The organism is Parasutterella secunda, assembly GCF_024733725.1.
Classification (GTDB): domain Bacteria; phylum Pseudomonadota; class Gammaproteobacteria; order Burkholderiales; family Burkholderiaceae_F; genus Aphodousia; species Aphodousia faecalis.
The window spans coordinates 1-56,785 of sequence record NZ_JANRHP010000001.1 but is presented as its reverse complement, the minus strand read 5'-3'; the positions used below and the strand labels follow the sequence as shown (position 1 = coordinate 56,785).

Genomic DNA, 56,785 nt, shown 5'->3' with positions numbered 1-56,785 from the left:
CCGATAAAATCCTGAAGCAGATCCAAGGCGGCCGCCTCATCTTCAAGAAAGAGATCAATGACTGTTTGGCTGGCGATAATGCAAAAACTTTTAATGCCAGGATATTGTCGCCACTCTCGAAGGATTTCTCGCAGTATCTCGTAGCAGACCGTTCGAGCCGTTTTAATTTCACCGCGGCCGCCGCAAAGCGGGCAGGGCTCACAAAGAATATGGCCGAGCGAGTCCCTCGTGCGCTTACGGGTCATTTCAATTAAACCCAGCTCCGTGAAATTACTCATCGTAATATGCACTCGATCGGTTGAAACCGCTTTTTGAAGTTCGGCGAGAACCGCGGCTCGGTGTGCATCCTTTTCCATGTCAATGAAGTCAATAATGATAATGCCGCCTAAATTACGTAGTCTCAATTGACGTGCAATGACACGGGCCGCTTCAAGGTTGGTTTTGAAGACCGTGTCGCCAAAATCGCGTTTGCCGACATAGGCGCCGGTATTCACATCAATCGTGGACATGGCTTCATTTTGATCAAAAATCAAGTAGCCGCCTGATTTGAGGTCAACCCGTCTTGAAAGCGCTTTTTCGATTTCGTTTTCAATGCCGTATTGTTCGAAAAGGGGAATTTCTCCGGTGTACATTTCCAGTTTATCGGCGACCGTCGGAACAAAATTTTCTGCAAATTCCGATAGCGCTTCAATATTGTCATCCCAGGAGTCAACCAGCACGCGGGTGGTGTTTTCATTGACCATGTCGCGCAAAGCGCGGGATTCCAAGTACAAATCCTGATAAAGAATAGAAGGGGCGCTGCAAACGGAAATCTTGGCTGATATTTGCTTCCACAGTCTGCTCAAATACTCCATATCGGTGAGGAAATCCTCACTTGTCGCACCTTCAGCACAGGTGCGCACGATATAGCCGCCTTTTTCAGTTTCAGCTCGGACGGCTGTTACTAAAGCTTTTAATCGCTCACGTTCTGTTTCATCTTCAATACGTTGAGAGACACCGATATGAGGTTCTTTAGGTAGGTAAACCAGTTTGTGACCGGCCAAAGAGATAGTGGTGGTAAGCCTTGCGCCTTTTGTGCCGATCGGATCTTTTGATACTTGAACGATAACGGATTCGCCTTCATGTAAAACGTATTCGATAGGCTTATAGGTTCCGTCATCTTGTCGGGCTGTGAAAATATCATGAACATGCAAAAAAGCGGTTCGCTCAAGACCGATATCGATAAAAGCTGATTGCATGCCGGGCAAAACACGCATCACTTTGCCCTTATAGACGTTGCCGACCAACCCTCTTTGGGCCCGTCTTTCAATATGCAAATCTTCAAGAATGCCGTTAACCATGACAGCCACGCGAGTTTCTTGGGCTGAACAATGGATTAATAATTCTTCGCTCATAATTTTCTTCAACAATTTCTTTTGGCTTCTTAGTCTACTGGATCAGGTCTATGAGCGCCACAGTCAGTTTCTTCCCTCAGACTTAAGAAAGCCATTCTTTGACAAAAGAAAATATCTTCAAGTGCCTTATATCAGAAGGCTCTATTTGTTAGAATGTTTGCCAATTTATAGACCGAGTCGATTTTTCTTAGAGAGTAGCCATGTCTGATATTAAATTGAGCGGTCAAACCGCTTTGAAGGCTCATACGGGGATGGGACTGTACGTTTGTCCCAACGACGATGAAGGCCTCAATTCTCTTTACTACACGATTGAAGTCAATGATGCCCAGGGTGTTGCTTTTCTCAGAAGACTTTTGACAGTGGATGTGAAAAATATCCACCGCGGAGAGGTGCGTCAAAGTTTTATTCTGAATGCTTTGGGCTTAATGACTGATTTTGTTTGGGTAGCTCATTTGCCCGATAGCGATGAACATTTCCGTGTGGTCTTTCAGTCGCTCGACACTTTAGCGTGGATGCACCAAGTAGCAAAAGCCTTTGATGAAGACTTCACAACGCTGAAAACATCGACGGCGATTTTATTTGCCGATCAAACCAATACCCCTCATGGTTTGATGGCGGACGGCAAGGTTCAGGTTATGAAAACGAGCAAGGGCGAGGTGCTTGCCATGCGAGTCGGAGCGATGACCCTTCTTCAGGGAGAAGAGAAAGCCTTTGAAAACTTCACTCACCCTGGAATGGAAATGCTCGATGAACTGTCGGCGATAACACTTTGCTACGTTTCGAAGTCGCCGTTGGCCTTTGCCTGGCAAGCCAATGATTTGATGCCCGGTGACGTTAATGGTGCTGCTTATATTGATTTTTCCGATCCGGCGCGCATGTTTATCGGTCGCGCATTGACCGAAGCTCGTCTTAAAGCCGGCGAAGCGAAAAAAGCGGTTGTTTTGTCGTCTCATCAAGATGAAGCTGAGGCTTGGTTTGAAAATCCCTCTGAAGTGATTCTTTTAACAGAGGAGGGTGTACCGGTTGCCAAAAGTGCCTTTGTCGGTTTATTGGGAGATAAATTGACGTGTGTGGCTTTTGTGCCGCAATCAATTGATTCCTCTCGGCTGATTTGGATGAATGGCGGAGAGGAACAGGCTTACCGAGTGGAAGTCCTTTCCTAATAGCTAGGAGAAAAACGTGAGCGTTAGTGTTTTTGATATTTTCCGTGTCGGGATTGGTCCCTCGTCTTCTCATACAGTGGGACCCATGCGTGCCGCGGCCCGTTTTAGTAAAGAATTGATCGCTAAGGGACTCACGCAAAAGACAGCCCGCATTTGGGTGGATTTAATGGGAAGCCTGGGAGCAACGGGTGTAGGCCATGCCACGGACACAGCCTTTCAATTAGGGCTCATGGGGATGCTTCCCGCCAATGTCGATCTTGATTTGGCACCGAAGATTCTTCAAGCCATCAAGACTGAACACCAACTCAAACTGCCTGACGGTACCGTCATTGAATTTGACCCGGACAAAGATATTATTCTAAGTCCGGAAAAAGTGGCGATCTACCACACCAATGCTATGCACGTCATTGCCCAGGATATAGACGGTCAGGTGCTACTGTCTCGTCGTTACTACTCTGTGGGCGGTGGCTTTATTGTTGAAAGCGACCCGGACAATTTCGATAAGGTTTCCGAAGATAAGGAAACGGTTCACACCAAACCGCAACCCTATCCGGTCAATAGCGCTGCCGATCTTCTGAAGTGGTGCCGAGAAACCGGTTTAAGTATTCCTCAAATCGTCCGAGCCAATGAAAAGGTTTGGTGGGAAACGGACGAAAAAATCAACGCGCAGCTCGACTACCTTTGGTCGGTCATGAAGGATTGTGTTGCACGAGGATTAAAAAATGAGGGGATCATGCCCGGTCCCATGAAAGTGCGCCGCCGAGCAAAACAGATGTACGAAAAGCTTGACTACGAACATCGTACATTAAATGATCCCTTGGCTGTTCTCGATTGGGTTAATGCATTTGCCTTTGCGGCCAACGAAGAAAACGCCTGCGGTGGCCGTGTTGTGACCGCACCAACGAATGGTGCTGCCGGTGTTATTCCGGCTGTTCTTCATTACTACATGAAGTTTATTGACTCGGCCGATACGAATGGAGTGAGAGATTTTCTCTTGACAGCCGGTCAAATTGGAATTCTTTATAAAGAAAACGCATCCATTTCAGGCGCTGAAGTGGGTTGCCAAGGAGAAGTGGGCGTTGCGTGTTCCATGGCCTCTGGCGGCTTGGCTCAGGTGCTCGGTGCCACGCCTGAGCAGGTAGAAAACGCGGCTGAAATCGGAATGGAACATCATTTAGGGATGACTTGTGACCCTGTGGCAGGCCAAGTTCAAATTCCTTGTATTGAACGAAATGCGGTCGCCGCGGTAAAAGCTATCAATGCCGCACGTCTGGCGCTGATGGGTGATGGTCACCACTACGTTTCATTGGATCAGGTCATTGTGACAATGCTCAAGACCGGTTTGGACTTGCAGATGAAGTACAAAGAAACCAGCCGTGGCGGTTTAGCGGTCAGTGTGGTTGAGTGTTAAAAATTCTTTGACTCTATGAAGGATCGAGCCGCTTTAAGCGGCTCGTTTCGTCTTGGTTATTTGGTTTTTCGAATGTAGGTTCTGAAGCTGTAGCTAAAGGGGTGCGCATCGGTTGCGGGGAAGGATTCTTCTTCAGCCAGTGCCCATTCATCGTCTGATAACGGTGTAAAGAAGGCGTCACCTTCAAAATCAGCATTCAGATAAGTGATATGAGCCACTTCAACCTGAGGCATCGCTTCCTGATAGATTTGCGCTCCGCCCATAATGAAGGCAACGGGCGCGTCCTTCACAGCCTCTAAAGCCTCTTCGAGACTGGCCACAACCGTTGCCCCTTCAGCAACGTAGTCCTTTTGACGCGTAATGACAACATTTCGTCGTCCGGGCAGGGGACGGCCCAAAGACTCCCACGTTTTCCGTCCCATAATGACCGGTTTCCCAAGCGTCGTGCGCTTAAAGTTTTTCAAATCTTCAGGCAAATACCACGGTAATTTGTTGTCCTTGCCGATTACGCCGTTGCGGGCGTGGGCGACGATTAAATGTAATTGCGTCATCGAATTCTCCTTTAGACCGCCACCGGGGCTTTAATAGCCGGATGAGGGTCATAGCCCACAATTTCAAAATCCTCATACTTGTAATCGAAAATGGAGTCCGGACGACGTTTAATGACAAGTTTCGGATAAGGACGGGGCTCACGAGACAATTGTAAGCGCACTTGATCAAAGTGGTTGTTGTAAATATGGCAGTCGCCGCCGGTCCATACAAAGTCACCCACATCCAAGTCACACTGTTGGGCAAGCATATGTGTCAAAAGTGAGTAGCTTGCGATGTTAAAGGGGACGCCTAAGAAAATATCGCAAGAGCGTTGATAGAGTTGACACGATAATTTTCCGCCGGCCACATAGACTTGGAACATCATGTGGCAGGGCGGCAGGGCCATCTTCGGTAATTCAGTGACATTCCACGCCGTGACAATCATGCGGCGAGAGTCAGGATTGTGTTTAATGGTATGAACAAGTTCAGCGATTTGATCAACGGTTTTATCATCAGCCCCGCGCCAATTTCGCCACTGAACACCATAGATGGGACCAAGATCTCCGTTTTCATCGGCCCATTCATCCCAAATCGTCACCCCATTTTCTTTAAGGTAACGGATGTTGCTGTCACCCTTTAAGAACCAGAGCAACTCATGGATGATTGATCGCAAGTGAAGTTTTTTGGTGGTGACAAGGGGAAAACCGTTCTGAAGATTAAAGCGCATTTGATAGCCGAATACGGAACGCGTGCCCGTGCCGGTTCGATCGCTTTTATCGACACCATGGAAGAAAACATGGCGCATCAAATCTTCATATTGATGTTCAACTAACATTTTTATAGCCCTCAATAAATATTTCTACTTATTGTACTGAAGTGTTATTTGAATATTTTTGTCTTCATTCCTACTTTTGTTTATTTGACTAAAAATAATTTTTTATTGTTTTTAGATAAAAAATTATCTATACTCAAAACATGAGCAATAAAAATTTACTTCCCTATTTTTCTGTGGCTGAATTGATTGCGAGGACTTTCCCTGATGCCGAAGTCGTCCTGCACGATCTTTCGTTGCCTCAACATTCCGTCATTTATGTCGCCAACGGTACAGTCACCGGGCGCAAAGTCGGCCAAACCTTTCATCATTTGATCGAAAAAGCGGTTTTCGCGGGCAACCCCGAGGACGGTGTCGTTGATAACTACACATTCGAAAAAGACGGCCGTCAGATTCGATCCTCTTCGCTTTTAATCCGAAACGAACAAAAAAAGCTGATCGGTGCCTTATGCATCAACATTGATACAACGCAAGCGTCTGCACTGCTCAATTTAGCTCAAGGACTGTTAACGGGACGGAGAGCCGATACAAACTCAGGCAGTAAAGCACTTCCCGATAGCTTGGGGCAGAGTTGTCCCGTTACTGTTGAAAAAAGCAATGAAGAAAGCGTCCGACAGTTTGTCAACAATATGGTCGATTCGATGATTCGCGAACTTGAGCTCGAAGGCAAACACACCAAAGAAGACCGCCTGGAGTTGATTCGGTTTATGGACGAAAGGGGAGTGTTCCTCGTTAAAGGATCAATGGAATACGTGGCCGGTAAATTAGGGTTATCAAAAGTAACGTTATACGGCTATTTGGACAAAATTCACGGTAAACGCTGAAAAGGATGGCAAGATGAACTACATATGCACCTGTTGTGGCAAACGTACGCCGACGACCACCAAAGAACCCCGCTGCGAGTGCGGCGGTTTATTTGAACTAGACTACACACCACCAAAGTGGGATGAATCATTAATTGATAAAAGTGAGTGGAGTCAATTCCGTTATCGCCGCTTTATGGCTTTGGAAGATGATGCATGGAAGTCAGTGACAATGGGCGAAGGGATGACGCCGATTATTCGCTTTGACGATGACGTCATGCTCAAGATGGACTATTACATGCCGACTTTATCCTTTAAGGATCGGGGAGCGGCTACTTTGGTTTCGCATATGAAATCCATCGGTATCACCGACTGTGTGCAAGATTCAAGCGGCAACGCCGGTAATGCTGTTGCAGCCTATGCGGCCCGCGCAGGAATCGGCTGTGAGATTTTTGTTAAAGAAGGAACAAGTCCCTCGAAAATCCGAATGATCAAATCGCACGGGGCTAAAGTTACCGAGGTCCCCGGTAGCCGAGATCACTGTGCTGATGTCTGTCGAGCTAAAGTTCGTGATGAGCATGTTTTCTATGCCAACCACGTTTTCAATCCCTTCTTCTACGAAGGGATGAAGGCTTACATTTACGAAACGTTTGAGCAGCTTGGACGAATTCCTGCCAATATCGTTGTTCCGGTTGGAAACGGAACCCTCTACATCGGTGTCGTTAAGGCACTCGAACACTTGTTGGCTTCGGGCGTTATCGATAAATTCCCGCAAATCATCGCGCTTCAGAGCGAAAAATGTGATCCGCTCTTTAGAGCCGTTGAAATGAAAGCTGAAGAGCCTATCGAAGTTGAAGTCGTCGACACGATGGCAGAAGGTATCGCTATTGGTAAACCTTCTCGTGGACACGAGCTTTTAGAAATGGCTTATAAACACAACATCCGCTTTGTGACCGCACCTGAAGATAAAATTCTTGAGGCTCGTGCCAAATTGGCCTCCCGTGGTATTTACTGTGAACACACGACAGCGGCCAATTACGCGGCTTATTTGCATTACTGTGAACAGTACGGACCGACCCCTGATACGCTTATCACCATGTGTGGAGCGGGGATTAAATCGGACCACTAAAGACTGGTTATTGCACATTTTTGCTTTGCTAAAATAAGGCGAATTGCTTAAATGTGCATCCAAAAGCCCGTGTTGCTCTTTTCCCCTTATTTTTGAGTGAACACGGGCAGTAGTCTGTTTTTTCTAATGGATTAGGTTTTGTACAGACTGAAACCAAAGAACGTATAAGGAGGGGGTGTATTGCCTGAGTACAGGTTCTATACCAACTGACTATGAATCCGTTGATTTTCGGCGTATGGGACGGACGCTTTTACGATAACCGATCCACTTTTTCACCGGTGGCACCCGATGATCTGCCCCTGGAACAGTTCTCGCAGTTTAATCCCGGCAACCCCATCATGACCTTTGTTTGTGATCGAGGTTTCCTCGTGATGGATCGACGGGCCAATTTAGCTTTTTCGCTTTGGCGCTACTATCAGAGAGCAGTTCGCGAAACTTGCGGTAAATGCACGCCTTGCCGAGTGGGTGTCCTGGTTATTGCTGAAGCGCTTGAAAAAGCCGTAAAAGGTCATGCCTCGGAAGTCGACTGGGATTACGTCAAGTCCGTGGCGACTCAGATGAAAGAAACAAGTCTCTGCGGTATTGGTCAAACAACACCGGTAGCTTTGTTAGGCGCACTTGAATTTTGTCCTGAAGAATTGCTTCAAGCTCAAGCCGTGGCTGAAAACGTTTATGACTACTACACCGTCATGAGCGCCCCTTGTGTTGAAGCTTGTCCCGCTCACGTTGATGTTCCGCGCTACATTGATTACATCAAAGCCGGTGAACCGGAAATGAGTTCTGCGGTTCTACTTCGCCATTATCCGTTGGTTGGCAGCTGTGGCCGAGTCTGTGTCCGTTATTGTGAAAAAGCCTGTCGCCGTCAGTATCTGGACAGCCCGGTTGATATTAAAAACTTAAAGCGCTACGCGGCTGACGCCACCGGTCCTATGGAAAATCTCTTTCATCAGGCCCGCCGCGAAACCAATCCCATGAGCCCGAAAGTGGCTGTGATCGGTGCGGGTCCCGCCGGCATCAATTGTGCATACCACCTTTTACTGCAAGGCTATAAGGTTGATATCTTTGAAGCCAACAGTCATGCGGGCGGCATGGCTCAGGTGGGTATTCCGCAATACCGCTTGCCAAAAGGGCTGCTTGAGAGCGAAACCGATGTGATTGAAGAGTTGGGAGGACGTTATTTCTACCATCAGCGCCTGGGTTATGACTTCTCCATCGCCGATCTCTTTAAGCGCGGCTATAACGCCATTTTCCTTGGAGTCGGCTGCTCAAAAGGCATGTACCTTGGTCTCGACAACGAAGATACGAGCTTAACGGGTTACTTTAACGGTATTGATTTCCTGCAAAAAGTCGAGCGGGCGGTGACCGGCAATAAACCGTTCAAGTTAACCGGTGATGTGGTCGTGGTGGGCGGCGGTAACGTCGCCATGGACTGTGCCCGCTCCGCTGCTCGTCTTACCGATGGCAAAGTTCACGTCGTTTACCGTCGCACGGAAGAGGGAATGCCCGCAGACCACGAAGAAGTGGTTGCCGCTAAAGAAGAGGGGATTGTTTTTCACTTCCTGTCGGTTCAGAAAGAAATTTTGAACGAGGATGGAAAAGTCACCGGCCTAAAGATCGCCAAGATGCGTGAAGAGAAGGTTCCGGGTTCTAAGCGAGGTAAACTCATCGAAATTGAGGGTACCGACACAGTTTTGCCGTGTACCAATCTGATTGCTGCCATTGGTCAGCGCCTTGACCAAGAAGTTTTGTGCGATGACGACGGCATTATGTTTGATAAGCGTGGCAATATCTCCGTTTCAGAAGCTCTGGCTACGACTCGTCCGGGTGTTTTCGCGGGCGGAGACGCCGCAACAGGTCCCACGACTTTGATTGACGGTCTGGCCCAAGGGCAAATCGCCGCTCAATCGATTAACGAATACTTGACCCGAGGCTCGGTCGGATTTGTCGCCCGTCGTCGTATGGGTGAACTGATCAAGAAGGGAGATCTGATGAAAGAAAAGGATCCTCGGATTGATTTGTGTAAAGCCCCTCGTCATAAACTCTCGACTTTAAGTGCTCAAGAGCGCAAAGGCAATTTTGAAGAAGTGGATCTTCCGATGACAGAAAATGAAGCCATCGAAGAAGCCAATCGCTGTATGCGTTGCTACCGTATTTATGGTGTGGTGACGCAGTTGCCGATTCCGGGTAACGTCACTCATATTCAAAACCAAGCGGTTTAAGGAGTCAGATATGGAAAATTTTGCTTGGTTTAACGGACAAAAAGTCGCTTTCACAGATGGTCAAACCATTTTGCAAGTGGCTAAGCAAGCCGATATTTTTATCCCGACACTTTGTGCGTTTATGCCTTTAAACCATACGCCCGGTACGTGCCGTATGTGTTTGGTTGAAGTCTTTGATGAAGGCGATGAAGTCGGCCGCGTAGTGACAGCCTGCACAACACCGATCAAACAAGGACAAAGAATTTTTACGCGCAATGAACGTGTGCGCAAGATGCAGCAGCTGCAAATGCAGCTTCTCTTCGCAGACCACGATCAAGACTGTAAGAGTTGCTCAAGACACGGCAACTGCGAACTTCAGGACGTGGCCCTGTTTATCGGCATGCCCAATACGCCGAATCACTCAAACTATATAGCCAAACGCCCCTATGATGACTCGTCCATGGGCATCATCCGTGATGTCAATAAGTGCATCCGTTGCGGTCGCTGTGTTGAGGTGTGCCGGCAAGTGCAAGGAATCGGCGCCTTAACCATTGACAATTTCGGAACGATGGCGGGTGTGGCGATGACGGGGGCCAAACGCTGGGCTGACTCCACCAAGTGCGTCCAGTGCGGTCAATGTACGCTTGTTTGTCCGACAGGTGCCTTAAGTGAAAAAGATGAAACGGACCGTGTGCTGAATATGATCGATGATCCTGAAACGGTGACGATCGTTCAAATGGCACCGGCTGTTCGCGTGACGTTAGGCGAAGAATTTGGTCTGCCGCCCGGAGAAAACGTCGAAGAACTTATTGTCTACGGTCTAAAGCATATCGGTATTGACTATGTCATGGATACCAACTTTGCCGCCGACGTTGTCATCATGGAAGAGGGGACGGAGTTGCTTCAACGCCTTAAGGCCAGAAAAGCTAATAAGGATGTTGCACTGCCGATGTTTACGTCCTGCTGCCCGGGTTGGATCAACTACGTTGAAAAACACGCTCCGATGATTATGGAGTATTTGTCGACTACGCGTTCTCCTCAGGCTGTTTTCGGTGCGCTCGCCAAAGCCCTGTTGCCGCAGCGGCTCAATATTGCCCGTGAAAAGCTACGCGTCATTTCCATCATGCCGTGTACTGCAAAGAAAGGCGAAGCACAACGTCCGACTTTGGCCCGCGAAGAAGGTCTTGATGTGGATGCTGTTTTAACGGTTCGAGAATTGGCAAAGCTTTTGCGTCGTTGCGGGATGCATTTAAAGAATTGCAAACCCATGAAGCACGATCAAAACCTCTTTACCGAATACTCCGGTGCAGGGGCTATTTTCGGTACAACCGGCGGGGTAATGGAAGCGGCGGTCAGAACTGTTTATGCGTTGACGCATAACGGCGAAACTTTAAATCCGATTGTCTTTGAACCGGCTCGTGGGTTAGATGGTGTAAAAGAGGCCGAAGTGGATCTGGGAGAGTTGGGCACGGTCAGGATCGCTATTGTTCATGGACTAGCCAGAACACAAGCGTTGCTCGATAAGATGAGCGCGGGTGAAGTTGTATATGACTTTGTTGAAGTGATGGCTTGCCCCGGTGGCTGTATCGCAGGCGGCGGCACCCCTCGCAAAAAGAATAACTATCAACTCAATACGCTTGAGCGCCAAAAGGGAATTTACCGCATTGACGATAAGGCAAGTGTGCGTGAATCGCACAAGAACCCCGAAATCGCTGCGCTATATCGTGAATCGTTAGGAGAACCGGGCTCTCATCTGGCCCATGAACTCTTACACTGCGAATATCGCTCAAAGAAGAGTGAAAAGAGCGTTTCGGATATTCGTAAACTCTGGCAAGTGTTAAGTTCTCGTTATACGGAACCGACTAAAAAGCGTTAAAATCACCTCCGAGTCTCAGGGCGGGGTGAAATTCCCCACCGGTGGTTACAGTCCACGAGCGCGGGACGGGTTTAAAACATCCGTCCCGGTCAGCAGAATCGGTGCAATTCCGATACCGACGGTTAAAGTCCGGAAGAAAGAGCAATAGCTTTCCTCACAGAGGGTATGAAGTCTTCATATCCTCTTTCTCCCTGATGCGAATTTTGAATTTCTTCTCAATGAAAGGATACTTTTATGCATCAGTCTGAAAACCTTCTGGCGCAATATGGCGTTGACAGCTACACGCGCGTTAAGCGTGCGATTGCTGATCTGCGAGCCGGGCGCGGAGTCATGGTTGTCGATGACGAAAACCGTGAAAATGAAGGGGATTTGATTTTATCCACCGATTTTCTGACCGTTGAGCAAATGGCTCTGATGATTCGAGCCTGTTCGGGGATTGTTTGTGTTTGCTTGCGTGATGAGGACTGCAAGCGCCTGGAACTTCCCCAGATGGTTGAAAATAACACCAATACCCAGGGAACTGCTTTCTGCGTTTCCATTGAAGCTGCGCATGGCTGTACGACAGGCGTCAGCGCCAAGGATCGCGTCACCACGATTAAAGCGGCCGCTAATCCCAATGGGAAACCCGAGGATCTCTTGCGCCCGGGTCACGTTTATCCGCTTCGTGCTCGTCCCAACGGCGTGCTTGAGCGCCGTGGTCACACGGAAGCAACGGTTGATCTCATGCGCATTGCCGGACTTAATCCGGCCGGCGTTCTTTGCGAATTGATGAATCCTGATGGAACAATGGCGAAGTTGCCCCAAGTTTGTGAGTTTGCCAATTTGCACGGCTTGTGTGTGATCACCGTTGAAGATTTGGTTCGATACAGGCAAGCTTTTAACTGCTAATCGGTTCAAGTGGGTCGTCTTTAAAAGTCCGGGCGTTTGTTCCCGGACTTTTTTGTTTCGCAATCTAAGCGATAGTGCTCATAGCTACAGGTTAATGACTATTCCCATTTCTCAAATGTTACGGGATAATGAGGCGGTAAATTTTTATGGAGTAAAAAAATATGAAACGTCGATCCCTCATTTCGTTGTGCCTTTGTGCGATTGCAGCCGGCGGTTTGTTGACGGCATGCTCCGATAAAGCAGTAGAAAATGGAGTTTTGAAAGTCGGTGCTTCCCCGGTGCCGCACGCCGATATTTTAAAAGCCGCCCAGCCGATGCTGGCTAAAGAGGGCGTAAAGCTTGAAATCATTGAATTTACCGACTATGTTCAGCCCAATATGGCTCTGGCTGATAAAGAATTAGACGCCAATTTCTTCCAACACAAACCCTACTTAGATAATTTCGCCAAGGAAAGAAAACTTCAACTTGAGTCCTTAGTGGCCGTTCACATTGAGCCGATGGGCGTTTACTCCAAGAAAGTGAAGGATATCAAGGAAGTGGCTGACGCTGCTAAAGTGGCCATTCCGAATGACCCGACGAACGGTGGCCGCGCTTTGAAGATTTTGGCTGATGCCGGCTTCTTCACCTTGAAAGAAGGTGTTGGCGTTAACGGAACGCCCGCTGACATCGTTGATAATCCGAAGAAGATTCAAATTGTAGAAATGGAAGCTGCGGTGCTGCCGCGCGCATTAGACGATGTCGATTTTGCTGTTATCAATTCCAACTATGCTTTGGGCGTCAACCTCAATCCGATGAAGGACGCTCTTTTTATGGAAAGCAAGGATTCTCCCTACGCCAACATTGTGGCCATTCGTAGTGGTGACAAACGCGAAGACTTGCAAAAGCTTGCCAAGGCTTTGACCTCTCCTGAAATGCGTAAGTTCATTGAAGAGAAATATCAAGGTGCAGTCGTTCCAGCCTTCTAATTTAGGGAACGATAAATACAGAAAATCCGGCGCAAAGCCGGATTTTCTGCTTCTAGTGGGTTAAAAACTCACGTGATCGGGTTCTAATCCCGAAAAGCCCATTAGCGGCATATTATCCAAAGCTGCAATATCTTCAGCCGTTAAATCAAAGTCAAAGCTGTTGAGATTTTCTCTTTGATGCTCTGCCGTTAACGCCCTTGTAACCGGAATCACATCATGATGACGGCACCAACGAAGAATCAACTGGGCCACAGATCGGTCATAGTGGCTTGCCACCTCTTTAATGATCGGTTCATCCAGGAGTGTCCCGTGTCCCAGGGGGGACCAGGCTTGCACGGCAATACCGTTTTTCTTACAAAAAGCTACGGCTGATTTTTGCGTGTAGCCCGGATGAAATTCCAGCTGGTTGACAGCCGGTTTGACATTGGCTCTGGCTAAAAAACTCACTAAGTGGTGCATCTGAAAGTTTGATAACCCGATTGTTTTAACCAGCCCCTCTTCATAGAGTTTTTCAAAAGCACGCCATGTACCGATATTGACGCTTTGCCATGCGAGCGGATCACCCTTGGTAAAGGGCCAATGGATCAAATAGCAGTCAAGATAATCAAGCTTTAGGTTTCTGAGAGACTCTTCAAAGGCTCTCATCACAGAGTCGTAAGTGCGATTGGCTGCCCAACACTTTGAAGAGATGAAAAACTCTGACCGTTTTACACCGCTCCTTTTTAACGCTTCTCCCACGGAAGGCTCATTTTCATAAATAGCGGCCGTGTCAATATAGCGATAGCCCAATTGGATCGCACTTAAAATGGAGTCGACCAAGGCTTCGGAATCGGGGATTTGCCAGGTTCCAAGCCCAATGGAAGGAATTTTCACTCCATTATTAAGTTTAACCTTATCAAGTTTTGTCCTCATCTTATCCCCCGAATAGCTAACAATTTGATTTTAGTGGCGTTTGAAAAAATGCTTTTGCCTAAAGCTAAATGCAGAGGAATCTGACTCGAAAAAATGCCAAAGTATTGGATTTTGTCAAATTAATCTAGAATAAAGAGGTTGCAAAATTCAGAACTGTCATGACTCAAGACTTCGATTTCTTTCTGTTATTGTCCGCTTTGACACTTATTTTGGTCATTTGGTTGATGATACGTGCTGTGAAAGGCTCGACCAAAGAAAATAAGTCACCATCTTCTACAGTTAAAGAAGTTCCACAGAATAGCAATCGTCGAGTTGAACGCTTTACTGCAAGAACAAAAGAGTCCTCTAAGGCAGACATTGAAGAAAAGCAAAAGCAGCCGCCCAAAATTGCGACGCTTTATTTCACAACCCAAGATGATCAGCCGTTTGCAGTCATTCGATTAAGTACGATCGGCGCTCAAGTTTGGGGAAATGAATCCATTAAGCTCTCAATCTCCCTTACTCGTTTTATTGATCGGTTCCTTCCGAGAGATGAAGGAGAGTCTTTATTAATTCATCTCGTCTCGCCATTACCTTCTGATACGGCTTTGTACGCTCAAGCCTATGGCGAAGACGGGGAGTGTGTCGCAAAATCCCATCCGGTCGGTCTTACGCCAAATGACTTTCCTCACTATAAAAATATTGATAGTCATTCATTAAAGGATTGGATACGTCAAACACTCGTCACGACTTATCACACTATCTTTTTTACTCTTTCTGCGTCTGAAATGGCCTTTTTGTTGCGCGCTGAAAAAACTAAAAAGATTGATTATTCAGGACTAGAAGTTTCTAATTCCTTTAGTCAAGCCTTAGGCTTACTTTTTCTTTTACGCATTCACAATGAATCGGATAACCTGGTTCGTTCGAGCCTGCTAAATCAATATTTAGGCTTCATTGAATTGAGTCATTTTTCGTACTCAGCGCAGCTTGAGTCCTTAGAGCACCTCGTCATTTCACAAATATTTGTCCAAACGCAAAAGTTGCCGTTTTTGCTTATTCAGACCCCTAAAGATTGTGGCAAATGTTATAAGGCCCTGAATTATTAGGATAAATCAAAGAATTACCCCCGTCTTTACAAAATTTCATACGTATAAATCCTAAAGTTGTTAGGGTTTCTACCTACTTTCGAATTTTACAATTTGATACTACATTGAAACCAAGAGATTGAAACCCCAAACGTTTCGGCTCGTTTAATACCGTGTGCAGAGTTGTGTTTCTGCGTTGTTACGGCGCTCAAAAACGACCGCTCGCGATAATAAATATAAATTTGGAAAGGAGAATGCAATGGCAAAATCTAAATCCGGTTCAATGGGTTTGGCAATGCAAATGCTCATTGGTCTTGTCCTAGGTGTGATCGTCGGTATGTTCTTGGACTCTCAGTTCGCCACTACCTACGTGAAACCCTTCGGCGACTTATTCATCCGCTTGATCCGTATGGTCGTTGTACCGTTGGTGTTCGCAACCTTGGTTGCCGGTGCCGCCGGTATTTCTGACGTGAGCAAACTGGGCCGCGTGGCTATCAAGACGTTGTTGATCTTCATGATCACGTCTGCGATTTCCGTGATTTTCGGTTTGATTATCGCCAACATCATCGACCCGGGCATCGGTCTTACGCTTTCAACCGAAGGCTTGAAGGCTGCTCAAGTGAAGGCTCCGAGCTTTGTTCAAACCTTACTTGACATCGTCCCGATTAACCCGATGGAAGCTTTCGCTAAGGGCTCCATCCTTCAGATCATCTTCTTTGCCATCATGTTCGGCTTCTGCTTGAACTTCATGGGTAAGAAAGGTCAAGCCGTTTATGAATTCTTCGACGTTGTCGGCAACGTGATGATTCATATGACGCAAGTTGTCATGCGTTACGCCCCGATCGGTGTGTTCGCTTTGATGGCTGTTGTCGTTTCTCAACACGGTTTGGCAGTTTTGCTCCCGTTGGGCAAGTTGATTCTGTCGTCCTTCATCGCTACGGCTTTGTTGATCATCGTGATCTACATCCCGATCGTGATCTTCATCATTCGTATTCCGGTCGGCCAATACTTCAAGGGCATCTTTGAACCGTGGTTGATCGCTTTCACGACCTGCTCGTCTGCCGCCGCTATGGCCGCCAACTTGGTTGCCGCTCGTCGCTTGGGTGCTACGAACTCGATTGCTTCCTTCGCAGTTCCGTTAGGCAACACCATTAACATGAACGGTACGGCAGTTTACATGGGCGTGTGCGCAGTGTTTGCAGCTCAAATCTATAACCTCCCGTTGTCTCTCGGTGACCAAGTTATCGTCGTTATCACGGGTGTGTTGGCTGCTGTTGGTACGGCTGGTGTGCCGGGCGCTGGTTTGATCATGTCGACCTTGGTCTTCACGCAAATCGGTATCCCGCTCGAAGTGATCGCTTTGATCGCCGGCGTCGACCGTATCCTTGACATGATCCGTACGTCTATCAACGTCGTTGGTGACTCCACCACCGCTTTGATGGTCTCCCGTATGGAAGGTGAATTAGGTTCCGAACCCTTCGAAGAAGAAGAGGAAACTAAATAACACCAATAGGTTGGTGACTACTGTAACGGCGAGGTGAATTCCTCGCCGTTTTTCTTCTTAATAAATATTTCCTCTCTTCTTAATTAATTCCATCTATTCCTTCCAGCTCGTACTTGAAAGAAAGTTACATATTTTTTACAATCGCGCTCGCTGTTGTTAAACAGTGAGAATTATTATCAATTGGAAAGGATCATCAAGATGGAATTTCTTGAATTTCTCCTTCTTTTTGTGGCTGTGATGCTCATCATCATGAAGCCGGAAAAGGAAAAACTCGCCTGGTGGCTGACAGTTGGCAGCTGGTTTGTGGTTGTCTTCATGTATGTCGGTCACGTCTCGACCGCCATTCTCGGTTCCCTTAACCTCTAATCGAACGAAAGGAATTTACGATCATGTCTATTTATGACCACACTCGTCCGATTAATGACGGTGACATCAAAAAAGCGAAGACTTTCTACGATATCGTTTGCTGGGGCGGTCTTTTGATCGTGTTGCTCCCGGTCGGTATCGCCAACATTATCTTAGGTTATATGATGGGCGACAGTCCCTGCACTTTGTGCTGGGGTCAGCGCCAACAAATGGCCTATATCGGTGTCGTCGCGCTCTTTATGGTGCGCTATGGCTTCAAGCCCAAATACCTCGCCACGATGCTCGTGATGGCCGCCTGCGGTTTATATTCGAGCTTCCGTCACTTGGGCAATCACGCCATGCGTGACGTTGGCCAAGGATTCGGTTTGGATGTCTTTGGCATTCACACTCAAATGTGGGCCGAAATTGTTTTCTGGTGCGTGGTGATGCTTTTTGGCCTGGCTTGCTTCCTGGCTCCTCGCGTTGACGCGCTCTTGGCTGAAATGAAGGGTAAGCCCTGGCGTCCTCTCACAAAGTTCTACAAGATCGCCTTCGGTGTCGTCGCCTTCATTGTAGCCTCCAACACCTTCCAAGCTCTTTGGTCCACCGGCGTTCCTCCCAACTGGGGTCAAGGTGATCCGGTTCGCTTCTCCTTTAATCCCAAGTATGTCACGTGGTCTGACGCCAGCTGGCACGGCATGTGGGCAGGGATTAATTTCTTAGGCCGCCGCGACGTCAAGGATCCTGATTTCGCCTACGCGCCGAACGCTGAAAAACTTGGCATCAAGTTTGACAACAATTCCGCCAATAGTCCCGTTGTCTTGAACGGTCAGTTAAAGACAGTGCAAACACGAGCCATCAATGGCATTGATAAACCCATTAACATGATCAGTGAAGTGCGCGGTCAATATTTCGTCGCCTCCAAGTACGATTTCTGGGTTTTGGATGACTCTTTGAATCCGGTTGTGAGCGCCGCGATTGACCCCTGGTTCTCCGCCAACGTTTTGGATATCGTCGGTATCACTCCGTATCAGGAAGACGCATTCGTCATCATGGGTATGAACAAGTCTCTTTTGCGCGCTCGTTTGAATCCCAAGGCTGATGATGTGAAGGGTTGGGCGAATTTCACGGCAGGCCGTACGCAAGTTGAAGCCGTGGGTGGCTTGGGCCGCGCCCGCATCGACACGGAACGCGCGAAGTACTCTTACATCCATTCAACCGCCACCGACGGTCGCTATGTCTTCACAGCTTCTTTGCCTGACAACAAGAATAAGAAAACCTTTGTGATTTCAAAGGCTTTGATGGCTGACTGGATGCTTTCCGCTGAATTCGTGCCCACGGCCGATCTGAAAGACGGCCGTACTTTGGGTGAACTCTATGTCACCGGCATGGTTTATGAAGACGGTAAGCTTTACGCTGTCTCGAAGAACTTCAACACGTTGATCGTGATTGACGTTGCCACTGAAGAAGTGACGGCCGCTTATGGCTTACCCTCTAACTTGACCGATATCCGCGGTCTCGTGAAGAAGGGCAACCAATTTGAAGTCGTTGATCACAATAAGATCGTGACACTCACGCTTCAATAGTTTGATCTGATTATTGATTGAGCAGAGCAGGGGATCGGTTTCGGTCTCCTGCCTTTTTATTTCTTGATTTCAAATAGTTATTTTCAAAGAAGGGGGCACACAACGAAGGTGAAAAAACTAAAGACGTCAAAATTAACAGTACATCGTATAGTGAATGTGGTCGTCTGTTTTTTTAGGCAGTGGAGCTTAGTTTTTAATAACTTTTCTGATCAACAGACCGACTGCTTCACCGAATACCGCGATGACTGCGCCGACAAAAATCATAAGGAATTCCGGACTATTCATAGTATCGTGCCAAGGAAACTTGCGATTTCAATCGCGAGAGGAATTGGCACTCGCCCCGCCGGGGCGATTTTTTTGTATAATAAATCAATCATGTGATTGTGTAAAATTATGCTTGAAATTGTATTCGATCGAAATTGTGTCTACCAAACTGCTTACCATGCGGTTTGGTGCCCAAAGTATCGGAAATCAATTTTGGTCGGTTCAATCGCCGCAGAAACTAAACGGTTTATTGAGACAATCTGTCAGGAACGTCAGTGGTCGGTTCTCTCGCTTGAAGTTCAGCCTGATCACATTCACCTTTTTGTCAGCATACCGCCTGCTACTTCAGTGGCTGATGCAATCAAAATTTTGAAAGGCAGCACCGCCAGAAAATTATTTGTTAAATTCCCTGAGTTGAAAAAACAGTTATGGGGAGGCCACCTTTGGTCTCCGTCTTATTACGTGGGCACTGCCGGCAACGTCAGTTCCGAAACTATTCAGAAGTACATTGAAAGAACTGAACATATCAAAGGGCGCAGGTAGACTTTCCGCTCCCTCCAAATTAACGACGACCGTTTGCATCAAACTGCAAATGCATGAGGATGCTGCTCAGAGGCTGCACAAGACTCGGCTTGTGTACCGTGACGCTTGCAATTTTCTGGTTAAGTACGTTTGCCGCGATTCCAGTGAGCGTAATTGGCAGCGCTATAACCTGCACCATGCCGCATACTACGATTTGAGATCCACCTTGCCGGTACTGGGATCGCAGTTAGCCTGTAATGCCATTCGGTCGGTGTCTGCTGCCTACAAAACAGAACTGACGAACCATCCCCGAAAAAATAAAGAAGAGCCTCTAAAAGAAATTGTTTTTAAAAATCCCTCTATCCATTTGGACAAAAACACAATCCGTTATCAATCGGATATGACTGAAGCAATTGTTTTTACAGTTGAAGGTCGGGTAAAAGTCAGATTGTGTCCGGGAGATTTTCAAAAACGATTGCTTGACTCAGGCAAACGCAAAGAAAGCAATCTTGTCTATCGAAAGAATAAGAAGGGAGGATTTTGGTTCCTGCATATCAGTCTGGAATATGACTCAACACTGAGTGCCTTAATCGAGAAATTGAAAAAAGAAGAAGTGATCGGTGTTGATGTAGGAGAAAATAATATTGCAGCGGTTTCAAGCGGAAAGGTTTGGAAAGCGGGCGAATTAAAACATAAGCGAGATAAATACTTGGGGTTGCGTGCGCGTTTACAAAGCAATGGCTCGCAAAGTGCCAGACAGCACTTGCGAAAAGCTTCGGGCAAAGAAAGACGGCACGTCACCCACGTCAATCACGTAGTGAGTAAATCAATTGTAGAAGAAGCAGCTAAACAGAAAGCGAAAGTGATCGTACTGGAGGATCTGACGCATATCAGAGATCGATTGAGGGCAGGCAAAAGAGTCAGAAGTCGGCTACACCGATGGTCTTTCCGCGAGCTTCAGCAACTGATTGAGTACAAGGCGCAAAGGCGAGGGATTAACGTAATGTATGTGGATCCTCGGTATACCTCACAGACGTGTTCGGCGTGTTCGCAATTGGGCAAACGGACGAAGCATCGTTTTGTTTGTCCGCACTGTGGTCTCCGTGCGCATAGCGACTTGAATGCAAGTCGGAACCTGCAGGGATTGGGCTATCAGCTGATAGCCCAAGGGCTGTTGTAAACCGGCCTAATGTCGGATTGCTTTGCAATTACGATAAATAAAAGCTTTCGGCTTTAGCCGAGAGTTGTTTACTAACCAGTACCCTGATGAATTTCTCTTGGCCAAAAAAATAGAAATCAGAAAAATCGAAAGAGGATGCAATCCATACAGATGTATCAATGTGAATCCAAGCTCATCCTGAAAATGTTTAAATAGCCAGAAACAGGCAATGGAAAAACCGCAAATGACCGGATAGACGATTAGCCACATCAGATTGTCACGAAGGAAACTTTTAAATACAGTAACCATTTCACCATCGCTCGAAAGACAGCGTCACACTTCTTTTTGAGAGATTATTCTATTTTTTCAACAAAACTAAGCCTGAGACAATACTACACAAAGGTCAGAATGGATTGATTTGACCCATAAATTGAGCGGGATTAACGAACCTACTTTTTCCGGGATTGTAAATTCGTTTGTGTAAATTCCATTTAGAGATATTTGGTGATCCTGTCACCAAACTCAATACTAAAACGGTTTAAAGCCAGTCGCCAATTCCTAATTGGCATGGTCCATTTTTTGGAAGCGGCGTCAATGGCTAAATAAACCACCTTTAAAGCGGCCTCATCGTTTGGGAACATCTTATGACGAGTGGTCGCTTTTCTAATAACGCTATTGACCGACTCAATGGCATTGGTTGTATAGATTACCCGACGGATATCCTCAGGATAGCTAAACATCGTGATGAGATGATCCCAATGTCGGCGCCATTGCTCGGCAATCACCGGATACTTATCCTTCCAATCCGCATCAAACTGCTCAAGGGCTTCCAAGGCTTGTTGTTCGGTTGCCGCTTGATAAATCGTACGTAACTGCGCTGCTACACGCTTGTAGTCTTTCCAACTGACAAAACGCAAGCTGTTGCGAACCATATGAACAACGCACAATTGAACCTGTGTGTTTGGATAGACAGCCTCAATGGCCTCAGGGAAGCCTTTCAGACCGTCAATGCAAGCAATCAAATGCTTACGCATCTGTTGGATGAAAGGCTCAATTTCATCACTTTTTAACTGTTCGGTTGGAATACTGGCGATTAGGTTTTAAGCTTGTCTTGGTTCATTGGTAAATCCATTTCCTTCACTCCTAAGAGATTAGCAAATATTGGATTTACACAAAGTTATTTACAGTCTCTCTTTTCCCATTCTATTCTTAATCTCCGTCAGATATTTTTCCACTCGATCAAGTTCTTCTCGCTTTTGAACGATTTGCTCAAGATATTCATTGACTCGCTCTAAGAGCCAAGGTGTTCCCAATGTAGGATTATCCCTAAACTGAAGAAACCTCTCGATACATTCCAATTTCATGCCGTTTGTTCGGCAGTCCATAATAAAGCGCAGACGCCTGAGGTCTTTCTCTGTATAAGACCTCTGTCCGCTCATGCTTCGGGCGATATTTGGCAGAACACCTTTTTGTTCATAAAAACGAATGGTTCCAATAGGGCAACCAGTTAATTTAGAAAGCTCTCCAATTTTCATTTCTATCCCTTGAAGCTACAGTAGCTATAGATTTTATTCTTTCCTCATCTTTTATGAAAAAAAGAGGATGAAATGCTTTTTCAACAAATTCGCAGCGCTACCTCTATTGTCTCTTTTGGAGGAAAACGCTTTCTAATTGATCCGATGTTAGCCCCTGCCAACACCTATCCGATTGTTCCGGATGCACCGGTTTGCGGTCGAGGCAACCCAACCATTGAATTACCATGCCGCCCGGAGGATCTTTTTGATGTAGACGCTTATATCGTGACACACTGGCACTTTGACCATTTCGATGAAGTCGCAATGAGAATTCTGCCGAAGGATATTCCGCTTTTTGCAAAAAATGAGAAAGAGGCACAGGCCAGTCGAGAAGTCGGCTTTACAGACGTTCGGGTTTTAAAGGAAGAAGGGATTGAATTCGAGGGAATAAGCCTCTACAAGACACCTTGTGATCACGGTTCAGGGGATTTGGTTACTGAACATTTCTACCAACTTGTTCAATTAACCGATGAAGCGTGCGGTCTTATCTTTAAATGCAAAAATGAGCCCAAGACATTCTATTTAGCGGGTGACACCATTTATTACCAAGGTGTAGTTAATACGATTAATCGCTTTAATCCGAACGTCATAGCTGTCAATGCGGCTGGAGCCCAAGCTCCGAAAGGTCATGCGTTAATCATGAACGAATATGATGTATGGGCATTAATGAGCGACTTTCCACAATTGGAGGTAATCGCAACCCATGTTGAGGGTGTTTCTCACGCAACAGTTAATCGAAAATTGTTAGCGGATTTTGCCAAAAATAAAGGACTGTCTAAGTTATTTATTCCACAAGACCTTGAAACCTTAGAGTTCTGAAAATAATCTTTAAGTCCGTTTGATTTATAGTCAGATGGACTTATTTAGATATTAAATTAATATCGAAATAATATCAAACAACAATTATTTATTAGATATTCAATTAAATCCCTGTAAAGATTACAAGGTTTATGTTAGAGTTCGGACTGTTTAATTTACTCATCGATTAAGCACCATGCGTATTGGAGAACTGTCCAAATTATCCGGCGTGGCCGTGGAGACCATTCGTTTTTACGAAAACGAGGGACTTATCCCCAAAGCGGCTCGCTCGATGAACAATTACCGTTCTTACACGGAAAGCCACCTCAAGCGTCTGCAGTTTATTCGTCACTGCCGAAGCCTAGACATGAGCCTGGAAGACATCAAACTCTTAAGTGATGTCGGCGCCAGGCGCAATGAAGAGGCCTGCAAAGTGCAGGAAATTATTTCTCGCCACATGAAAAAGATTGATGAACAAATCAATGCGTTGAAAGAATTGCGCCAACATTTGGGGCTATTGTCGCTGTGCTGTCATGGCAATCACGCCAATGGCGAACCCTGCGGCATTATTGAAGGTCTCAATAGTGGTGCTTGCTGCCACAATTGTGAAAACCTTAAAGTTAAACGAACAGTCAAGAAAACGGACTTATCGAAACACACGAATCTCTAATTCATCATGCTCAGCCAATTTTTCACCTTTGAAGTCTTAATGGTTCTCGGAATTTTAGGCATTCTGACCGCTTGTCCAACCTATTTTATTTACGCGATCGCGCGCACCAAGCCTTCCGCGCGACCCATTCCATACTTTCCGCATGGCGTGCACGGCTGGCTCCTGGTCTTTGTGGCCACGGTTATTCTTTCCATCATTCTGACAGCCATTGACGCCATCAACGCGGTCAATGTCATGAACCAAGCGGGTGCCCTCAATTGGGCGGTTCTTTCTCCCTCTATTGTGATTATCGGTCTGTACATTTACTGTCTATGGCTGATTGCCCGTAAGCGTGAAGCCTACGTTGTCAAGCAAACCATTGTGATTTTGTGGGTAGTGGGACCGATCTCTCTGATGTTTTTGACTTTGCTTTTCGGCGCTTCGGTTGATAATGCCACGGTGGTTCGCTCCTGCCTATACGCCGCACTTTGGACACTTTATTTTTTATTTTCCAAGCGGGTGGCCTGTACTTATGGAACCAAGGCTGTAGACTCTTATGTGCACTTAGCCATTGAAATGGCCGACGCTCAAAAAGCACAGAAAGAACGGGAAGAAAAGGCTAAAAAAGCTAAAAAACAATAGCCGTTCACCTGATAAAAAAGCCTTCCGACTTAAATTTTAGGCGGAAGGCTTTTTTCTACATATTAGCTTTAGAAGCCGTATTCGTCACGATTACGTTCAATCGCTTCTTTCTTGGATTCCTCATCCGTGTAGAAACCCAAACGATGATATTCCTGCTTAGGAGCATCCAAATAACCAACACAACGGAAGGTATAAGTCACCTTGGCGCCATTGCCGGTTTGATGCCCTGAACGTGAAATGGCCTGCAGAGGCTGCATGCCCTGATTTCTTTCACCGCAAAAGTCAATGGCTTCTTGGCGAGCGTTGTCGCGGACAATCACTTCTTGTTTAACCCACGGTTGTTGCAGTTGAAGCTCAAAAGTCGAGGAGTCTAATTGCTTCATGCTGCGCTCCGGAATAAATTTTTCGGATGAAGCGCAACCAGCAAGCAGGCTAACGGTCAAAGTTGAAGCAATCAAGGTCAATGTGCGCATACCAATTCCTTATTTTTCAAACGAGGATATTGTACCGAGAATTAAAGTGACGAAGCGGCAACGATCGGGTAAGAAGTTGTTTCAACCGAGAGTGTACCGTCAGATACAAAAAGCATATCCTGGCACACTCCGCCGATTTTGATAAGCACATCACCGTGGCGAATACTTTCCTTCATTGAGGGTGCTTTTTGGCTTAAAAAAGCAATGGGAAGCCATCCGTTTGAAGATTCTATGGCAAGCTCAACGTGCTTGCGAGCCGTGTCTCGATAAAAGAATAGCGGTGCGCGAACGCCTTTGGCCGCATAGTTTTTGATGATTTCAGCAGCCGTAAAACCGGCAAGCACGCCGTAATAGTTGGCGTGCGCATAGAGCTCTTCACCTGAAGAGCAACCTAAAAGAAAGGTCAAAAGGCCGCTATCGGCATAGGTCAATTTGGATCGTTTCACTTGCCGACGCTCTTTGAGTTTCATTGAGGGGACTTCCAAAAGCACGCCGCTATCGAGCAAAAAGTCAGTCCAATAAATAGCCGTGGCATAACTGATACCGGCTTCTTTTGCGTATTTGGAATGATTGAGCTCTTGCATATTGTGCTCGGCCAACACCTTCATGTAGCGGAAAAAGAGAGCGTCTTTATAGGCATGAAGGACATCTCGGACATGATTGGCAAAAAAATCAGCCAGCCAAGACTCATAAAAAGAGGAGGTTGATTGAGCCAAATCGCTGCGGGGTAAAAAACCGTTTCGAATCACATCAAAAAAGCCGGGTTGCGGATAGCTGATGCGAAGCGCAATCGCTTCGTTTCCCCAAAGACACGGTTCTTTTTGAGCGTACTCTCTTTGTGAGAAAGGCAACACACGGTGGCACTTTAAGCCACCGTATTCAATCAACAGATTTTTCTTTTCTATCGGCAAATACCCGACAAACACGATTTGTGAAGAATCGTCGGTTGGCAAATAGTCCGTCAATTCAGGCGCCTTTTCGATTCCATCGACAATCAATCGTTTGCCATAAACCGAGAAAAAATCCGCCGGCTGGGTTCGAGCGAGATTTCTTGGGTAAATATCATTGAGATCCACATAGGCCAGATCGCTGAAAACCGCTTTGACCAATGAGGTCTTGCCGACACCGGGCATTCCGCTGATAAGAAACAGACTATGACTTTCACGTTCCCTTTTCAAAACTTCGGTTAACGATCGGACAATATGGGCTGTAATAGGCATTTTTAACTTTCGGTAAAAATTGAAATTATATTTTTATTTTAACAAATGTTCCTGAGCCGTTGACGAAATAAACTTCTCACTCGCATAATGGACAAATAAATAATGAGCGGAGATTAACGATGTCAAACTCAATAAAACTCGCGGCGCTTACCAATCATTCGGCGATCTGTCCGGAAATCGGTCTTTTTAATACACGCTGGGCTGAATTCGTACGGCAATACCACCAAACAATCCCCGGTTATAGTCAGACACCGCTCAGGGCACTTAAGCAATTCAGTCAATCGTTTGATGTCGGAAATGTTTTTGTCAAGGACGAAAGTTTTCGTTTTGGCCTCAATGCCTTTAAAGCGTTAGGCAGCTCCTATTGCATGGCAACACTTTTAGCAGAGCGTCTCGGGTTGCCACTTGGTCAAATGACTTACGAGAAAATGACCACACCGGATGTCAAAAAGCGGCTCGGCACATTAACCTTTGTGACTGCCACCGATGGCAATCATGGCAGGGGAGTGGCATGGAGTGCAAAGACCTTGGGCCACAAAAGTATTGTTCTGATGCCCAAGGGCACCGCCGCAGAGCGCTTGGAGAATATTAAAAAACTTGGAGCAAACGCCTCCATCACAGAATATGAATACGATGACACGGTCAAAATGGCCGCTAATGTGGCTCGCCAGACGGGCGGTGTGTTGGTTCAAGATACTGCATGGGATGGCTATGAAGATATCCCCACCCGCATCATGCAAGGTTACTTGACTTTGGGGCTTGAAATCGTCGAGCAACTAAAGGGCATTACTCCGACGCACATTTTCCTTCAAGCCGGTGTCGGATCTATGGCTGCGGCCGTTGCAGCTTTCTTTGCCAACATCTACGGTGAAAATCGTCCGATTATCACCATTGTGGAACCTCATGGCGCTGATTGCCTTTATCGAACGGCCTGTGCCGATGACGGGGAAATCCATGCCTACGAGGGCGAGTTGCAGTCTATTATGGCCGGACTTTGCTGCGGCATTCCCTGCACCGTAGCCTGGCGACTGCTCAAGCACTGTGCGGATTTCTTTGTTTCGATGCCCGATTCGGTGGCCGCGAATGGAATGCGGATATTAGGGGCACCGTTAGGGGATGATCCCCGAATTATTTCCGGAGAAAGTGGTGCTTCAACCTTTGGTTTAGTGGCTGAAATTCTTCGCAAACCGGAAAACCGTCCTATTAAAGATGCTTTAGGGATTAATGCTCAATCCAATATTGTCTGTATTTCCACGGAAGGAGACACGGATCGGGCCAATTACCGACGTATTGTCTGGGACGGCGCGTACTGTTCGAACTAAGTTGAAAAAATCCCCGTTTCATCAAAATGAAGCGGGGATCAAATTTAAAAATTCAGAAAAAAGAATCAGAGCACGCGTTTTAAGAACGCACGTGTACGGGCTTCTTTCGGATTAACCAAAACTTCCTCAGGCGAGCCTTGCTCGACAATGACGCCACCGTCCATGAAAATGACGCGATCGGCCACTTCACGGGCAAAAGTGATTTCGTGAGTGACAACGATCATCGTCATGCCGTCATCGGCAAGGCTTTTCATGACAGCCAACACTTCACCCACCAATTCCGGATCAAGGGCCGAAGTCGGTTCGTCAAATAAAATCACCTTCGGGTCCATCGCAAGCGTTCGGGCAATGGCCACGCGCTGTTGCTGACCGCCTGACAAGCGAACCGGGTATTGATCGGCTTTATCTGCCAAACCCACACGCTCCAATGTTTCAAGCGCGCGTTTTTGAGCGGCTTCTTTCGATTTGCCGCTCACCACCATTTGGCCCAACATCACATTTTCAATGACGGTCTTGTGCGGCCAGAGGTTAAAGCGCTGAAAGACCATCCCTAAATGTTCACGGACCTTATTGATATTGATTTTGCGGTCGGTAATCTCTTGACCAGCCACTTTAATGGATCCCGAATCCGCATCTTCTAGGGCGTTAATGCAGCGAAGCATCGTGGACTTGCCGGAGCCTGACGGTCCCAACACAACCACTTTTTCCCCACGACGAACCGTAAGATCGATGCCTTTGAGTACTTCGAGCGGTCCGTAATTTTTATGTAAATCGCGAATCTCAACAACCACTTCATCACTCATTTGTCATCTCCTTTACCCAAACGCTTTTCCATTTCACGGATGAGATAGGCCAAGCCCAATGTCATCACCCAGTACATCAAAGAAATGGTGAGATACGGTTCCCAGTAACGTGCCGAAGCACCGGCAACGGTACGGGCTGCGTAGGCCAATTCTGTCAAACCGATGGCAGAAACGAGCGATGAGTCCTTCAAAATGGCAATGGCGTTATTACCTAAAGCGGGCAGCATGCGACGGAAGGCCTGCGGCATGATGATGTGACGCATTGTTTGCCACCAGGTCATACCGATGGATCGCGCGGCTTCCGTTTGACCTTTGTCGAGCGACTGAATACCGGCACGGAAAACCTCACTCATGTAGGCGCCGGCATTTAAGGTAATCGCAAAAAAGCCTGCGATAAAAGCACCGTAGTCACTGCGAAGCTCACGAGCAAGTGCTCCGTCAATGATGAGGCCGTCGACCGGATGAATAAAGATCGGTAAAACGGCGAAATACATCAAGAAAATCTGAACGAAAAGGGGAGTGCCGCGGAAAAAGCTCACCCAAATGGTCACAGGCCAACGAACGCCGTAATAAAGAATTGTCTTCCAGGGATCATGCCGGGCACTGGCCATACGGGCCATGCCGAGAATCATCCCGAGAATAATGCCGAAAAACACACATCCGATGGTGAGTTCAATTGTGATCTCTGCGCCTTCAACGAACAGCGGCCAGTACTCAGCCAATACGTCTAAACGAAAACCACCCATTTATTCTTACCTCTTTTATCCGAAAAACCCGACAACGCTTTTATAAACGCTGTCGGGAACTTTTCTTTAACGTTTTTATGAATTACTTAATCGGCAATTGAGGAACGGGGGTGTTTTCACCGAACCACTTCTTGTAAACCTTGGCATAGGCACCCGATTCAATCGTCTTCTTCAAACCGGCGTTGATTTGATCGAGCAATTCTTTGTTGCCCTTACGGACGGCAATACCGAAGTATTGATCTTCAAAGCTCGGATCACGAGTCATATTGAATTGCTTATCCGGGTTTTGAGCAGCGTAGTAAGCAAAGACACCGACGTCACCGATCGCGGCGTCAACACCACCGGCGGAGAGTTCTTCCAAAGCCAACGGCGTATTGTCAAAGCGCTTAATGTTCTTGCTGGCTTTACCGAAAACCTTGGTGGCTGCAATGTCGCCTGCGGAATTAGCCACCACGGACACGTTCTTGCCCTTCAAATCGTTGATCGAATTGATCTTCAAATTCTTTTGCGTCAGAATCAATTGGTGGGCGGCGAAATAGGGCAGTGAGAAATCAACCGCTTCCTGACGTTGCGGCGTAATCGTGATGCCGCTCATGATCATGTCACGGTCACCGTTTTTGACGGATTCGAAAATCACGCCAAAGAGCGTGTTAATGAATTCCACCTTAAAGCCTTGGGCCTTGGCGATTTCTTTCATCAAGTCAATATCAAAACCCACGATTTCTTTGTTGGGGGTTTGGAATTCAAACGGACGGTACGTCGCACCGGTACCGACCGTGTAAGTCGGCACTTCTTTGGCGGAAGTGGTTTGGTCAGCCATCGCTCCGCAAGAAAAACCAGCGCAAGCAAGAGCAATCGAAGCAGAAACGATTAAGTGTTTAAAGGACATGTTGAACTCCGGTATCTAGTGTTTTATTCATTGGGAAAATTGCTTTTCCTTTTTCGTTAAATTATGGTGATTTTCCTTTCACAGACAAGAAGAATTTTTTCAAAGAGATCAAAAAGTTAAGCACTCTTACTTAGACGAAAAAATGAAAACAAAAGACAACTTTTTGTCGACATTTTTGATGATTTTGGCGGTAAAACAAAAAGCTTATAAAAATGAATAAGTTAAGAGAAAGCGAGTAATGACTGGTTTCTATTAATCGACAAATGTAGGACTTAAATCAGAAAAATCTGGTCGGGTTAAAAGGAAAATTCACGCTTGATAAAAGTGGAGTAGACTGCAAGCGTTTTTTAACAACTTTGGCTCGATTAATGACTTCCAACGACTCACAAAATAAAGGATTGACACTTGGGATTTTGAGCGCCCTCGGTGCCTATTGCATTTGGGGGATGATTGCGCTTTATTGGAAGTTACTGACTGAGGCCGATGATGTAGAAATTCTTGCCCACCGTATTGTTTGGTCTTTAGTATTTGTGATCGGTCTTCTGATCGTAAAACATCAGTTGGGATCAACGCTTCGTTTATTAAAAAATCTATTCACCGCCCCTAAAGAAAATCACACATTGCTTTTGGTGTTGGCCACCGTTTTTGCTTCCGCCAATTGGTTGGTCAATATTGTCGGCGTCACGGCCGAACGGGTAGTGGAATTAAGCTTAGGCACCTTTCTTACCCCATTGGCGACCATGGCAATCGGTGTTGTGGTGTTTTCCGAAAAGATTTCAAAACTCAGAATGGCCGCCATTGCTCTTGCCGCAATCGGCGTTGCGGTTTTAATTACCGGTCTTGATCGCTTTCCCTGGATTGCTATCTTGGTGTCTTCTACTTGGGCGACCTACGGAGCTTTAAAGAAAAAGATTGTGATTGAGCCGCTTAAAAGTGTCGCGATTGAACACATTCTGATGGTCGGTCCTGCTTTGGCTTACCTTTTAAGTTCTCAAGGCTATTACCTAACGCATTTTGCAGAGGGGTTTAACGGGCATCTCAGCTGGGCACTGATGGGCACGGGGATTGTCACCTCGGTCCCTATGATTTTCTTTTCCTTTGCCGCCCAAAGACTGCCCATGACTGTTTTAGGCATCATTCAGTTTTTAAGTCCGGTCTTAACGTTCCTGCTCGGGCTCTTTGTCTTCAAAGAACAGGTGACAACGGCTGAGTTCGTTGCTCTAGGCTGTATTCTCTGTGCGGTAGGTCTCTATATTCTAGGCAATCGCCGTACGCGGGCGACTTAAAACGTTCTATGCACCTCCATGCAACCCAAGATATAGTCGATCAAGTTGTCCAAGAGCCTCAGCTCGTTATTTTTCTGACAGCAATGACTCATGTATTTGAGCTTGCGAAACATTGATCTACTCAGATCATTTCACGGTCTTTTAGCCAAGCTTTTATATCAGCTAGCACCTGAATTCATAACCAACGACCGCTATGCGACGACCCACGTTCACGTTTTCAGTATTGTGTTTATATTCAAACCTTACATCACAATCTTGAGATTTCTCCTGTTTTTTCTAAATACTCGTGCTTGATGTAGGTGTTTTCCCACCTTGTATCTAAGTAAAACTTCTTACACAATATCTACCGACCAGAGTTTACTCTGCACGTCATTTCGAAAATTGAGGAGTTTTAAAATGAAAAAGACCTTGCTTGCGGCCGCCCTGGCCTTATCTCTCGCAGGCAGCGCCCTTGCCGCTCAATTACCTAACGTTGCCATTTTGGCTACAGGCGGCACGATTGCCGGTACCGCTGGTTCCAGCACCCAGGTGACTGGATACAAGGCCGGTGACCTTGCCATTCAAACCTTGATTGATGCCGTTCCCGCCATCAAAGACTTTGCCAATGTCTCCGGCGAACAAATCGTCAAGATCAGCTCCAATAACATGACCGATGACGTGCTCTTGAAGCTCGCCAAGCGTTGCAACGAATTGTTGGCTGATCCGAAGATTGCCGGTATTGTGATTACGCACGGCACCGATACGCTTGAAGAAACCGCCTACTTCTTGAACCTCACGGTTAAGAGCAAGAAACCTGTGGTGCTCGTGGGCTCCATGCGTCCCGCTACGGCCATCTCTGCTGACGGCCCGATGAATCTTTTAAATGCCGTGAAGCTCGCTGCTGACCCGAATGCACAAGACCGCGGTGTTTTGATTGCCTTAAACGACCAAATTAATGCTGCACGTGAAGGCACGAAGACCAATACAACTAACGTGGATACCTTCCAGGCTCCGACCTTGGGTCTTTTAGGTTACGTTGCCGGCGGTCAAAACTATTTCTTGCGTGACACAACGATGAAGCACACGCACGAAACAGAATTCGATGTAAGCAAGCTCGATAAGCTTCCGCGTGTTGACATTGTTTACTCTCACGCCAATGATGACTCCGTCTTAGTGGACGCCGCTGTTAAGGCCGGTGCCAAGGGCATCATCTCCGCCGGTTCCGGTAACGGCTCCATCCATAAGGACACGGAAGTGGGCTTGGCTAACGCTGTGAAGAAGGGTGTTGTGGTTGTGCGCTCCAGCCGTACTGGCAGTGGCATCGTCACCCCCACGGGTCCCGATGACAAGTACACCAAGGCTGGTTTCTTAAACGGCTACTCCTTGAATCCGCAAAAGGCTCGTTTGCTCTTGCAATTGGCTTTGACGAAGACGGATGATCCGAAGAAGATTCAAGAAATGTTCACAAAATACTAGAGACTTACTAGTGAAGTATTAATGAACGGCTTGAATAGTCTCTGACTATTCCGTCAAAAGCTCCGAAGTTGACAAAATTTCGGAGCTTTTTTAAATTAAATTATTACTTCAAAAGATCGGCTTTTAACTTGGTATCAATGGGCTTGGCGCCAAGCCAGATTTTTAAAACAGCTTGATAAAGTTTAAGACCGCCGATTTTTTCACCAATCAACTTTCCGTTGACACTGACGCTTGTCGCATGCTTATCAGAGAAATCAAAATCCACTTGATCGCCTTTTTTAACATCGCCGATTAAATTCATCACAGCAATTAAAGATTGCAATTCCGTTTTGAGTTCTTCTCTTTCTATTTCGGTCGTATTATCCGCGATCCCATCTTTGAGCGCGTCAACGAAATCCACTGCATCAACATCGCGTTCCAGCACCAAGCGGACGCTCTTCGGTCCACTCATCTTAATAACCGTATTTGCATCATTGGACTTCTGTGTTAAATAAAGGCCGGCAGAATAAACATCTACGAAAAAGATCTCGCGCAAGCCTGCGCCATTGAGAACGAGTTCTGTACCTTCCTTTGTTAATTTATCCTCAAATTGAGTCGACCCCACTTGAAGAGCCGCCATGCTAGAGCCGGCCGTCAGACAGCAACAAATTGAAATTAAAAGTTTTTTCATGATTGAATTGAAATGAGTTGAAACAAAGTCGTGATTTTAGACATGTTTTAATCTAAAAGGTCTGACCTAAAATCGGTAAAAAAGAGGGGAGGTATGTCATGGTTATTTCCGTACATGCGACCGATCATACCAGGCGTTATACAACAGGCGAAGAGATTGCCAATGCTGTTACGCATGGTATTGCGGCTTTAATGAGCATCGCCGGTTTAGCAATTTTAGTCGGCTTTGCTGTTGCCTACTCGGGCTCACCAACGGTCATTACCGCAGTCAGCGTATTTGGCGCAAGCATGATCTTTCTATACGTTGCCTCGACGCTTTATCACGCCATTCCCAATCCTAAAGCCAAACGAATCCTGCAACGGCTTGACCATTCAATGATTTATGTCCTGATTGCCGGCAGCTACACACCGTTTTGTTTAGTAACGCTTGAAGGCGTAACAGGTATTGCTCTTTGTATTGCGGTTTGGGCTATTGCGCTCGCCGGTATCGCATTACAAGGTGTTTTAATCAAAAAGAGTAAATGGCTTAATTCGCTTTTGTACCTGGCGATGGGCTGGTTAGTTATTCTGGTCATTGAGCCATTGATAGAAAATCTTGCAAACGGGGGATTGTGGTTGTTGACCGCTGGTGGCTTGTCATATAGTCTTGGCGTGATCTTTTACATCTGGAAATCGATTCCCTATAGTCACGCAATATGGCACGTTTTTGTTTTTGCCGGCACTGTTCTACAGTTTCTTGCAGTATTACTGTACGTTATTCCTGTATTTCACTAATAAGAAATAATTAGGCCCGCAACAGCGGACCGTGATTTTATTGAGCCGGATGAATCGGAATCACTCTTTGGTTTGTGCTCCCGAAATATTGTCCTTGTTCTTTCACTTTAAGTTTTTCAACGTAAGGACCATCAACCAATGTGTCAATGTAGTCCATGATTTCACGGTCTTTAAAGTGCTCATATTTGCGTCCTGTCCAAACCCAAATAGTCTTATCCGGGCAGGCTTGGTGAACTCGTTTGCACAATTCTGTGACAGGACCGATATTTTGCTCTTCAAACGGGTCTCCGCCCAAAACGCTCAAACCTGACATGTAAGGGCGCTTAAGTAACTCAATGATGCGCTCAATGGTTTTTTCGTTGAAATCGTCTCCGGCGTCAAAGTCCCAAGACTCCGGATTAAAACAGCCCTTGCAGTGCAGGGTGCAGCCCGAGACAAAAAGCGAAACTCGCACGCCGGGACCGTTGGTCGTATCAAATTCGCGTAATTGAGCGTACTTCATTAACAAGCCTCACTACATCGACACACGGCGCTTGATTTCGGCCATCTTGCCGTCGTTCATGCGCGATTGACCGTTCACATTGCTGTAGCCCAAGTAGCCGCAGACACGACTGATGACAGACAGGTTATCGCTGCCGCAGTGCGGGCACTTGAACATGACGTTCGTTGAGTGCTTGCCGCAGTTGTTGCAGTAGGCCGCGTCAAAATTAACGCCTTGATAGAAGCCCATGTCCATGCCGCGTTCAATGATCGCCTTGTCAGCTTCGAAGTTTTCAGGGTTCGTTAAGCGTACATATTGAATATGGCCGCCTTCACACAAGTGGAAGCACTTGAATTCATGGTCTTGTTTTTCAAACGGAGAAATATCTTCCGTAACATTCAAGTGGAACGAATTCGTGAAGTATTCGGTACTGTAGTGTTCAGCCGTTGCAAATTCATTGACCAAGCCCATTTCCTTGCAGTAGTCGTCGTACTGACGAGCCTGCGTAGCACAAAGGCTCTCAGCGGGCGTACCGTAAATAGCATAGAGGTAATGATCTTCTGCCTTGAATTCATTCAGTTTTTGTTGCAAGTAACGCAACACTTGAACAGCAAACGCAGAATTGTCTTCAATCATTCGCTTGCCCGTCCAGAGATAAGTTGCATCATCCAATGCGGTGATACCGAAACTGGCCGTCATGTAATCGACCAAGTCACCGACACGGTCATCGGGATCCTTCGTACCCTTGTAGAAGCCGCCTTGCGTAAAGGCCAAGGGGTTGGAAGAGCAACGTTGGTTGCGAATCACATCGTAGCGCTTCTTTAAGAAGTCACGAATCACCTGCAGGCGATCGTCGAGCAAATCCCAGAACTTTTCACGCCAATCCAAGGGATGCTCGGTCATGGCCACCTTGATCATCAAGGGGATGTTCAAGCTCACAGCACCGATATTGCAGCGGCCGATTGTGACATATTTGCCGGTTTCCGGATCCTTCCACGGAGAGAGGTAAGCGCGGCAACCCATGGGGCTCGTGATGACGCCTTCTTCTTTGAAAAGACGGGAGACCGTGCCGTACTCACTTGAAATGCTAAGGTAGTCCGGATACATGCAGGTTGAGGAAGTCTTAACGGCTTCGTCGAAAAGCTGCGCGCTGTGCAAATCACCGTGCACTTGCTTCTTATCGTAAAGATAAACCAACTTCGGAAAGACCACGGGCTTGTGGTCGGGACCGTGGCCGTTTCTGCGCACACGCAGCATAACGGAATTGATGAGACACAAGAGGCGCTTGTCATCCTCGGGCAAAGAGACATCCCATTGACCGAAAGAAATCGTGGTGAAAGCAAAGTCGCCTCGGCTACAAGGCACCGTGTTTAACTTCAATTCGAGAGACTGGAAGCCTTGCTCCAACTCGCGAAGCAAAATCTTATCGGCGTATTGACGGGCAACGTCTTCGTTCAAACCCAATTCATTTTGCGCATCCCCAAAAGCCTTATTCCAGGTCTTGTGAGCGTAGGGCAGAAGAACCTTATCCAATTCAGCTAACGTAAAGCCGCCGAATTGTTGAGCTGTGGCCACAAGCGTAATGTCGCCGATCACCTGCAGGGCAGAAAGCACCGTCTTCGGTTCCGTGTATTGAACGTTAGACATCTCAAAGCCGCCCTGAAGGACCGTCTTAATATCAAACAAACAGCAGTTCACACAGCCCAAGATCATGTCGCGCAGGTCATGGATGTAAATGTCACCGCGTTCGATCAATTCTTTTTCTTTGGCAGACAGATAGAACTGTTTATAAAGGCTCTTTGTCAAATAACCCTTGATCAAAGAACCCTTGGTGGACACCAAGGAGCTGTCAAAGTTAGCATTTTCGCGATCGCCCAAACGAAGGACATCGTCGGCGTCTTGACGCAACTTTTCAAAAGTCTTGGCGTAATTGGTTTTGTAATAGCGGTACTCGGCGTATGACTTGGCGACGTCTTCAAAACCGGTCACCGACAACACGGCAATGACAAGCTCATGAAGTTCAGCGACGGTCACCTGGTCGCGGTCTTTGATACGACGGAGGATGGCTTCAACGATTTTGTGACAAGAAGGCTCGTCAACGGTTTTATCGCAACGCATGGCGGCCTTATTGACCGCGATAGAGATCTTTTGCGGGTTGAAGTCTTCAAGTGACTGATCTTTTTTTACAACTTTCATGGCACATCCTCTGACGGTCAAATGACGTCAACTCTTATTTTTTAATAGGGAACGAGGGAGTCATTTTAATCACTATCAATTGAATTTCAAATAGTAAAAACTACTATCTTTTGGATGTAAAATTCATATTGACACAAGATATTGGTTGCTAAAAAAGTATTATTTTTGAAAACTGAATGTGATCAATAAGTTAGGCAATTAGCATTAGTGTTTTTTAAAAGTGTAACTATCCGTCTTTTTAGTTCTTTTCTATAGCTTCAATAGTCAGTGTAATTAAATTTTTATTCTCTAAAAGAGATTGTCCGATATACACTGCATACAGTAGATACCGTTAAATTTATAGATGAACCCATTGGCAGTACGTGCGGTTTGTGTCTTCTGTTTCATTCAAAAGCGTCTCAAATGAGGCTGTAAATGCGATTTAGAGTTACTGTACTGACTGCCTTTCTTTCTATTGACATTGGTCCTACAACTGGATTGGAACCCGGGAGGCAGGACAGCCTCTGTGACTTAGGAATGGCCCTCCAGTTTAGCAAACATTTTCCAAGCGTTCTTCCGAGTTGCTAAGCATGAAGCCTGTAATTAAACAAATTGGGTCATCTAGTTTAGTTTGGGGCTCTATTAAGCCTTTCTTTTCTCTAAATTCCACCGGTGATAGGTAGCCTAAAGCAGAATGCGGATGCTCTTCGTTATAAAGCTTCACAACATCTGGCAAGCTACTTAATGCCGTTTCAGCACTTTCAAGCTCTATAAACGGTAGATAATCCCGTTTGAGTGTTTTAACATCAAGAAAAAACCGCTCGGGTTTCGAGCGGTTCAAAGGAGTCTAGAGCGCCTTATTTTGCTTTGTACTCACGCAATTTTTCCGTGCCGTACATCGCGGTCATGGCTTTCCCATCCGGACCGATGGTGCCGCGGTGCATACCGGCGGAATTCATCGGGAAGGCGTACTGACCCTTGCGATCCAAGATAATCAAGCCACCGGTGCCGCCGATGGCGCCGACATCCTTAATGGCCGCTTCGCCGGCTTTTTGCACATCAGGACCCTCGTACTTGTAGTGTACGGAAACGTTGTAAGCGGCAGAAGTACGGATAAACATTTCACCAGAACCGGTTGCGGAAACAGCCACCGTGTCGTTGTTGGCATAGGTGCCGGCACCGATGATGGGGCTATCGCCGATACGACCGAAACGCTTGTTGGTCATGCCGCCTGTGGAGGTGGCAGCAGCGAGGTTGCCGTGTTTATCCAGCGCAACTGCGCCGACCGTTCCGAATTTGTAGTCGTACATCAAAGGATCGATGTAGAGCTCGGCATTGGAAGTTTTCTTGGCGCCGTCGTGATCCAACAGGATTTGTTCTTTTTCTTGAGCTTTTTTCAACTGATCATAGCGATGTTGGGTGAAGAACCACTTGGGATCGACGATTTCGGCACCATTGGCCGCACAGAATTTTTCTGCGCCTTTTGAAGCCATCATGACATGGGGCGATTTGGTGCGAACCAAGTCAGCGCAATTCACCGGATGCTTGACGTTGGTCACGCCGGCAACAGCGCCTGCTGTCAACGTCTTGCCGTCCATGATGGAGGCATCCAACTCGTTTTTCCCTTCATTGGTGAAAACGGCACCGCGACCGGCGTTGAAAATGGGATTGAGTTCCATTTGGTTGATAGCAGCCTTTACCGCTTCGACGGAAGTGCCACCGCGATTGAGCACTTCATAGCCTGCTTTCAAAGCCGCCTGCAGACCTTCGTGATAGGCCTTTTCTTCTTCAGGTGAAAAACGGCCTTCGACGATATTGCCGGCGCCGCCGTGAATGACTAAGCGGAAATCATCGGCAGCCAAAGCCGTGCCGCTAAGCGCAAGTCCAAGAGATAGTGCAACGAGTGTTTTGCGCATTGCTGTATCCTTTCTGAAAGATGCGTTAAAACGAGCTTTGAGTATATCCAATCAGCCATTAAACACTTTGTTAATGTCGCTTTGTGCCGTTAGTTCATGTCAATGAATGACGAAAAACAATGGGAATATTTACTAGCTCTGAATACAAGATAATCAATTTAACCAAACAACTATCAGGCACATTTAATTCTCAAAAATTAAAAAATCTTGCTTTTATCCATCAAAATGCTAATGGTAGCTATTCGATTGATCCGTACCTAGTTCAATCTATTCAATCAAATCTCGCATTTAGAAATCTATTGACTGAGACCATTGAGTTTGGTTTAAAACAAAATCAAATACAATACGCAAATCGCTATAAAGAAACAGATTTTGTTTTATATCAAAAATACACCTATGATGAGGTTCAACGTCTTTTAGGGTGGACTCGCAATTTAAATGCTCAAAATATTGGCGGATACTTCTAAGACGCAGAAACTAAGACACTTCCTGTCTTTATTAACTACGTTAAAGAAGAGAACGCTATTGCATATGAAGACCGATTCATTTCTCCGGATGAACTCATTGCATTATCTAAGCACCCGAGAAAAGCGAGTTCGACAGACGCTGACCATATGTTTAAGCGTACCGAAGCCGATCGGAACAACAAAATTTATCTTTTTGTGAGAAAAAATAAAGACGACAAAGAAACTAAAGAATTTTATTTCTTCGGAGAAATAAACGCACATGGAAATCCGACAGAGGTTAGAATGCCGGAGTCCAACGATACGGCTTTTGAGATTCAATACAAACTTGAAACGCCAGTTCGTGCAGACATTTTTGAATATATTACTGCAGGGTAAATGAATGAAAACGATTGAAGTCGTCGCTGCAATCATTAAACACGATGATCAAATTTTCGCCACTCAACGCGGGTACGGTGAATTTGAAGGCGGTTGGGAGTTTCCCGGCGGCAAGATGGAAGCAGGGGAGACACCTCAAAAAGCGCTAGTTCGCGAAATTAAAGAAGAACTTGAAACAGATATCGAGGTAGGAGACCTCATTGATACCGTGGAGTATGACTACCCGAAGTTTCACTTGAAGATGCACTGCTTCATCTGTTCCATTAAGCACGGCGATCTTGTTCTCAAGGAGCATGAAGACGCCAAATGGTTAACAATCGATACTTTAGACACAGTGAACTGGTTACCGGCGGATCTCTCCCTTATCGAAAAACTCAAGTGTTACTTAAAGTAATTGCCAGAAGCTATAACTTATTGAGAATTCATATTTTTTTACGATTTTTCAAAAATGTCAGAAAGCTTTTTAGTTAAAATGGCGAACTCTAATTTCATTTTTGACGGAGTTCGCCAATGCGTACAAAGCTTTTGACCCTCTCCGCCTGTGCGGTACTTTTAACCGGTTGCTCAACTTTTACACATCAACCGGAAATCAATACTGAAGGAATCGACAGCATCTACGTTTACACGGGGATGCCTAAAAACAACGTCGAGTCCGACATTTATCAAGTTCTACTTAAAAAGACCCAAAAAGGATTAGAAGAGAAGGGCTATAAGGTTCTTCACGAAACTTCTAAATCAGACAGCGCCGATGCCAAACTCGTTGCGAGAATTGAAGGTGTTCAAAATAACTACGCGGTATTGGGTACCTACACAAAGCTTCGAGTCCACTACGAATTGCACGACGCTCAAGGCGAGCTGATTTACAAAAAGACTTACTCATCGGATTCACTACCGAATTCGCAGCTTGACGATTGGCACATCGCTTTGGCGACAGACCTTGTTGCTTCAGCCTATCACAAGATCAAGCCGCCTTATGAGAAATTGGCTACCAACGTGACAGAAGGGCTTCTTGAAGATTTCCCCGACGTCAAAGTTAAAAATTAAAGCACCAATGGTAATGAGCGCCTAATCAAAAAGCTTTCGGTCACCGAATGCATACCAGGCGCTCAGTCCCCAAAGTGCCACCGCGCACAACATGAAACCAACCACAGACAGCCACTGACCATCCCCTTGGTAAAGCAGACCGCAGATAAAGGGGCCAAAACCGGCCAAAACGTAACCGATTCCCTGCGCAAGACTGGAAATGACCAAAAGCTGAGAAAGACTGTTGGTCTTTTTTGCCATTAAAATCATCGCCATACTGAAAGTGATGCCTTGGGGAATACCGGCTAAAACACATCCCACAAAGGACCAGGTTCCGCCCAATAACCAAAGGACGATGCCGATAGCAAAACTTGCCGTCATAATCAGGGAGGCCGGGCGCTCACCGCCGACCGCTTTGATGAAAGCCGCCGTCAAAATACTCGCTGGCGCGCTCACGAGCAAGAAAACAGCGGAGCCCAATCCGGCCTCGGAAGCAGAAAAACCTAAAGTGCTCAAAATGGTGGGAAGCCACGCCACCGTTGTATAAATAGTGAGCGACTGCATTCCCATCACAAAAATCACGGCCCATGTCAGGGGCTTTTTCAATAGCGCCCACTGAAAAGCGCCGCCCGCCACAGTGATTCGTTTAGCGCGGGGCGCCAAAAACCACGCCACAAGCGCCAAAGCCGACATCAGCACCCAAAGCCCTAAAGGGGCCTCAAGAGAACCAAACGCATCTAAAAGCGGCACTGAAAAATAAGCGCCTATTGATCCGGAAAAACCGATAAATCCTGTGAACACTCCCATAACCAGGGCGATGTTATTCGGAAAATAATCTCTAAGCAAAACAGGCATCAACACATTGAGAACGGCAATGCCGATTCCGATGAGAGCTGTTGCCATAAGCATGACTGAATAAGAAGGGATTAGACGACCTGCCGTGCCGATAAGAATCAGTGCTAAACAAATCAATACGGTAACGAGAAGCCCGAAACGTTTGCTCATTGCTGGCGCCGCCGCGCAAAAGAGTCCGAAACAAGCGATGGGTAGTGCGGTGAGAAATCCGTAAGCGGGGTAGCCGATATGAAGGGTTTTAATGATTTCCTCTGCAACAGCGCCCACACAGGTGATGGGTCCGCGCATGACCAGAATCGTCATCAGCAAGGCTAGAAAAACAATGATTGGCGGATAAGCCGTATTTTTTATCCCTGTCATTGGTTAAAAATCAAAAAAAGACCCCGAAAGTGTAATCCCTTCGCGGCCTCATTCACAAACGAACAGTCAGATCTGAATTAAATCTGAAATTAATAGAGCTTCGAAATCACTTCGAGGGCAAAAACGTCCTGGGCCTTGATCAGTTCGCCCAATTGTTTATCGTCCTTAAAGTCAATCCCCCGGAAGACATCCGATCGTGATCCCCAAAGCGGTGGAGGCCACCATTGCAAGAAGGTTTATCGGTGAAAAGGCATTGATGAAGCCCGCGCCCATTGAAGATAATGTCTCTAACATGTCGGACTCCTTTTAGCCGAATAAAAGCCCCGTGGGAAGGGGAACTGAAAATACGAGAACACAACCGCCACCATCATGATCATCACGACAACAGTCATCAGGTTGTATTTCATCGGTACCTTCAAAAACAAAAGCGATCCAATCAAATACAAAGCGGTCGAAACGTAATAGCCACAAAAATACAGCAGCACCAGATACAAACCGATCGCTACGAACACACCGAAAAACTGTAGGGGCAAGAACCCGTGAAAGACAATCGGATAGTCGTTTTCAACATGATGGTTTTGTCGGAAAAGAAGGAAAGTGCGGATAAGATAAAGAGTGTTGACAAAAATCTTTGAATGTCTTGTGAAGTCAACGAATTGAATTAAACGAGGGAGAGAGTGGCGGGGGCACTTGGAATCGAACCAAGATACCTCGGTTCAGAGCCGAGTACACTAACCATTGTGCTATGCCCCTAAAGGTACCTAACGAACGTTAGGGCGTGAATTTTATCAGGTTGAAAGCAATTTGTCTGTACCTTCTTAAGTTTTTTTAAGAAGAAGTCTCATACGAACATGGGGAATTCCGTCTTCTAAAAATTCTTCAGACTCTGCCCTAAAACCTAATTTTTCATACAAACCTCGTACGTAAGTCTGTGCCTCAATGACAATTTCTCCAGCTCCTAATTGTTCTTTTGCAAACGCAATTGCGTGTTCGACGATTTTTGTCCCGAGTCCCTGATGACGCTTAACAGCAATCACTCGGCCCAATGAGACTTCATGTCTGAGGACACCGGCAGGAATGACTCTTAAATAGGCCAAAATTGTTTCGCCTTCTTGAAGCCAAAGATGGTAGGAAACTTTATCTGCCTCATCGACTTCCTGATAGGCGCATTGCTGCTCGACGACAAAAACGGCTACTCGTAACCGATAAATTTTAAAGAGCTCTTCAGTGGACAGTTCAGAAAAATGCTTAACAATAAAGTTCATGGTGGCACAGAAATAAAATAGGCACGATTTATTGTAATAAGATCAAGCACCATTGCCTAGAAAGTTAGTCATTAATTAAGTTCCGTAAAAAACGATCATGCTCCATGAGCCAGAGCCTGGGCAATTGACCAACAAATGGTTGAGGTTTGCGGAACTGACGGCAATTTTCAAGACCCCTCTGCTTTCTTTGCTTTATTATCCTTCAGTTATTCCTTCACTTCGTGTCAAATAGAGCGAAAATTTAACCGATTCTGTCTTGTACTATTGAACCTGAAGTCCTAACTTTGTTTTATTTTTATCAATGGTCTTAGCCCACCAATCAATTATCTCTGCGCTGACTTCTCCCTTTTTACTTCTGAGAACGAGACGCTGAGCTTCAAGTCTGAACGGAGAGTTAATCGTCACCACTGAACTGCGAAAAGCGGACTGACCGATTAAAAGGAAGTTCGGCAAAATGGCCCAACCCACCCCACGGGCTGCTAACCCCAAAGCCCATAAACCACTATCGATTTCCCAATAATCCGTGTTAACCACAGCAGGACTGGGGGATTGCGGATCACGCGCATGAACGACTATCTGACGATAACGTCTCAAATCATCCACTGTTGGTCTGTCAATGGCCGCAAGCGGATGATTCTTTGCCACGACAATCGATAACGGGGAGTGGCCCAAAATATATTCATCACTTTCTAGCGACGGATCTGATGAGAAAACCAAAGCCAAATTCATGGCTGTTTTCGTGAAAAACCACTTGGCTTCCGAACCCGAAATATTTTCAATCTGCAGACGAACCGAGGGGAATGATTTAGCAAAAAGTCTTAATAAATCAATCATGACCGGTGCTTCAAGCACCAAATCAATACCCATATAAATGGAGGGAGTTTGAGTCTCGCTAAGTGTAAGCGCGCGGTTTTGCAGACGATCGGCTTCCACTAAAACACGTTTGGCTCCGACCAAAAGCTCTCGACCTTGAGCAGTTAGCACCGGTTTAGGGGTTCGATCGAAAAGTTTATAACCAAGTTCGGCTTCAAAACCGGCAATGTGCATGGACACTACCGACTGCGCTCGCTTGAGGTTTCTCGCGGCCGCCGAAAAGGAACCCGTTTCCGCCACCGCTACAAAAGAGCGAATTTCATCAATTTTAAGACCCATTACGGCACCTCTATCAGAATGTTGATAGATTCTAACTCGTTATTTCGGCTTTTTGATGAAATAATAGCAAGTATCTAGGTTAATCAATTAGTTATTTATGGCTTTACATTCTCTAAAACACAAACCAGACAGTGCAGTCAGCACTTCTGAACATGACTTATCAGTACTTCATACCCAGTCTGACTTACCTTTCAGTGAGAAAACCAATGCGGCAAACCGTACAAAAGCCGTCTCAAAGTTTGAACTTTGGGCTGCCCGTATCGGCTTTTTCACCGGAGGTTTCACCGTTGCATCATGGGCGCCTTTGATTCCCTTTGTGCAATCCAAGCTTGCGCTTGAGCCTTATGTTTTGGGATTCCTTCTTTTGGGATTAGGGGTGGGATCCTTTGTCGGTATGCCTCTTGCGGGTACCCTAACTCAGAGACTGGGCGCAAGAAACGCCATTGCCTTATCAGGTCTTGCCTCTTGCCTGCTTTTAGTGCTTTTGGCGCTGATGCCAGGATTTTACTTTGAGTGCCTTGCATTACTAGCCTACGGCGTTGCCCTAGGTTGCCTTGAAGTCAGCGTCAACATTTACGGCACCTATCTTGAAAACCGTCAAAAAAGCCGTCTCATGAGCGGGCTGCACGCCGCCTACTCCATCGGTGAGGTCGCATCAGCCGCGGCTCTGACTGCTTTATTCGTCTCAGGTTTTGCCCCGATAACCGCCGTCGGATTCTTGATGATTGTTTTGGCTTTAGTGTTAATCGCTATTTTGCGAAAAATTGAAAACACCAAACTCGAAGCACCCAAGAAAGAAAAGACCGGCAAAATCCGTTTTAGCCTGCTAGGCCCCATCGGTGTTTTGGCTGTCATTTGTGGCGTCATCTTTCTGGCCGAAGGCGCAATGCTCGACTGGAGTGCGATTTATCTTCGAGACAATGCCGGAGTACCCCAAGAAGCCAGTGCTTTCGGGTACACGCTCTTTGTCATCGCAATGGCTATTTCTCGCTTGACCGGTGACCGATTAACGACAAAGTTGGGCCCTCAAGCCGTTTTAACGATTGGCACGCTTTTGATTTTAGTAACGCTTTTGGCACTTGTTTTTATACCTCATCCGATCGCTGCGTTTGCCTCACTCTTTGTGATGGGTTTGGGTATTGCCAACTTGGCGCCGATTCTGATTTCTGCTGCCTCCAGAACCAACTCAATGGATAGTGTCAAAGCCATTACCGCTGTTACCACAGTGGGCTATGGTGGCTTATTAGCCGGACCGGCATTGATTGGAGCGATTTCATCGGCCGTTTCATTACAGGGTGCTTTCTTATTTATCTGTGCGCTGCTTACGATGGGACTGGTGATGATTAAACGGCATCAAAGTGTTTTCAACTAATCCGTATTAATAGGGGAAAAAGCCGGGCAAAAACTGCTCGGCTTTTTTGTCGCTGTTAAAAAGAACCAAAAATATCAATCGTAGAGAATTCCTCAAAGATGAGCGACATTCAGGCAATCATTCTCAAAGAGCTTTTGCAAAAATAAAACAAAGAAAATTTGTTCAAAAGGGAGAAAAAAATGAAAAAAATCCTGCTGCCTTTTGTTTTAAGCACTTTATTGATGGGAGAAACTGTTATGGCCCAAACCATTGAAATGGTGATCGGGGAACGCGCTTTTACCGTTGAACTTATCGAGCATGAGGCGGCTCGGTCCTTTGCTGACAGGCTGCCAATGACGCTAACATTTGAAAATTTTGGTTCAACCGAACGCATCGCTTATTTAAAACAACCTTTAACGATCGGTTCAGCACCGACAGCTACTGATCCGAAACTCGGAGATCTAGCCTATTACATTCCTTGGGGAAACATTTGTGTTTTCGTCAAAGATTTCAGACATTCAGAAGATTTAGTCCCGATGGGGAAAATGTCATCCGAAGCCACCGAAGCTCTTAAACAAAGCGGAAATCAGCCTGTTACATTCAGAGCAATTAAAAAATAGTGGAGAGTTAGTATGAAAAGACGAGACTTTCTTAAATCATCGGCTCTGACAGTCGGGGCATTGGCCGCTCCCGGACTGACTCTCGCTGCCGACAACGACCTAACCTCGCGCTTGACTCACCGCCTCAACGATGCCAGCGCTCCGGAAGTTTTCTTTGTACCGCAAGTCAATTCAGAGGCGTTAATTCGTGTCTATAGTGCATTAAAACAAGCACTTAAAGGACGCGTTGGCATCAAAATGACTTTTGAGACTCCTGGTGGACCGCATTTAGATCCGCAATTAGTAAAGGCTTTAGCCGATCACACAAAAGCCACTTTAATTGACAATAATTGCTATCCGCCAAGAGACACAGCGAGCAAACATCTGGAAGTTGCTCGTGGCAACGGTTTTGACGAAACCATCGCCCCCATTGATATTTTGGATGCTGACGGATACATGGATCTTCCGGTATCAAAAGGCTACCACTTGAAATTTGCCAGAACCGGCAGTCATTTTGCCAATTACGATACGCTGATATCAATGGTTCGCTTTAAAGCCCATTTTTTAGATTTCTATGGTGGCACCCTCAAAAATTTGTCCATTTGCATGGGAACAGGTGTGGAAGGAAAATGCCTTATCCACTCAGCCGGTGAAGTGATGGATCATTTTTCATCGCGCGATGATCAAACGACCTGCGAAGCGATGGCAGATGCTGTTAAAGCCGCCATGCAAGCTAAGCAGGGGAGATGGGCATTCGTTAACGTTCTGGATGCTTTTGAACCGACCGATGGTTGCGAGCATGCTACCAATCTTGGCAATATCGGCATTTTGGCGAGCCTTGATCCTGTTGCCGTTGATCAGGCCTCCATCGATTTAACTTTTGGTGCCGCACCGAATGAGACGGTCAGACAAATCTGGGAAAAACGACACTCCACCATGTTGACGGCCATTGCCGAAAATAACAGCGTCGGTTACACGCACTACCGGTTCACCGAAATTAAATAATTCGTTAGCTTTGCGCTATTCACTTTTTGGTTCAGGCAACAGGAACGAAGAGATGGCGCAAAGCGCACCGATTACAACGAGCATCACCATAACGGTGGTAATGCCGTATGCGTCAGCCACCATTCCTAAAATCGGTGTAAAAATCCCACCTAAACTTGCTGACAATCCCATGGTTACGCCCGAAGCCAATCCAACGTTTTTGGCTAAATAAGATTGTCCCAAAACCACAAAAGCCGCATAGGTTCCATTCAACGTGAAGCTGATCAGAATAAGAATCGGGTATATCCACCATACTGAGGGAACTACCAACACTAGTGCAAAGGCGGGGGCCATCAATAAATAACCCAACTTGCAAGCACGAATCAATCCCACTTTATCGGTTAACCAACCGCCCAACACGGTCATAACCGCACCGCTTAAACAAAGGAAGGACAATAAAGTCCCCGATAAAGCTTCTGATATACCAAAGCGGTAGATACAGTAAAGGGGAAGGAAGGCCAAAACGCTTGTCTGCGCGATACTTCTAAATAAAATGACAAAGCTCAAGCGCATAAATCCATGCCAATCGTTCGTGCTGCCGGTCGATACTTTCTTTTTATTTGCCGGGATTTTTTGGTTCTCAGCCCGTACAGAAGCAACCATTTTTGGGACAGCCCAAATCATTAACGAAGACATCAAAAGTCCGAAAACCAAAAACAATACAGTCCCTGAAGTGCCCCATACGCTCAGAGCTGCAGCCGCAATCATTGGAGCAACGCCAAAACCGAGGTTGCCGCCAACCGAGAAAATACCGATTCCGGTGGCTTTATTACCTGAAGAAATACGATTAACAGTCCGCGCCGCGACAGGGTGAAAGATCGAGCTTCCCACTCCCATCAGTGTAATGGCGATAAAAACAAACCAATAATTAGAAAAAAGGCCGGAAATCCCCAAACCGATACCGCTCATTGCGATACCCAACGCCATAAACCATTGTTTTGAACTCTTGTCCGCCCAATAACCAAATACCGGCTGAACAATAGAAGACAAGCAGGATGAAGCAAACATAAGGCCTGCCACTTCTGTGTAGCTTAACCCGTTGTATAAAACTAAGAAGGGGAGAATAGCGGGGAGGGCACCTGGTGCCAAATCCACACATAAATGACCAAGAGAGAGTAAATAAACGAAAAATTTCTGCACGGCAAAGCCCACTGCGATGAACCGGTGACGGGGATTAGCATAACAGATTGATCGTTGGGAAAATAGGTTATTTAATTTATTTTTGAAATAATTTTAATACAATCCTTAATTTTTATTTGCTTTTCAAGATCGAATTATGATACAATACAAAATATAGAATGGATAGATGTTTTTTTTATTTCAAGTTTAAAAGATCTGGCATTGAAAATTATGTTGAATAACAAGTTATCCCAATCGCTTTTAGTGTCAGTTAGTCTATTAATATTGTTCTCGAGTTCGCTTCAAGCTCAGCCGATTACAAAAGATATGCCTGAAGAACAGCATGAAAGAATTCAAGAAGCGTCATCGGTAACGCCAATTACATCGGTTTTAGAAATTTTGAATCAAAGACTGTATAAGCCTTCTGAACTCAAGGAGCTTTTGGCGCTGATTCAATCTTTTCCAAGACCTGGAATCGGACAGGCGCAGATGGCCGAACAGCTCAATGCCTACGGAATCAATGCCTTTAACCAGAAAGACTACAGTCTTGCCGTTAAACTCTTTCAACGCGCCGCAAAGGCCAATCCTGCAGAAACATCAATATGGTGCAATCTGGCTGCAAGCAGTCTGGAAACAAAGGACTATGCGACAGCACAGTCCTCAGCTCTTCAGGCTCTGATATTGCATCCGTACAAAAGAGACATCTGGAAATTAGTTCAACAAGCTTGCGCACAAAACAATAATGATACGTGCAGACAAAACGCAGAAATCGTTTTGAAAGCAATGACTCCTTCGGAATAACTCAGAGGAACTGAGCTCCGATTATGCCTGCCAGCATAAGCGGAATGTTGTAGGCAATAAAGGTCGGAACACAAGTATCCCAAATATGATCATGCTGGCCATCTGCGTTTAACCCGCTCGTTGGTCCAAGCGTCGTATCCGAAGCCGGAGACCCGGCATCGCCCAAGGCTCCAGCCGCTGACATTAGAAGAATGGTCGCGGGCAGTGAAAAACCAACAGCCTCACACAAAGGCACGTAAATTACAGCCAAAATAGGAACAGTGCCGAAGGAAGTTCCGATCCCCATGGTGACAATTAAACCGATCAAAACGATGATCGTGGCAGCCATAACCTTATTGGTGTGCAAATAAGGGACGACACTTTCAATTAATTGTCCGACAGCACCGGTTTCTTTGAGAATCGCCGCATACCCGCCGGCAATCAGCATGACAAAGGCAATAAATCCCATCATGGAAATACCGTGGGCAATATGCTGATCCAATTCCGAAAAACTAAAAGCCCTGCCCAAAATCATGACAATCAGTCCAAATAAGGCGGCTAAAGGTAAAGATTGCCAAATAAGCTGAACTGCCACCGCCAAAACAATAGCGATAAGTGCTGCCCAGTGCTTTTGTTCAAGCTTCGCAACAACCTCAGTCTTTACCTCAAGTGCAGCTTCAGAGTCTTTATATTTCCTTGGCTTTCGATAAAAGCCGAAAATCATGACCAAAAGACCAATAAACATTGATAGGCCAAGAATCCAATTGACAGAAGCCACATCTGAAACCGTGGTTGTCATACCGCTTCGCGTCATGCTGTCGGCAACAATGCCTTGGAAAATAAGACCGAAACCAATCGGTAAGGTAATATAAGGAGCTTCCAGACCAAAACTTAATGCGCAAGCAGCGGCACGTCGATCCAACTGCATTTTGTTCATCAAAGTCAAAAGAGGCGGAATAAGAAGCGGAATGAAAGCGATATGAACAGGTACCACGTTTTGGGACAAACAGGCAATAAATGCGAGAACCAAACAGAAAACCATCCTGCGTGATCTTAAATGTTTAGATAGCCACGCAACCAACATCTGCATCAGTCCGGTATCAGCGATAGCAACGGCGAATGTGCCTAATAATATATAGGATAAGGCTGTTGTGGCGTTAGCGGAAAAACCGTCAGCCAACAAAGTCATCGTTTGACCGATTTCAAGGTGACCGGAGATACCGGCTGTAATAGCTGCGAATATCAAAGCTAAAAGTACATTGACTTTAACCAAACACAATACGCAAAGCACCAACACTGAAAGAATAATCGGATTCAAAATCAAATCCATCTGACACCTCAAAATTTTTAACTGGTTCGACTTATACTACGCCTAACTAAATAACAAAAGGAAAATTCGTTTACAGTAGAGTGCGTAAGGCAATCGTCCTAACTTTAAAAATTCCGCCTTGATTCCTCTTAATATCTCGCAACATAATAATAGTTATGTTGAATTATCACGAGTGTTTAGTTATTCAAAGTTCCTCTTCTAACCAACTGATATCTCATATAAATAATCACTTATTTGAAAGACCGAGGAAAAAATTAATTTCTAACACTAGCCAATCCGAAATCCTGCAACTGGATGCTTCTGCTGAAAAAATAAAGCTCAAAATTCTGCAAATTTTGATCGCAGTCAAATCTTCAATTTGTCGACAGGATAAAGCCTTTCATAAAAAATCATTACTTTTCTACTTTGGCCTTCTACTGCAAAGCCCTTATACCGATAATCACTGTTATGTATTCGGTGAACTGCGAAATAAGATTTTTATTTAATAAAAGTTGATCTGTTCAAAATTTTCAGCTTATTTTGTCGGCCAATCAAGCCTTTTATTCAAATATATATTAAAAAAACTCGTCTATTTTCAATTGGTTAGTTATTTTTTGTTGGAAAAACTTTTTTGTAAACTGCTTCGCATTGTGTTTGAACAATATCCCATGAAAGGATTTTTAAAATGAAAAAAACACTTGCAAGCCTCATTTTTGCAACCATTGTTGCCGGCAGCACTGCTGCGCAGGCCGCTACCATCCTCGTTGGCACCGATGCGGGCTTAGCCCCTTTTGAATTCAAAGACCAAAAAAGCGAAGAAATCGTCGGTTTTGACATGGACATCATTAAAGCGGTTGCCAAAGCTGTCGGTGATGAAGCAAAAATTCAAAATATGCAGTTTGCAGGCATCATCCCCGCTCTTCAAACCAATATGATTGACGTAGCCGTGGCCGCAATCACGATTACAGATGAACGCAAAAAACAGGTACTTTTCTCTGACCCTTACTACGATGTTGGCCTGGCAATGGTCATTAAGGCGGCAAACAAAGACAAGTACTCAGAGCTCAAAGACATCGAAGGTAAAGCTATTTGTGCTCAGATAGGTTCCACCGGCTCTCTTTTGGCACAATCGGTTAAAGGGGCTAAGGTGATGAATTTTGACCAAGTAGCCGAAGCATTGATGGAACTGAAAATGGGCGGCTGTGAGGCTGCGCTTTTAGGTGATACGACAGCTCGCCATTATCAAAGTCAGCACCATGACAAGGATCTGTTGATCGTTCCTCACCTCTACAATCCGAAACAGGTTGGTTTTGCGGTCTCCAAAAATAATCAGGCGCTCGTCGAAAAACTCAACAAAGGTCTGGCAGCTATTAAAGCAAGTGGCGAGTATGACAAAATTTACGAAAAGTGGTTAGGCAAAAAAACTCACTAACTCAGTACATCCGAACCCAAGGCAATCCATCATCCAAGAGGTTTGCCTTGGTATTTTCATTGCTTTTCCACTGACCTAAATTTTTGCAGACTGTGAAATGCTAGTTAACTGATTCTTCGTCTGGCACAGCAGTATAAAGGCCAACTTGTCCGACTTTGAACGAAAAAATTAATTTTCTGACACTAACCAGTTCAAAAGACTCAGACACCGTATCCCAGAATATTGTTGACCGATAAACAAAGGATCCAATGTCAAAATACATTTAGGATAATGATCGGCAATATTCTTTAATGAGTTTAATTCTCTCTCAAGAGTTTGCTCATCAGAAAGGTAAGCCGCTACTTGGTAATAAACATAATCATTTCCATTAGCCGCTACAAAATCAACTTCCCCCGCCCTATCTGTGCCAACATAAACAGACTGATATCGTCTCTTAAGTTCTAAATAAACAATATTTTCAATTACATGACCCAAATCCGGGCTTATACTGCTTATTAAGAACTGCCGAAAGGTCGGATCAACCAAATAATATTTCTCATCCTGTTTTAATAACTGACGACCCTTAAGGTTGAATCGCGGAACTTTAAAGCAAAAATAGGCGTCCTCCAGTGCTTTTAAGTAAGCTGAAATTGTTGGTTCAGAAAACGATACTCCGAAGGACTTAGCCGTATTGGCAATTTTTCTAACTGATAACGAGGATCCCAAGCTTGAAGCCAGAATTTGAGACAACTTGATTAACAACGTGACATCTTTGATTCCTTTTCGATTACCCACATCTTTCAAAATCATAGAATCAAACAGCATTTGATAATAGTCTTTGCGCTCTCTAGGCATTCCTCTAAATAAAAGCGCCCCCGGGAAACTGCCTTCCGTAAGGTAAACCGCTAAATTTTCTCTGGAAGGTTCATCATGTTCTCTTGTTGTTAAAAATTCTTTGAATGAAAACGGATAAACCTTGATTTCCAAGTAACGACCCGTCAAATATGTTGTCAATTCTCCTGATAGAACATAGGCATTCGAACCGGTCATATAAAGGTCAATGTTTCCGAACAACATTAGGCTTTCGGCGACCTTCTCAAACCCCGGACATTCTTGTATCTCATCAATGAATACGTAATAAATTGAATCTTTGGCTATTTTTGAAGCAATGAAATCGTATAGGGATTTTTTATTCCTTAACGACTCATTAGATAAATCTGCCAAATTTAATTCAATAATGTGATTTTCGTTAATTCCGCTGGCTAACAGCTCGTTTTTCCATAATTGCAAAATCGTCGACTTACCACTGCGCCTCGTGCCGGTAAGTATTTTGATGATCGGTTTATCTTTTAACCGTTTTAACTGCTCAATGTAATAAGGACGAGGAATCATAAGATCGTCAAAATTAAATTTTATACTTTCGAAATTTTTGCTAAAGTATAAAATATTTTTTAGACAATTGACACTATGTGACCTTGCCTGAAAATAGTTGACAGTTTTTAAAACTATGACTGATTCGGTTGATAAACTTTTTAGTATTGCCAGATTTTCGTTACGAACTGGACTTAATTTGCTCACAGCCCCCGTACGACAAGGTTAATTCCCATAAGAACCATCGTAACCGAGAGAATGATCACAAGGAGTCTTGGTTTGCTCTTCTTTGCAATACGGGCGCCGATCTGAGCACCGATCACACAGCCGCAACCAATACAAATGGCCGGAACCCAAATAATGTGATTCAAGGAAGCATGGCTAATTGTGCCCACCAGAGAGCTGACCATCAAAATGAAGGTTGAAGACGCGGTGGCGATTTGAGCCGGGAAACCCAAAATAAAAACCATCATTGGGACATCGATAATACCGCCGCCAATGCCAAAAATAGTCGAGATAAACCCAACACCAAAGGTCAGAACTACACCAAGCCAAAGGTTAAACGGGGCCGTTGCCGGATCGAAGTCTTCAGGACGCGCAGTGGCTCGTTTGGAATTGGATTTCCAATACATGAAGCAACCTAAAACGACAAGCAGGCAACCAAAAGCGATGGAAAAACTCGCGCCAGTGAAATATTTGGAGACGAAACTGCCACAAAAAGCACCGGGAATGGTACTAAGCGCAAACGGTATCGCCGCTCGGAACATAATGCGCTTTTGTTTCATATAGGCATAAGCTCCGGAGACTGCGTTACAAGCTACAGCAAAAAGACTGGTACCGATAATTTGCTGAACTGTGCTGAACGTCATGGAACCATCGGGAGCGTACATCGTATACATGAAAAGCGGCACAAGAATCAGGCCGCCACCAAGTCCGATAAGTGTCCCAAATGTACCGACACAAACACCAACCACCAAAAAGAATAAAAAGTCCATGATCAAAAAAGCAATTAAAGAGGTACCTTCCATTGGTTATATACTTTTCTATATGGCTTATCAACAAGTATTTTTTCTTAGAAGAAGCTTTTAACCAACACGAAGAACATCAGAAAACCGAGTGGTATAGGAAGGACTTTTCATTTCGCGCTTCATTTTCCAATCTTCCGAATCGCGTTTAACAGCCGAAAAGCAAATCGTGCCGTTTCCGTATTTATTGTTTATTTGGTCCAATGTTTCCGATAAACGTTCCTGTTTTTCCCTTACAAGGCCAAACAAATCTTCAGTCGTTTCCCCTTTACGCCGAATATTTTCCAAAATAACGCCGGCTTTTTTATAGGCAATTCCTTTCACGTAGTGTTTTTCCAGAAGTGTTACGGCGCTCTTTAATATGGTTGGTGTGTCGTTTACGTACATTGCCAAATCAACAGCATCCATGGTGGCGTACACAGGCTTTTCCGTTTTAAAGCGGTTTGAATAAAGAAAAATACCGACTCGGGAGGTCATCAGATGCTCTTGCCGTAAGACTCGCGCGGCCTCTTCAGCATGCATGGTAATTGCGCTTAAAAGGTCGTTTCGATCGAACACATCCTTGGAAAAGCTTCGGCTGCGAAGAATTCTTTTTCTCGTTGGAGGCGTAGGTTCAAACTCAATTGACTCAATCCCCCGGAGTTCTCGGGCTGTTTGAATCACATTAATAGGGAAACACTGCTTTAATAAACTTTCAGAAGCTTGGGCTAAATCCAGAGGCGTTTGAATCCCGAGTTTCTTTAAACGCATAGCCAATTGGGAGCCGATTCCCCAAATTTCCTCAACTCCTTGATAAGCCAATGCTTTTTCTTGTCTTGAGAAAGAAAGGTCATTCCAATTTAAAACACCATGAAGAGCCGGGATTTTCTTAGCTAAATGATTGCAGTATTTGGCTAGTGTTTTGGTGGGAGCAATGCCGACACAAGCCGGAATGCCAATCCATTGTCCAATACGTTTCCGAATGGAAAACCCTAATGTTGTTAAGTCATCTAATCCTGAGAGATCCGCAAAGCACTCATCAATGGAGTAAACCTCAATGGCAGGCACCAAACCGGCAATGATATTCATCATACGGGAAGACATATCGCCGTAGAGCTCGTAGTTGCTTGAAAAGACCGCAACCTGATGGCGGCGAATAATATCTTTAACCTGATAAAACGGTATGCCTCTTTTTAGTCCCAGTGCTTTAGCTTCTGCCGTCAGCGTGACAATACAGCCATCGTTGTTACTTAAAACAACCACCGGACGGTGACGTAAATCGGGTCTGAAAACGCGTTCACACGAGGCATAAAAAGAATTTCCATCAATCAGAGCGTACATAGGTACCCTCAGCTAAGCGGCGACTTTCCTGGAAACAGATTTGATCACGAAATTGACAACCCCGAATAACTGCCACTCCTGACCTTCCTGCGGATAAATATCCGGGTATTGACCGCTTGAATTCTCCGCTTTTAAATAAAAGCCCTCAGGTGTGCGCACAAATCGCTTGACGGTATAGTCGTTATCAATCTGCATGACAACGATGTCTCCATTCTTAGGACTGCGGGAGCGATCTACAACAATTAAATCATCTTCCGAAAGCCCCGCATCAATCATCGATTGACCGGAGACTCTTAAAACAAAGGTGGCCGCATCGTTATCAACTAACAGTTCATTAAAGTCAATCGTTTCCTTGTAACTTTCCGCCGGCGACGGAAAGCCTGCCTGCACAGAATATTCAAAGAAAGGCACTGAAATTTTTGAGCGCGGATGAACGGCCTTTATACCGACAGATGAATTCTTTGTAATGCTGTCAGAGGTTGTCAAAGTCTGTCGAAGCCACTTTCCGCCCCCTTTTTCCTGAAACACCCTTTTCTGATCCGCAGTCACACGAGCAATAATGGTTGCCTTTAAGGCTGCATCCCCTTCCGGTTTACGACCGGCGTTAACTCTTTTACCGCCACGCTGCTTTTTTAACATAACCGTTCCTTATCTTTTATTGAAATTGTAATACACAATCAATAAAAGTCAATTAAAGTTCTTGATGGACTTAAATCAGGTAGAGAGTAGAAATTTTTAGTCTAATTCCCCTATCCGGGTCAAAAATTGATGAACTTCCAATGCCGTGCGAATATTGAGTTTATGGCAGGCGTTGCCGCGATGGATTTTGACCGTATGTTCTTGAATTTGCAGTTGATCGGCGATGACTTTATTGGATAAATTCTGAGCCACCAGTTTCAAAATCATACGTTCACGATTTGTCAGCGCCTCATATTGCGCATGCAGCATCTGCGTCTCGTACTGTTTTCGTCTGGCCTGAAGATTTTCCTCAACTAATCGTGCAGCGGTTTCGCGCAATTTTTCCGGTTCAACGGGTTTTTCGTAAAAGTCTTTCGCTCCCCGCTTCAAGGTGTCAACCGCCAGACCAATGTTGCCATGCGCCGATAGAAAAATAATCGGAAGATCTATTTCCCGCTTGTTAATTTCCTGCTGCAGCTCAGGCCCACTCATCCCCGGCATTCGCACATCCAAAATAATGCAGCCGGGATATCGAAGATCATCTTTTTCCAAAAACTCTTCGGCCGTCGCATAGCAAGCCGTCTCCAATCCCACGACTCTCAACGTAAAGGCTTCAGAATTTCGAACCGTTTCCTCATCATCGATGATTCGGACAATGGGACGATAAAGATCAGGATTCACAAGAGCTTTCATTGTTTTTTCTATTGCAGTTATCAAAGCTAAGTTTAACCATTAAACCGTGAGGATTAAACGCTTCGAATTGAAGACGAGTGGTATGCCGTTCGGCAATCACTCGACAAATGGACAGCCCCAACCCCAGTCCTTCAATTTTTTCACTTTGACATCCTCCTCGCCGTGAACGG

56 protein-coding genes, 2 pseudogenes and 1 riboswitch (1 of these 59 cut by a window edge) are annotated in these 56,785 nt (G+C 45.6%); of the genes and pseudogenes, 30 read left to right on the top strand and 28 right to left on the bottom strand.

What is annotated here, in order from left to right:
- Window positions 1-1,394: the 5' portion of a ribonuclease G gene (gene rng / locus NW199_RS00285; RefSeq protein ID WP_258333234.1), read on the bottom strand. It extends 67 nt beyond the left edge of the window; only the first 1,394 of its 1,461 coding nucleotides appear in the window; its start codon is at window positions 1,392-1,394; its stop codon lies beyond the left edge, outside the window.
- 200 nt (window positions 1,395-1,594) lie between these two features.
- Here rng and NW199_RS00280 point away from each other — a divergent pair, with 200 nt between their 5' ends.
- The gene (locus NW199_RS00280; protein WP_249092311.1) at window positions 1,595-2,557 is read left to right on the top strand and encodes an aminomethyltransferase family protein; all 963 of its coding nucleotides are present in this window, start codon (window positions 1,595-1,597) and stop codon (window positions 2,555-2,557) included.
- A gap of 16 nt (window positions 2,558-2,573) precedes the next feature.
- Window positions 2,574-3,968, top strand: a complete 1,395-nt coding sequence (locus tag NW199_RS00275; RefSeq protein WP_258333233.1) for an L-serine ammonia-lyase — start codon at window positions 2,574-2,576, stop codon at window positions 3,966-3,968.
- A 56-nt stretch (window positions 3,969-4,024) separates the two neighbouring features.
- Here the strand turns inward: NW199_RS00275 and NW199_RS00270 are convergent, their stop codons facing one another.
- Both NW199_RS00270 and NW199_RS00265 read right to left on the bottom strand, forming a co-directional pair.
- Complete coding sequence (locus NW199_RS00270) at window positions 4,025-4,519, bottom strand: dihydrofolate reductase (RefSeq protein WP_022472722.1); 495 nt, start codon at window positions 4,517-4,519, stop codon at window positions 4,025-4,027.
- Window positions 4,520-4,530: 11 nt separating this feature from the next.
- Window positions 4,531-5,334, bottom strand: coding sequence for a thymidylate synthase (locus tag NW199_RS00265; RefSeq protein WP_022472721.1), 804 nt, complete (start codon window positions 5,332-5,334; stop codon window positions 4,531-4,533).
- A 140-nt stretch (window positions 5,335-5,474) separates the two neighbouring features.
- Here NW199_RS00265 and NW199_RS00260 point away from each other — a divergent pair, with 140 nt between their 5' ends.
- The 6 genes from NW199_RS00260 (at window position 5,475) to NW199_RS00235 (ending at window position 13,190) form a co-directional block, all read left to right on the top strand.
- On the top strand, window positions 5,475-6,155 hold the full coding sequence (locus NW199_RS00260; protein ID WP_249092313.1) for a helix-turn-helix transcriptional regulator: 681 nt from the start codon (window positions 5,475-5,477) through the stop codon (window positions 6,153-6,155).
- Between the two features lie 13 nt (window positions 6,156-6,168).
- Window positions 6,169-7,263 carry a threonine synthase gene (locus tag NW199_RS00255; protein ID WP_258333232.1) on the top strand — a complete coding sequence of 365 codons (1,095 nt, stop codon included), beginning with the start codon at window positions 6,169-6,171 and terminating at the stop codon, window positions 7,261-7,263.
- A gap of 212 nt (window positions 7,264-7,475) precedes the next feature.
- Window positions 7,476-9,482 carry an FAD-dependent oxidoreductase gene (locus NW199_RS00250; protein ID WP_249092315.1) on the top strand — a complete coding sequence of 669 codons (2,007 nt, stop codon included), beginning with the start codon at window positions 7,476-7,478 and terminating at the stop codon, window positions 9,480-9,482.
- A gap of 10 nt (window positions 9,483-9,492) precedes the next feature.
- On the top strand, window positions 9,493-11,337 hold the full coding sequence (locus NW199_RS00245; protein ID WP_258333231.1) for a [FeFe] hydrogenase, group A: 1,845 nt from the start codon (window positions 9,493-9,495) through the stop codon (window positions 11,335-11,337).
- A 7-nt stretch (window positions 11,338-11,344) separates the two neighbouring features.
- A riboswitch (FMN riboswitch) is annotated at window positions 11,345-11,487 on the top strand.
- A gap of 84 nt (window positions 11,488-11,571) precedes the next feature.
- Window positions 11,572-12,225: a 3,4-dihydroxy-2-butanone-4-phosphate synthase gene (gene ribB, locus NW199_RS00240; protein ID WP_022472716.1), complete on the top strand. Its 654-nt coding sequence runs from the start codon at window positions 11,572-11,574 to the stop codon at window positions 12,223-12,225.
- Window positions 12,226-12,386: 161 nt separating this feature from the next.
- Window positions 12,387-13,190 (top strand): MetQ/NlpA family ABC transporter substrate-binding protein, encoded by an 804-nt coding sequence (locus NW199_RS00235; protein WP_258333230.1) that lies wholly within the window; start codon window positions 12,387-12,389, stop codon window positions 13,188-13,190.
- 60 nt (window positions 13,191-13,250) lie between these two features.
- Here NW199_RS00235 and NW199_RS00230 read toward each other — a convergent pair whose 3' ends face one another.
- The gene (locus NW199_RS00230; RefSeq protein ID WP_249092319.1) at window positions 13,251-14,102 is read right to left on the bottom strand and encodes an aldo/keto reductase; all 852 of its coding nucleotides are present in this window, start codon (window positions 14,100-14,102) and stop codon (window positions 13,251-13,253) included.
- Window positions 14,103-14,260: 158 nt separating this feature from the next.
- Here NW199_RS00230 and NW199_RS00225 point away from each other — a divergent pair, with 158 nt between their 5' ends.
- The 6 genes from NW199_RS00225 (at window position 14,261) to NW199_RS00200 (ending at window position 20,567) form a co-directional block, all read left to right on the top strand.
- Window positions 14,261-15,187: a hypothetical protein gene (locus tag NW199_RS00225; RefSeq protein WP_249092320.1), complete on the top strand. Its 927-nt coding sequence runs from the start codon at window positions 14,261-14,263 to the stop codon at window positions 15,185-15,187.
- Between the two features lie 238 nt (window positions 15,188-15,425).
- The gene (locus NW199_RS00220) at window positions 15,426-16,670 is read left to right on the top strand and encodes a dicarboxylate/amino acid:cation symporter (RefSeq protein ID WP_249092321.1); all 1,245 of its coding nucleotides are present in this window, start codon (window positions 15,426-15,428) and stop codon (window positions 16,668-16,670) included.
- Window positions 16,671-16,868: 198 nt separating this feature from the next.
- A complete protein-coding gene (gene dba, locus NW199_RS00215) occupies window positions 16,869-17,036 on the top strand; it encodes a disulfide bond formation protein Dba (RefSeq protein WP_022472703.1) in 168 nt (55 codons plus the stop codon).
- Window positions 17,037-17,059: 23 nt separating this feature from the next.
- Window positions 17,060-18,601 carry a disulfide bond formation protein DsbI gene (dsbI, locus tag NW199_RS00210; RefSeq protein ID WP_249092322.1) on the top strand — a complete coding sequence of 514 codons (1,542 nt, stop codon included), beginning with the start codon at window positions 17,060-17,062 and terminating at the stop codon, window positions 18,599-18,601.
- A gap of 393 nt (window positions 18,602-18,994) precedes the next feature.
- Window positions 18,995-19,408: an IS200/IS605 family transposase gene (tnpA, locus tag NW199_RS00205; protein WP_258333229.1), complete on the top strand. Its 414-nt coding sequence runs from the start codon at window positions 18,995-18,997 to the stop codon at window positions 19,406-19,408.
- Window positions 19,409-19,457: 49 nt separating this feature from the next.
- Complete coding sequence (locus NW199_RS00200) at window positions 19,458-20,567, top strand: RNA-guided endonuclease InsQ/TnpB family protein (RefSeq protein ID WP_258333228.1); 1,110 nt, start codon at window positions 19,458-19,460, stop codon at window positions 20,565-20,567.
- Window positions 20,568-21,037: 470 nt separating this feature from the next.
- Here NW199_RS00200 and NW199_RS00195 read toward each other — a convergent pair.
- Both NW199_RS00195 and NW199_RS00190 read right to left on the bottom strand, forming a co-directional pair.
- Window positions 21,038-21,568, bottom strand: a pseudogene (locus NW199_RS00195) (IS256 family transposase); the annotation flags it as partial.
- A gap of 159 nt (window positions 21,569-21,727) precedes the next feature.
- Window positions 21,728-22,081: a MerR family transcriptional regulator gene (locus NW199_RS00190; protein ID WP_249092707.1), complete on the bottom strand. Its 354-nt coding sequence runs from the start codon at window positions 22,079-22,081 to the stop codon at window positions 21,728-21,730.
- Window positions 22,082-22,153: 72 nt separating this feature from the next.
- Here NW199_RS00190 and NW199_RS00185 point away from each other — a divergent pair, with 72 nt between their 5' ends.
- The 3 genes from NW199_RS00185 (at window position 22,154) to NW199_RS00175 (ending at window position 24,209) form a co-directional block, all read left to right on the top strand.
- On the top strand, window positions 22,154-22,939 hold the full coding sequence (locus tag NW199_RS00185; protein WP_022472698.1) for an MBL fold metallo-hydrolase: 786 nt from the start codon (window positions 22,154-22,156) through the stop codon (window positions 22,937-22,939).
- Window positions 22,940-23,114: 175 nt separating this feature from the next.
- Window positions 23,115-23,588 carry a MerR family transcriptional regulator gene (locus tag NW199_RS00180; protein ID WP_022472697.1) on the top strand — a complete coding sequence of 158 codons (474 nt, stop codon included), beginning with the start codon at window positions 23,115-23,117 and terminating at the stop codon, window positions 23,586-23,588.
- A gap of 6 nt (window positions 23,589-23,594) precedes the next feature.
- The gene (locus tag NW199_RS00175; protein WP_022472696.1) at window positions 23,595-24,209 is read left to right on the top strand and encodes a DUF2569 family protein; all 615 of its coding nucleotides are present in this window, start codon (window positions 23,595-23,597) and stop codon (window positions 24,207-24,209) included.
- A 68-nt stretch (window positions 24,210-24,277) separates the two neighbouring features.
- Here the strand turns inward: NW199_RS00175 and NW199_RS00170 are convergent, their stop codons facing one another.
- Together NW199_RS00170 and NW199_RS00165 are read right to left on the bottom strand one after the other, a co-directional pair.
- On the bottom strand, window positions 24,278-24,682 hold the full coding sequence (locus NW199_RS00170; RefSeq protein ID WP_258333227.1) for a hypothetical protein: 405 nt from the start codon (window positions 24,680-24,682) through the stop codon (window positions 24,278-24,280).
- A 41-nt stretch (window positions 24,683-24,723) separates the two neighbouring features.
- The gene (locus NW199_RS00165; protein WP_258333226.1) at window positions 24,724-25,902 is read right to left on the bottom strand and encodes a DUF8612 domain-containing protein; all 1,179 of its coding nucleotides are present in this window, start codon (window positions 25,900-25,902) and stop codon (window positions 24,724-24,726) included.
- A gap of 119 nt (window positions 25,903-26,021) precedes the next feature.
- Between NW199_RS00165 and dpaL the strand changes: the two genes are divergently transcribed.
- Complete coding sequence (dpaL, locus tag NW199_RS00160; RefSeq protein ID WP_258333225.1) at window positions 26,022-27,224, top strand: diaminopropionate ammonia-lyase; 1,203 nt, start codon at window positions 26,022-26,024, stop codon at window positions 27,222-27,224.
- Window positions 27,225-27,289: 65 nt separating this feature from the next.
- Here dpaL and NW199_RS00155 read toward each other — a convergent pair whose 3' ends face one another.
- The 3 genes from NW199_RS00155 to NW199_RS00145 all read right to left on the bottom strand — a co-directional run bounded on the left by NW199_RS00155 (window position 27,290) and on the right by NW199_RS00145 (window position 29,662).
- Complete coding sequence (locus NW199_RS00155; protein WP_249092701.1) at window positions 27,290-28,027, bottom strand: amino acid ABC transporter ATP-binding protein; 738 nt, start codon at window positions 28,025-28,027, stop codon at window positions 27,290-27,292.
- A complete protein-coding gene (locus NW199_RS00150; protein ID WP_249092700.1) occupies window positions 28,024-28,773 on the bottom strand; it encodes an amino acid ABC transporter permease in 750 nt (249 codons plus the stop codon). Before NW199_RS00150 ends, NW199_RS00155 begins: the two co-directional genes overlap by 4 nt.
- A gap of 82 nt (window positions 28,774-28,855) precedes the next feature.
- A complete protein-coding gene (locus tag NW199_RS00145; protein WP_022473421.1) occupies window positions 28,856-29,662 on the bottom strand; it encodes a basic amino acid ABC transporter substrate-binding protein in 807 nt (268 codons plus the stop codon).
- Window positions 29,663-30,030: 368 nt separating this feature from the next.
- Here NW199_RS00145 and rarD point away from each other — a divergent pair, with 368 nt between their 5' ends.
- Both rarD and NW199_RS00135 read left to right on the top strand, forming a co-directional pair.
- The gene (gene rarD / locus NW199_RS00140) at window positions 30,031-30,948 is read left to right on the top strand and encodes an EamA family transporter RarD (protein WP_249092699.1); all 918 of its coding nucleotides are present in this window, start codon (window positions 30,031-30,033) and stop codon (window positions 30,946-30,948) included.
- 396 nt (window positions 30,949-31,344) lie between these two features.
- Window positions 31,345-32,403 carry a type II asparaginase gene (locus NW199_RS00135; protein WP_249092698.1) on the top strand — a complete coding sequence of 353 codons (1,059 nt, stop codon included), beginning with the start codon at window positions 31,345-31,347 and terminating at the stop codon, window positions 32,401-32,403.
- A gap of 103 nt (window positions 32,404-32,506) precedes the next feature.
- Here the strand turns inward: NW199_RS00135 and NW199_RS00130 are convergent, their stop codons facing one another.
- Window positions 32,507-33,073: a chalcone isomerase family protein gene (locus NW199_RS00130; RefSeq protein ID WP_258333224.1), complete on the bottom strand. Its 567-nt coding sequence runs from the start codon at window positions 33,071-33,073 to the stop codon at window positions 32,507-32,509.
- Between the two features lie 98 nt (window positions 33,074-33,171).
- Here NW199_RS00130 and trhA point away from each other — a divergent pair, with 98 nt between their 5' ends.
- Window positions 33,172-33,846, top strand: coding sequence for a PAQR family membrane homeostasis protein TrhA (gene trhA, locus NW199_RS00125; protein ID WP_022473417.1), 675 nt, complete (start codon window positions 33,172-33,174; stop codon window positions 33,844-33,846).
- Between the two features lie 37 nt (window positions 33,847-33,883).
- Here trhA and nrdG read toward each other — a convergent pair whose 3' ends face one another.
- From nrdG to NW199_RS00105, 4 genes are all read right to left on the bottom strand, one after another.
- A complete protein-coding gene (gene nrdG, locus NW199_RS00120) occupies window positions 33,884-34,348 on the bottom strand; it encodes an anaerobic ribonucleoside-triphosphate reductase activating protein (RefSeq protein WP_258333223.1) in 465 nt (154 codons plus the stop codon).
- 12 nt (window positions 34,349-34,360) lie between these two features.
- The gene (gene nrdD / locus NW199_RS00115) at window positions 34,361-36,523 is read right to left on the bottom strand and encodes an anaerobic ribonucleoside-triphosphate reductase (protein ID WP_258333222.1); all 2,163 of its coding nucleotides are present in this window, start codon (window positions 36,521-36,523) and stop codon (window positions 34,361-34,363) included.
- Between the two features lie 529 nt (window positions 36,524-37,052).
- A complete protein-coding gene (locus tag NW199_RS00110) occupies window positions 37,053-37,343 on the bottom strand; it encodes an integrase core domain-containing protein (protein ID WP_249092693.1) in 291 nt (96 codons plus the stop codon).
- Between the two features lie 16 nt (window positions 37,344-37,359).
- Window positions 37,360-38,418 (bottom strand): isoaspartyl peptidase/L-asparaginase family protein, encoded by a 1,059-nt coding sequence (locus tag NW199_RS00105; protein ID WP_249092692.1) that lies wholly within the window; start codon window positions 38,416-38,418, stop codon window positions 37,360-37,362.
- 119 nt (window positions 38,419-38,537) lie between these two features.
- Here NW199_RS00105 and NW199_RS08840 point away from each other — a divergent pair, with 119 nt between their 5' ends.
- The 4 genes and pseudogenes from NW199_RS08840 (at window position 38,538) to NW199_RS00090 (ending at window position 40,304) form a co-directional block, all read left to right on the top strand.
- Complete coding sequence (locus tag NW199_RS08840; RefSeq protein ID WP_507237021.1) at window positions 38,538-38,885, top strand: hypothetical protein; 348 nt, start codon at window positions 38,538-38,540, stop codon at window positions 38,883-38,885.
- Between the two features lie 18 nt (window positions 38,886-38,903).
- Window positions 38,904-39,260 (top strand): annotated as a pseudogene (locus NW199_RS08835) (DUF3427 domain-containing protein); the annotation flags it as partial.
- A gap of 4 nt (window positions 39,261-39,264) precedes the next feature.
- A complete protein-coding gene (gene mutT / locus NW199_RS00095; protein ID WP_249092690.1) occupies window positions 39,265-39,654 on the top strand; it encodes an 8-oxo-dGTP diphosphatase MutT in 390 nt (129 codons plus the stop codon).
- A gap of 116 nt (window positions 39,655-39,770) precedes the next feature.
- Window positions 39,771-40,304 (top strand): hypothetical protein, encoded by a 534-nt coding sequence (locus NW199_RS00090; protein WP_249092689.1) that lies wholly within the window; start codon window positions 39,771-39,773, stop codon window positions 40,302-40,304.
- A 21-nt stretch (window positions 40,305-40,325) separates the two neighbouring features.
- On the opposite strand, the gene NW199_RS00085 is transcribed toward NW199_RS00090, so the two are convergent.
- The 4 genes from NW199_RS00085 to NW199_RS00070 form a co-directional block, all read right to left on the bottom strand.
- Entirely contained in the window at window positions 40,326-41,498 is a 1,173-nt protein-coding gene (locus tag NW199_RS00085) for an MFS transporter (RefSeq protein WP_249092688.1), read from the bottom strand.
- A 171-nt stretch (window positions 41,499-41,669) separates the two neighbouring features.
- Complete coding sequence (locus NW199_RS00080) at window positions 41,670-41,792, bottom strand: hypothetical protein (protein ID WP_258333221.1); 123 nt, start codon at window positions 41,790-41,792, stop codon at window positions 41,670-41,672.
- 524 nt (window positions 41,793-42,316) lie between these two features.
- A complete protein-coding gene (locus tag NW199_RS00075) occupies window positions 42,317-42,763 on the bottom strand; it encodes a GNAT family N-acetyltransferase (RefSeq protein ID WP_249092687.1) in 447 nt (148 codons plus the stop codon).
- 261 nt (window positions 42,764-43,024) lie between these two features.
- A complete protein-coding gene (locus tag NW199_RS00070; RefSeq protein WP_249092686.1) occupies window positions 43,025-43,915 on the bottom strand; it encodes a LysR family transcriptional regulator in 891 nt (296 codons plus the stop codon).
- 97 nt (window positions 43,916-44,012) lie between these two features.
- Between NW199_RS00070 and NW199_RS00065 the strand changes: the two genes are divergently transcribed.
- From NW199_RS00065 to NW199_RS00055, 3 genes are all read left to right on the top strand, one after another.
- Entirely contained in the window at window positions 44,013-45,287 is a 1,275-nt protein-coding gene (locus NW199_RS00065; RefSeq protein ID WP_258333220.1) for an MFS transporter, read from the top strand.
- A 179-nt stretch (window positions 45,288-45,466) separates the two neighbouring features.
- Window positions 45,467-45,886 (top strand): cyclophilin-like fold protein, encoded by a 420-nt coding sequence (locus NW199_RS00060; RefSeq protein ID WP_258333219.1) that lies wholly within the window; start codon window positions 45,467-45,469, stop codon window positions 45,884-45,886.
- 12 nt (window positions 45,887-45,898) lie between these two features.
- Window positions 45,899-46,870, top strand: coding sequence for a DUF362 domain-containing protein (locus NW199_RS00055; RefSeq protein WP_258333218.1), 972 nt, complete (start codon window positions 45,899-45,901; stop codon window positions 46,868-46,870).
- A 15-nt stretch (window positions 46,871-46,885) separates the two neighbouring features.
- Here NW199_RS00055 and NW199_RS00050 read toward each other — a convergent pair whose 3' ends face one another.
- The gene (locus NW199_RS00050; protein ID WP_258333217.1) at window positions 46,886-48,049 is read right to left on the bottom strand and encodes an MFS transporter; all 1,164 of its coding nucleotides are present in this window, start codon (window positions 48,047-48,049) and stop codon (window positions 46,886-46,888) included.
- 210 nt (window positions 48,050-48,259) lie between these two features.
- Here NW199_RS00050 and NW199_RS00045 point away from each other — a divergent pair, with 210 nt between their 5' ends.
- Window positions 48,260-48,829, top strand: coding sequence for a hypothetical protein (locus NW199_RS00045; protein WP_258333216.1), 570 nt, complete (start codon window positions 48,260-48,262; stop codon window positions 48,827-48,829).
- 1 nt (window position 48,830) lies between these two features.
- Here NW199_RS00045 and NW199_RS00040 read toward each other — a convergent pair whose 3' ends face one another.
- Window positions 48,831-50,138, bottom strand: a complete 1,308-nt coding sequence (locus NW199_RS00040) for a Na+/H+ antiporter NhaC family protein (protein ID WP_258333215.1) — start codon at window positions 50,136-50,138, stop codon at window positions 48,831-48,833.
- Between the two features lie 664 nt (window positions 50,139-50,802).
- Here NW199_RS00040 and NW199_RS00035 point away from each other — a divergent pair.
- A complete protein-coding gene (locus NW199_RS00035; protein ID WP_022473401.1) occupies window positions 50,803-51,549 on the top strand; it encodes a basic amino acid ABC transporter substrate-binding protein in 747 nt (248 codons plus the stop codon).
- Window positions 51,550-51,717: 168 nt separating this feature from the next.
- Here NW199_RS00035 and NW199_RS00030 read toward each other — a convergent pair whose 3' ends face one another.
- From NW199_RS00030 to NW199_RS00005, 6 genes are all read right to left on the bottom strand, one after another.
- Entirely contained in the window at window positions 51,718-52,920 is a 1,203-nt protein-coding gene (locus NW199_RS00030) for an ATP-binding protein (protein ID WP_258333214.1), read from the bottom strand.
- Between the two features lie 182 nt (window positions 52,921-53,102).
- On the bottom strand, window positions 53,103-53,927 hold the full coding sequence (locus tag NW199_RS00025; RefSeq protein ID WP_258333213.1) for a sulfite exporter TauE/SafE family protein: 825 nt from the start codon (window positions 53,925-53,927) through the stop codon (window positions 53,103-53,105).
- 57 nt (window positions 53,928-53,984) lie between these two features.
- A complete protein-coding gene (locus tag NW199_RS00020) occupies window positions 53,985-55,244 on the bottom strand; it encodes a Y-family DNA polymerase (protein ID WP_258333212.1) in 1,260 nt (419 codons plus the stop codon).
- A gap of 12 nt (window positions 55,245-55,256) precedes the next feature.
- A complete protein-coding gene (locus NW199_RS00015; RefSeq protein WP_258333211.1) occupies window positions 55,257-55,883 on the bottom strand; it encodes a LexA family protein in 627 nt (208 codons plus the stop codon).
- A gap of 96 nt (window positions 55,884-55,979) precedes the next feature.
- A complete protein-coding gene (locus NW199_RS00010) occupies window positions 55,980-56,615 on the bottom strand; it encodes a response regulator transcription factor (RefSeq protein WP_258333210.1) in 636 nt (211 codons plus the stop codon).
- On the bottom strand, window positions 56,593-56,785 hold a 193-nt coding region (locus NW199_RS00005), incomplete at its 5' end, for an ATP-binding protein (RefSeq protein WP_258333209.1). The genes NW199_RS00005 and NW199_RS00010, both read right to left, overlap by 23 nt.

What these genes read in the sequence shown, in the direction of transcription:
- NW199_RS00280 (WP_249092311.1), top strand. Translation starts at nt 1,595, where the DNA reads ATGTCTGATATTAAATTGAGCGGTCAAACCGCTTTGAAGGCTCATACG.
- NW199_RS00270 (WP_022472722.1), bottom strand. Translation starts at nt 4,519, where the DNA reads ATGACGCAATTACATTTAATCGTCGCCCACGCCCGCAACGGCGTAATC.
- NW199_RS00265 (WP_022472721.1), bottom strand. Translation starts at nt 5,334, where the DNA reads ATGTTAGTTGAACATCAATATGAAGATTTGATGCGCCATGTTTTCTTC.
- NW199_RS00260 (WP_249092313.1), top strand. Translation starts at nt 5,475, where the DNA reads ATGAGCAATAAAAATTTACTTCCCTATTTTTCTGTGGCTGAATTGATT.
- NW199_RS00255 (WP_258333232.1), top strand. Translation starts at nt 6,169, where the DNA reads ATGAACTACATATGCACCTGTTGTGGCAAACGTACGCCGACGACCACC.
- NW199_RS00250 (WP_249092315.1), top strand. Translation starts at nt 7,476, where the DNA reads ATGAATCCGTTGATTTTCGGCGTATGGGACGGACGCTTTTACGATAAC.
- NW199_RS00245 (WP_258333231.1), top strand. Translation starts at nt 9,493, where the DNA reads ATGGAAAATTTTGCTTGGTTTAACGGACAAAAAGTCGCTTTCACAGAT.
- ribB (WP_022472716.1), top strand. Translation starts at nt 11,572, where the DNA reads ATGCATCAGTCTGAAAACCTTCTGGCGCAATATGGCGTTGACAGCTAC.
- NW199_RS00235 (WP_258333230.1), top strand. Translation starts at nt 12,387, where the DNA reads ATGAAACGTCGATCCCTCATTTCGTTGTGCCTTTGTGCGATTGCAGCC.
- NW199_RS00230 (WP_249092319.1), bottom strand. Translation starts at nt 14,102, where the DNA reads ATGAGGACAAAACTTGATAAGGTTAAACTTAATAATGGAGTGAAAATT.
- NW199_RS00225 (WP_249092320.1), top strand. Translation starts at nt 14,261, where the DNA reads ATGACTCAAGACTTCGATTTCTTTCTGTTATTGTCCGCTTTGACACTT.
- NW199_RS00220 (WP_249092321.1), top strand. Translation starts at nt 15,426, where the DNA reads ATGGCAAAATCTAAATCCGGTTCAATGGGTTTGGCAATGCAAATGCTC.
- dba (WP_022472703.1), top strand. Translation starts at nt 16,869, where the DNA reads ATGGAATTTCTTGAATTTCTCCTTCTTTTTGTGGCTGTGATGCTCATC.
- dsbI (WP_249092322.1), top strand. Translation starts at nt 17,060, where the DNA reads ATGTCTATTTATGACCACACTCGTCCGATTAATGACGGTGACATCAAA.
- tnpA (WP_258333229.1), top strand. Translation starts at nt 18,995, where the DNA reads ATGCTTGAAATTGTATTCGATCGAAATTGTGTCTACCAAACTGCTTAC.
- NW199_RS00200 (WP_258333228.1), top strand. Translation starts at nt 19,458, where the DNA reads ATGCATGAGGATGCTGCTCAGAGGCTGCACAAGACTCGGCTTGTGTAC.
- NW199_RS00190 (WP_249092707.1), bottom strand. Translation starts at nt 22,081, where the DNA reads ATGAAAATTGGAGAGCTTTCTAAATTAACTGGTTGCCCTATTGGAACC.
- NW199_RS00185 (WP_022472698.1), top strand. Translation starts at nt 22,154, where the DNA reads ATGCTTTTTCAACAAATTCGCAGCGCTACCTCTATTGTCTCTTTTGGA.
- NW199_RS00180 (WP_022472697.1), top strand. Translation starts at nt 23,115, where the DNA reads ATGCGTATTGGAGAACTGTCCAAATTATCCGGCGTGGCCGTGGAGACC.
- NW199_RS00175 (WP_022472696.1), top strand. Translation starts at nt 23,595, where the DNA reads ATGCTCAGCCAATTTTTCACCTTTGAAGTCTTAATGGTTCTCGGAATT.
- NW199_RS00170 (WP_258333227.1), bottom strand. Translation starts at nt 24,682, where the DNA reads ATGCGCACATTGACCTTGATTGCTTCAACTTTGACCGTTAGCCTGCTT.
- NW199_RS00165 (WP_258333226.1), bottom strand. Translation starts at nt 25,902, where the DNA reads ATGCCTATTACAGCCCATATTGTCCGATCGTTAACCGAAGTTTTGAAA.
- dpaL (WP_258333225.1), top strand. Translation starts at nt 26,022, where the DNA reads ATGTCAAACTCAATAAAACTCGCGGCGCTTACCAATCATTCGGCGATC.
- NW199_RS00155 (WP_249092701.1), bottom strand. Translation starts at nt 28,027, where the DNA reads ATGAGTGATGAAGTGGTTGTTGAGATTCGCGATTTACATAAAAATTAC.
- NW199_RS00150 (WP_249092700.1), bottom strand. Translation starts at nt 28,773, where the DNA reads ATGGGTGGTTTTCGTTTAGACGTATTGGCTGAGTACTGGCCGCTGTTC.
- NW199_RS00145 (WP_022473421.1), bottom strand. Translation starts at nt 29,662, where the DNA reads ATGTCCTTTAAACACTTAATCGTTTCTGCTTCGATTGCTCTTGCTTGC.
- rarD (WP_249092699.1), top strand. Translation starts at nt 30,031, where the DNA reads ATGACTTCCAACGACTCACAAAATAAAGGATTGACACTTGGGATTTTG.
- NW199_RS00135 (WP_249092698.1), top strand. Translation starts at nt 31,345, where the DNA reads ATGAAAAAGACCTTGCTTGCGGCCGCCCTGGCCTTATCTCTCGCAGGC.
- NW199_RS00130 (WP_258333224.1), bottom strand. Translation starts at nt 33,073, where the DNA reads ATGAAAAAACTTTTAATTTCAATTTGTTGCTGTCTGACGGCCGGCTCT.
- trhA (WP_022473417.1), top strand. Translation starts at nt 33,172, where the DNA reads ATGGTTATTTCCGTACATGCGACCGATCATACCAGGCGTTATACAACA.
- nrdG (WP_258333223.1), bottom strand. Translation starts at nt 34,348, where the DNA reads ATGAAGTACGCTCAATTACGCGAATTTGATACGACCAACGGTCCCGGC.
- nrdD (WP_258333222.1), bottom strand. Translation starts at nt 36,523, where the DNA reads ATGAAAGTTGTAAAAAAAGATCAGTCACTTGAAGACTTCAACCCGCAA.
- NW199_RS00105 (WP_249092692.1), bottom strand. Translation starts at nt 38,418, where the DNA reads ATGCGCAAAACACTCGTTGCACTATCTCTTGGACTTGCGCTTAGCGGC.
- NW199_RS08840 (WP_507237021.1), top strand. Translation starts at nt 38,538, where the DNA reads ATGGGAATATTTACTAGCTCTGAATACAAGATAATCAATTTAACCAAA.
- mutT (WP_249092690.1), top strand. Translation starts at nt 39,265, where the DNA reads ATGAAAACGATTGAAGTCGTCGCTGCAATCATTAAACACGATGATCAA.
- NW199_RS00090 (WP_249092689.1), top strand. Translation starts at nt 39,771, where the DNA reads ATGCGTACAAAGCTTTTGACCCTCTCCGCCTGTGCGGTACTTTTAACC.
- NW199_RS00085 (WP_249092688.1), bottom strand. Translation starts at nt 41,498, where the DNA reads ATGACAGGGATAAAAAATACGGCTTATCCGCCAATCATTGTTTTTCTA.
- NW199_RS00080 (WP_258333221.1), bottom strand. Translation starts at nt 41,792, where the DNA reads ATGTTAGAGACATTATCTTCAATGGGCGCGGGCTTCATCAATGCCTTT.
- NW199_RS00075 (WP_249092687.1), bottom strand. Translation starts at nt 42,763, where the DNA reads ATGAACTTTATTGTTAAGCATTTTTCTGAACTGTCCACTGAAGAGCTC.
- NW199_RS00070 (WP_249092686.1), bottom strand. Translation starts at nt 43,915, where the DNA reads ATGGGTCTTAAAATTGATGAAATTCGCTCTTTTGTAGCGGTGGCGGAA.
- NW199_RS00065 (WP_258333220.1), top strand. Translation starts at nt 44,013, where the DNA reads ATGGCTTTACATTCTCTAAAACACAAACCAGACAGTGCAGTCAGCACT.
- NW199_RS00060 (WP_258333219.1), top strand. Translation starts at nt 45,467, where the DNA reads ATGAAAAAAATCCTGCTGCCTTTTGTTTTAAGCACTTTATTGATGGGA.
- NW199_RS00055 (WP_258333218.1), top strand. Translation starts at nt 45,899, where the DNA reads ATGAAAAGACGAGACTTTCTTAAATCATCGGCTCTGACAGTCGGGGCA.
- NW199_RS00045 (WP_258333216.1), top strand. Translation starts at nt 48,260, where the DNA reads ATGTTGAATAACAAGTTATCCCAATCGCTTTTAGTGTCAGTTAGTCTA.
- NW199_RS00040 (WP_258333215.1), bottom strand. Translation starts at nt 50,138, where the DNA reads ATGGATTTGATTTTGAATCCGATTATTCTTTCAGTGTTGGTGCTTTGC.
- NW199_RS00035 (WP_022473401.1), top strand. Translation starts at nt 50,803, where the DNA reads ATGAAAAAAACACTTGCAAGCCTCATTTTTGCAACCATTGTTGCCGGC.
- NW199_RS00030 (WP_258333214.1), bottom strand. Translation starts at nt 52,920, where the DNA reads ATGATTCCTCGTCCTTATTACATTGAGCAGTTAAAACGGTTAAAAGAT.
- NW199_RS00025 (WP_258333213.1), bottom strand. Translation starts at nt 53,927, where the DNA reads ATGGAAGGTACCTCTTTAATTGCTTTTTTGATCATGGACTTTTTATTC.
- NW199_RS00020 (WP_258333212.1), bottom strand. Translation starts at nt 55,244, where the DNA reads ATGTACGCTCTGATTGATGGAAATTCTTTTTATGCCTCGTGTGAACGC.
- NW199_RS00015 (WP_258333211.1), bottom strand. Translation starts at nt 55,883, where the DNA reads ATGTTAAAAAAGCAGCGTGGCGGTAAAAGAGTTAACGCCGGTCGTAAA.
- NW199_RS00010 (WP_258333210.1), bottom strand. Translation starts at nt 56,615, where the DNA reads ATGAAAGCTCTTGTGAATCCTGATCTTTATCGTCCCATTGTCCGAATC.